Source organism: Ochrobactrum teleogrylli (assembly GCF_006376685.1).
Classification (GTDB): domain Bacteria; phylum Pseudomonadota; class Alphaproteobacteria; order Rhizobiales; family Rhizobiaceae; genus Brucella; species Brucella teleogrylli.
This window is the reverse complement of record NZ_VEWL01000011.1, coordinates 115,344-173,014: the sequence shown is the minus strand read 5'-3', so window position 1 is coordinate 173,014 and position 57,671 is coordinate 115,344. Positions and strand designations below refer to the sequence as shown.

The window sequence follows — 57,671 nt, the reverse complement described above, 5'->3', positions numbered from 1 at the left end:
TTCTTCTCTTCCTGCATGAAGAGAAGCGGACAAAACCGGTCTCGGTCGACGTACTCGGCGCGGCACTTTTCGCTGTCTCCATTTCGTCATTGATGATTGCGCTTACCCTGATGGAGAGCGCGGTTTCACTGGAAGGAATTCTGGCATTCATTCTCTTTGCCGTTTCGTTGATTGCCTTCATCTGGCAGGAGCGTCGCACGAAGGAACCCATGGTCGCGCCCGACCTGTGGCTGAAGCGTCCTATAGCTTTTTCCAATCTCGCGGTTTTCCTGGCCAGCATGTCGATTATGGGCCTGACGACATTTTTGCCGATGTATGTGCAGACGGTTCTCGACCGTTCTCCCGTGGTCGCGGGCTTTGCCCTCACTATGCTGCTGCTGGGTTGGCCCTGCGGGGCAACAATTGCATCGCGACAGTTTACGCGTTTTGGGCTGCGTCCAATCATGATCGTCGGAAGCATCTGTATTCCAATCGGAACCTCTCTGCTTGTCATGCTCACCCCGTCAAGTTCGGCAACAATGGCTGGAGCCGGTTCTCTGATCATGGGTTTCGGCATGGGGCTGCTTAACATCGGGGCACTAATCTTGACGCAGGACAGCGTAAGCTGGTCAGAGCGTGGCAGCGCTACGGCATCGAATGTTTTCTCGCGTAATTTGGGAAGCACACTCGGCGCGGCCATTCTGGGCGCAGTGCTCACCTACGGTCTTGCGAATGCCAACCACGGTGAAGCGATTACGTCAGAACAACTTCGTGACCTGCTGAATGGGGCGGAGATGTTGATTGATCAGCACGAGCTACGGCTGGCGCTTCAGCACGCGCTGCACGCGACCTTTGTAGCGATGATGCTTATCGCGGTGCTGATCGTGCCTGCCTGCCTCTGTGTGCCAAAGACCAAGAAAACATATGAGAGTGATTTACAAGAGGCGTGAGCCTCTCACCTGGAGAATAAGCGAACCGGTCTGGTTTCCATTTTGTGTTCAAGTCTCAACATCATCGGTGCCCCGCGGTGTTGAGCGTCTGGGCAACAGCAGAAGGAGGCGGGCAAAGCAGGCCGTTTCAACATATAACTGCGCCGCAGAATAAATTTGTCGCAATGCAGAAGATTTAAGTTGCCTGATCTTTGAGATTTCGTCCCGAAGCCGAGAAACTATCTGAGGCTGATCCCTAAACGTGCGCTTTGCGAGATGGGGTCACCCGATGTGATGCTCAGCGAAAGTGGATGTACCGATGCCCTATCAGTTAAGCCTTCTCGACAAGAGCCCGGTAGCACAAGCGGGCAATGCGGAAGCCGCTCTTGCGAACACCGTATCTTATGCTCAGGCGGCCGAACAAGCGGGCTACAAGCGGTTCTGGGTTGCGGAGCATCATCACGCGGAAGAACTGGCCGGGCCTTCGCCGGAGGTGCTTGTTTCCTATCTTCTGGCATCGACAAAGCGGATCAGAATTGGTTCTGGCGGCGTGATGCTTCAGCATTACAGCCCTTATAAAGTTGCCGAAAACTTCAACCTTCTGGCGGCCCTTGGGCGCGGGCGCGTGGATCTCGGTGTCGGCAAGGCGCCGGGCGGACTTCCTTTATCAACCAAGGCGTTACAGCAGGAAACAGGCAGCGAAAAGCGCCTCGATTTCAACAGCAAGCTTGAGCAGCTCACTGCATTTCTTGGCGGTGGCAAGATCGCTTCCGGTCCGTTTGAAGGACTGGCGGCAACGCCTAAACCACAGCTTTCTGCGGAAAAATTCGTGCTTGGCGCAAGCCCGGAAAGCGCGTTGCTTGCCGCACATTCCGGCTGGGATTTTGTCTATGCCGGTCATTTGAATGGTGATACTGCCAATCTGCAGAAAACGTTCGACGCCTATCACAAAGTGACCGGAAAGGTGCCGGTTCTGGCGCTTGGCGCAGTGGTTGCCGAGAGCGAAGACGCGGTTGATACTGCGGTCTCAAAAATCAAAATCTTCAAGGTGCATCTCGCCTCCGGACAATCCGTTTCGGTTGGCACACAGGAGGCCGCCGCCGAGTTTGCGCGGCAGGCTGGAGAGGCTGATTACCGGGTTGAAGAAAAGCATCCAAATGTGCTCGCAGGCTCGGCAAAGCAGGTGAAGCAGAAGCTCGATGAACTGCACGAGCAATATGGGGTGGCCGAGTTTGTGCTCGAGTTCCCCGCTGTTTCTCATGAGCAAAGATTAGCTGCCATCGAAGGCCTGGCAGGCGAACGTCTGGCAATTGCCGCCTGATCCAAAGCCACTGGCGATAAGGAGTATCTAAAATGGGTTCCAAGCAGATCAGATTCGGTGTGATGCTTCAGGGTGCGGGCGGACATATGAATGCCTGGAAACATCCATCCGGGCCGGCAGATGCAAGCGTGAATCTCCAGTTTTTCATCGATACGGCGCGCAAGTCCGAAGAGGCTGGTATCAGCTTCGCTTTCATCGCCGACGGGCTTTATATCAACGAGATTTCCATTCCGCATTTTCTCAATCGCTTTGAGCCTTTGACCGTCCTTTCGGCGCTCGCAGCGAATACGAAGCGCATTGGTCTCGCAGGCACGGTTTCGACGTCCTATAGCGATCCATTTACGATTGCGCGACAGTTTGCATCGCTTGATCTCATCTCCGGCGGGCGTGCGGGCTGGAATGTGGTGACATCGCCGCTTGAAGGGTCGGGCCGCAACTATGGCAAGCCACACCCAGAACACGCGTTACGCTATGAAATCGCCGATGAATATCTCGAAGTGACTAAAGGTCTTTGGGATTCATGGGATGAAGACGCCTTTGTTCGCGATCGTGAGAGCGGACAGTTCTACAAGCCGGAGGGTTTCCATCGGCTCGACCATAAGGGGCGCTTCTTCTCGGTTGAAGGGCCACTCAATATCCAGCGCTCGCCTCAGGGCCAGCCCGTCATCTTTCAGGCCGGTGCTTCGGAAGCGGGTGTAGGACTTGCGGGTAAACACGCGGACGCCGTCTTCACCAATGCCGGCACCATCAAGGACAGCCAAACATTTTATGCGCAGATTAAAGCCAGCGCTGTTGCGCATGGGCGCTCGCAGGACGATGTCGGCATTTATCCCGGCATTGGTCCCATCGTTGGAAGAACCGATACCGAGGCCGAAGAGAAATATCATGCGATCCGTAATCTCGTAAGCATCAACGAAGCTCTGTCCTATCTCGGTCGCTTCTTCGATCATCATGATTTCACCGCCTATGATCTTGATGCGCCTTTCCCGGATCTTGGTGATGTCGGCAAAAACAGCTTCCGTTCGACAACGGATCGTATCAAGCGCGACGCGGCTGCAAACAGGCTCAGTTTGCGTGAAGTGGCGCTGAATGTTGCCACACCACGCACGTCCTTCATTGGTACGGCGGAAAAAATCGCAGACGAAATCATTCTCTGGAAAGAGCAAAAGGCAGCTGATGGTTTCATCCTCGGCTTCCCGGTGATCGCTGAAGGGCTGGATGATTTCATTGCCCATGTTCTGCCAATTCTGGAAAAGCGCGGATATCATGAAGGCAGTCTGAAATACGACACGCTGCGCGGAAATCTTGGATTGGAGCATCCGCAGAGCCGTTATGCGAAGCCCGTTGAAAACAATGATGCCGAAAGCCACCGAAAGGGTGCGGCATGAATATTCAACGGTCGCCAGACGTAAACCGCAAACTGGAAATCGAGGCGGGTCTTGCCTCGTTTATCGACGAGTTTATCGCTTTGCGTCGCGACATTCATGCTCATCCGGAGCTGGCGTTCGAGGAAACACGAACCTCTGCTCTGGTGGCGGATTATCTCAGTCAGTGGGGCTATGATGTTACAACCGGCGTTGGTGGTTCTGGTGTCGTTGGCACATTGAAACGCGGCAACTCCAGCAAGGCCATTGGTATCAGGGCAGACATGGACGCCCTGTCAATCATCGAAGCAACTGGCCTTGATTACGCAAGCAGCAACTCCGGTGTGATGCACGCATGTGGCCACGACGGACACACGACCATTCTGCTGGCAGCAGCGCGCTATCTCGCTCAGTCTGGTCGTTTTTCCGGTGCGGTGCACCTGATTTTCCAGCCAGCTGAGGAGATCGGGGCTGGCGCCCGACGCATGATCGAGGACGGCCTCTTTGAGCGATTTCCGTGCGATGCCGTCTATGGGCTGCATAACTGGCCGGGCGTGCCCGCAGGCAAGTTCGGCTTTGTGACTGGCCCGGCGATGGCATCGGTGGACCGGGCAAGAATTCGCGTGAACGGCCGTGGCGGTCATGGGGCCGAACCACACAAATCGGTAGATCCGGTTGTGGTGGCTTCATCCATTGTTCTGGCCTTGCAAACGGTGGTCGCGCGCAATCTCGATCCGCTCGATATGGGGGTTGTGACGGTGGCCTCCATTCATGGCGGTGATGCGTTGAATGTCATTCCCGCGCATGTTGATCTTGGCATTACCATCCGCTCGTTTTCGCAAACTGTGCGCGAGGAATTGCGGCGGCGGATTGAAGCTGTCGCGCGTTCACAGGCAGAAAGCTTTGGTGCCGTTGCTGATGTCAATTATCAGTGGGGTTTTCCTGCTCTGATCAACGCGAAATCCGAGACGGAATTTGCGCGACAGGTTGCGCTCCGCACGTTCCCCAACGACGCTGTTATCGAAGATTTCCGACCGCGCACGGCGAGTGAGGATTTTGCCTTCATGCTCGAACAAAAGCCGGGAACGTATTTCTTCGTCGGCAATGGTGAAAGTGCCGGTCTGCACAGCCCCGATTACAATTTCAACGATAAAATCCTGCTTCCAGCCGCGTTGTTTTGGGTTCGGCTGACCGAAGCATCGCTGATCTGAGATTGCACGATTTCTTCAACATGGATGGCCCATCATGGCGGATGAATTTCTCTACACTTCAACGACCGATTTTCGTGCAGTGCCATTGATCGAGGCGCTGACGATTGAGTACGACACGCGCTACGGCACCTATTTCAATGAAGAGGGTGCAGCCGCCGAAATGAACAGATATCCGCCGGAAGCTTTTGGGCCTCCGCACGGCAATTTCCTATTGCTGCTTCGTGATGGCCAGACAATCGCTGGTGGCGCATTCATGCGCTATAACGATGTGACCGCCGAGTTCAAGCGCATCTGGACACATAGTGATTTCCGTCGACAGGGGCTGGCCAAAAAGGTGCTTGATGAACTGGAAGCGCAGGCGCGTCGGCAGGGTTATAGCCGCGTTTATCTGACCACTGGTTTCCGGCAGCCGGAAGCTAGGGAACTCTATTTAAGAAACGGATACACGGCGCTTTTTGATGTCGCGGTCGATCCCGAAATTTACGGGACGTTGCCTTTCGAGAAAAATATCGAGAATATAGGACAAGTTGATTTCCTTCCTTCCGAATCCGCTTTAAAACAGGTGGTGTTTGGATAAGTAAATACCAAGGCGCAGCGGTGGGTGTTATGGAAAAAACATCCGCCACGGCCTGTTTAAATAGACTTATTTGTTTTGAAACTCGACGCTTTATCTCCGAAACTGAAGTCCGGTGACTTCAAAAGCAGGAATACCTGCAGTGAGTCATAAGTTGAACGGCTATTCGGAGCAGTGTTGATCATGGCTATCGCTACAGAGTTTGCGGGTACGGACAGAGAGACAGGCTCTCGCGTAAGTCCCGGCGATTTCAAACATTATCGCATCGTTCCGGCGCGTTATCCGGCCCGCGTCGTTGGCACAGTCATCGCCGCAGGCCTGATTATCGCCGTGCTGCAATCGGTTCTGACCAATCCGAAATGGGGTTGGCCAGTCTTTGCAGAATGGTTCTTCTCCGAGCCTGTTCTCGTCGGTTTGATGCGGACACTGTGGTTGACAGCGCTTGCAACAGTGCTGGGATTTGCTCTTGGAACCGCGCTCGCGCTGGCTCGCGTTTCACGCTCGCCGCTGTTGTCCGGTCTTTCTTGGGCCTATATCTGGCTGCTGCGATCCATTCCACTGATTGTCCTGCTTCTTGTTTTGAACAATCTCGGCTATCTCTATGAAACTGTCAGATTAGGTGTTCCATATACCGATATCACCTTTGCCGAATATCCCACCGTTCAGATACTCAGTCCGTTTGCTGCCGCCCTTTTAGGGTTGAGCCTCAATCAGGCTGCATTCTCTTCCGAGATCATCCGTGGCGGCATTCTGTCTGTCGATCAGGGGCAGCTCGAAGCTGCCGCCGCACTCGGCCTGCCACGGCGCAGACAAGCCTTCCGCATCGTGCTTCCGCAAGCCATGCGCACGATCCTTCCGACGGGCTTCAACGAGATCATCGGTCTCGCTAAAGGCACATCGATGGTCTATGTGCTTGCGCTGCCGGAACTCTTCTACACGGTGCAAGTCATCTACCGCCGCAATCTCGAAGTCATTCCCCTGCTGATGGTCGCAACCGTCTGGTATCTGATCATCATGACGGTCCTGTCGATCGCCCAATATTACATCGAACGCCATTTTTCGCGCGGTGCATTGCGCAATCCGCCACCAGCTATTCTGACACGTCTTTTCGCTCGTTTCATTCCAGCAGAAACTTCGGTTTCGACCAGGGCCGAGCCTGTTGCGCCGAGCGAGCCTGATGCAAGGATAAGCGAAAAATTTGCTGTCAGCGGGTTTACCGGTGTGCGACGCGGTGCGGTGGACATTCACGGTGTATCGAAGAGCTTCGGCAACAATCTCGTTCTTGATAATGTAAGTCTGCACATCAAGCCCGGGAGCGTGACAGCGATCCTCGGCCCATCGGGTTCGGGCAAGTCGACATTGCTGCGATCCATCAATCATCTGGAGCGTGTGGATGACGGCTTTATCTCGATTGATGACGAACTGCTGGGTTATCGCCAGAGTGGCGACACGCTCTATGAGTTGAAGGAAAAAGACATTCTGAAAAAACGCGTCGATGTCGGCATGGTGTTTCAGAACTTCAATCTCTTCCCGCATCTGACCGTGCTGGAAAACATCATTGAAGCGCCGATGATTGTCCGTGGCCTGAGCCGAGATGCCGCGACCGTGATTGCAAAACGTCTGCTGGCGCGCGTTGGTCTCAGCGAAAAAATCAATGCCTATCCGCGTCAGCTATCCGGCGGTCAACAGCAGCGTGTCGCCATCGCCCGCACACTGGCACTTAATCCCAAAGTGATCCTGTTCGACGAGCCGACCTCTGCGCTCGACCCCGAACTGGTGGGTGAAGTGCTGGATGTAATCAAGGAGCTCGCACGCTCTGGCACCACGCTTGTCATCGTAACCCATGAGATCGGCTTTGCCCGTGAAGTGGCGGATACGGTGGTCTTCATGGAAGAGGGCCGCATTCTCGAAACCGGCAGGCCGGAGCAGCTTTTCAATGCGGCAACGCATCCCCGAACCCGGGAGTTTCTAGCAAAAGTCCTCTGACGCCAGAACGTCCGTTTAACACCACACCCCGACAATCACGATTGCCCTGACGGGGCAATCGCCGGGGATTGTTTGTCCAAAATTCAGAACATTCTCAGGAGTTATTCAATGAAATCAGGTAACTACAAAAGCGCAATATTGGGCGGCCTTCTGGCAGTAGCAACACTGTTTAGCGCGCCAGCCATTTCCGCAGAACTCGATTTGAGCCCGGAACAGCCAAACCGTCTGCGCACGGAGAAAAGCGATTCCGTTATCAATGCTGTCCCCAAGGATTTCAAGTTCGTGCAGGATGGCAAGTTCGTCGTCGGCATCAATCCTTGGGTGCCCCCGATCAGCACTTATGCTACGGATGCAAAGACCGTGGTGGCTTTCGATCCCGATCTGATTCAGCTGGTTTCTGATACATTGGGGCGCGAGCTTGTGTTGGTGCCAATCGCCTGGGCCGATTGGCCGCTTTCACTGGAATCCGGCAAGTTCGACGCCGTGATTTCCAATGTGACCGTGACCGAGGAACGCAAGGAAAAGTTCGATTTCTCCACTTATCGCAAGGACGAACTTGGATTTTACGTCAAGGCGGACAGTGCAATCACATCGCTGAAGGAGCCCAAGGACATTGCGGGCCTGAAGGTCATTACCGATCCCGGCACCAATCAGGAAAACATCCTTCTGCAGTGGGACAAGCAGAATGTCGCAGCCGGACTGAAACCCATCGAAGTGCAGTATTATGACGATGATGCAGTCAAGGGTCTCGCGATTGAATCCGGTCGTGCGGATGCGGTCTTCAGCGTCAATGCAGTGCAAGCCTATGCCGCGGCGCAGCACGGCAAGACCAAGCTTGTCGGGACGGTGAGCGGTGGCTGGCCACAGACGGCCGAAGTGGCAATCACCACGCGCAAGGGCAGTGGCCTGGCTGACGCACTGACGCTCTCGCTCAATGAACTCATCAAGAACGGCAAATATGGACAGGTACTGGAGCGCTGGAGCCTCAGTTCAGAAGCCGTTGAAGAGGCCAGAACGAACCCAGCCGGACTGCCGAAAAGCGGATCGTAAGATCCACTGAAGCGAAATGTAGAGAAATCAGGTCAGAGTTTTACACTCAAGGAGATGGGAATATGACTTATATCAGAAAAGCAGGATATTTCACTGCGGGCCTGATTTCAACGGCTCTGCTGATGACGAATGCGGCACGGAGTGAGGGTAAATTTGATCTCAGCCCAGAACAGCCGAACCGCTTGCGGGTTGAAAAACTCGATAAACGTATCGAGGAAGTCAAGGGCTTCAAATTCGTCAAAGATGGTGTTCTGACTATCGGCATCAGCACCAGCGGGCATCTGCCGCTGCATGACTATGCGTCAGATTCCAAGACCGTCATCGGCTACGATGTCGATCTGGCACAGATCATTGCCGACGCTCTCGGACGCGATCTGGAACTGGTTTCTGTTGCGTGGGCCGATTGGCCACTTGGGCTTGCTTCAGGCAAATTCGATGCGGTGATTTCCAATGTCACCGTAACGGAAGAACGGAAGGAAAAGTTCGATTTCTCCACCTATCGCAAGGATGAGCTTGGCTTCTACGTTAAGGCAGACAGCGCGATCAAGGAATTGAAACAGCCAAAGGATATTGAGGGCCTCAAGATCATCACCGATGCCGGCACCAATCAGGAAAAGGTGCTGCTGGAATGGGATCGGCAGAATGTTGCTGCGGGTTTGAAACCGATCGAGGTGCAATATTACGACGATGACGCGGTCAAGGACCTCGCCATTCAAAGTGGTCGTGCAGATGCGGTGTTCAGCGTGAACGCGACACAGGCCTATTCCGCTGGCATCAATGGCAAGACCAAGCTGGTTGGCACGGTCAGTGGTGGCTGGCCGATCACCGCCGAGATTGCGGTTACAACGCGTAAGGGCAGCGGGCTTGCAGGCCCGTTGACCAATGTTCTCAACGATCTGATCGCGAGCGGCGCCTATACCAAGGTTCTGGATACCTGGAATCTCGGACCGGAAGCCATCACCGAAGCCAAGACAAATCCACAGGGCCTGCCGAAAAGCGGTTCGTGAGGGGCGGGGCTGGCACATGAGGGTATGCGTGTGCCAGCCCGCTTTATTCTACATAAATGGAGAATGGTTCATGAGAGCAGGTGCTCTGTTAATAGCTGCATGGGCGTTGGTTGGCGCTTCAACCCTGCCAGCGCTATCAGAAGATGATTTTGATTTGTCGCCCGAACAGACGGGCCGCATTCATGTGCAGAAAGATGCTAAGGCAATCGCCGCCATTCCCGCCGATTTCAAATTCGTCACGCCGGGCAAGCTGACTGTGGCCGTCGCGCCGGGCGGGCCGCCACTGGCGGCCTATGCCACAGATGCCAAGACCGTTGTGGGTGCGGATGCAGACTATGCGTCGGCGATTGCGGAAAGCCTAGGGCTTCAACTTGAAAGCGTTCCGGTTGCATGGATCGATTGGCCGCTGGGTCTCTCATCCGGCAAATATGACGCTGTGATATCCAATGTTGGTGTCACGGAAGAGCGCAAGGAAAAGTTCGACTTTTCGACCTATCGGCAAGGACTGCATGGCTTCTTCGTAAAGGCCGACAGTGGCGTTACCTCCATCAAGGAGCCAAAGGATGCTGCAGGCCTCCGCATCATCGTGGGTGCCGGGACCAATCAGGAACGCATTCTCGTCAAGTGGAGCGAGGAGAATGAGAAGGCGGGACTGAAACCGCTGGAACTGCAATATTATGATGATGAGGCCGCCAGCCTTCTGGCTCTGCAATCGGGTCGGGCCGATGTGATTGTTCAACCCCATGCACAGCTCGTATTCATTGCCTCACGTGACAAGAATATCAAACGTGTCGGCACGCTCAGCGCGGGCTGGCCGGATCGTTCGGATGTGGCAATTACGACCCGCAAGGGCAGCGGACTTGCCGAGGCGCTGACGATCGCCACCAATAGCCTGATCGCAAGCGGAGACTATGCCCGCATTCTCGATCGCTGGCATCTGGACGAAGAAGCTTTGAAACAATCGGAGACCAATCCGCCCGGATTGCCGAAGTTCAAATAAACTTCCAGTACAGTCATTATCGAAGGACATAATGTGCCAAAAACGATCGATTATTTCTTTTTCATCGGTTCGCCCTGGTCATATCTTGGGCTGGATACGCTTGAGGAACTGGCAGAGCAGCATGTGGTCGAAATCAAGCCTTACCTCGCAACCGTTATTGAGGAAAATGGCGGCATCCTCTCGCGCAATCGGCCGGAAGTACGTCGCGCTTATGGGACACAGGATCTCAAGCGTTGGGCCAAATTTCGTGGCAAGCCGCTTTTCATCGATGGCCGTCCAGCTTTGAGTGATCCCACACCTGCTTCCTTCAGTGTGATCGCGGCCCATCTTGATGGTCAAAACTGGCTGCAGCTGACACGTGTGTTCCAACATGCATTCTGGTCAGAGGCAAAGGACATTGGCAAGCCGGAAGTCCGCAGTGCGGTTGCGGATAGGGCCGGTTTCAACGGCGATTATCTGGCCGCACGTGAGAATGATTACGATGTTCAAGCCAAGTGGAAGTCGGATCGTGAACAGGCCGTGGCCAGGGGCGTCTTTGGTTTTCCAACCTATATCTATGATACAGAGACCTATTGGGGACAGGATAATCTTGGGTTTCTCGCGAGCCATTTGCGCGGAGAAACCTATTGAATTCAACTGTCTCAACGCAAGGCGGAACAGGAAGCGAAAATTCTTGTACGACTTCAAAGCTATCGCGAAGCCGCTGCGCGAGAAGGGAAATTGACCATGCCTCTTTCACACATAGAACATTTTGCCTTCCTCATTCCCGGTAGTCACCGGGAGAATGACCCCGCACAAGGTTTAGAGGATACGCTTCAGCTTTTCGAGCATGGAGAGCGACTGGGATATGATAGCGCATGGGTGCGCCAGCGCCATCTGGAGCGTGGCATTTCATCCGCAGCCACATTTCTGGCTGCTGCTTCGCAGCGGACGAAACGCATCGGGCTTGGCACGGCGGTCATTCAGCTCGGCTATGAAAATCCATTTCGGCTGGCCGAAGATCTGGCAACTGTGGACTTGCTGTCCCATGGCAGGCTGAATGTTGGTGTTTCGGTGGGCGCGCCGCCTTTTGCGCATCTGATCGCTGATTTCGTTGATGCTGTTCCAACTGCTGATTACAGCCATACGCGCGCAGAAAAACTGGCCCAGGCGTTGCGCTCTGAACCGCTTTCCGGCGAAACCGAAGCGGGCAATGCCGCGGGGGCGCAAATCCCGCGTTTGAGACCTTTTGCCGAAGGGCTGACCGACCGCCTGTGGTATGGCGGCGGCTCGCAAAATTCCGCACGATGGGCGGGCCAGACCGGTTTCAACCTTTTGACGGGAAACATTGTCAGCGGTGAGAATACGGACGATTTTCTGACAGCACAGAAAACACTCATTGAACGCTTCCGTCAGGAATGGAGGCATGAACGTGTGCCGCGTGTTGCACTTGGTCGCGTGATTCTGCCCACCGACAGTGCAAGTCCCGATGCGCGTCGTCGCTATGCGGAATTTGCCGCCGAGCGCGATAAGCGAACAGGTTTCGCCCATGGTCCGCGCCGCACTTTGTTTCTGCCCGATATTGTGGGCACGACTGACCAAATTCTGGAAGCGCTCGCAACCGATCCTGTACTGCCGCAAGTTTCCGAGTTTCGACTGGAACTGCCTTACGAATTTCACACGGACGATTACGCGCAAATTCTCACGGATTTTGCGCGGCTTCTGCCTGCGTCGAACAATCCATTCGTAAATGCCTTTCCACAAGTGAGTGTCCTGACTGGCGTCCCCGCCACCAACTGATAATAGTCAGATGGCGTGGGCGATATCTGATGCTTCACGAGTTCAAAACTTGACTGTCAGTCCCGCGCGATAGGTGCGGCCTGGTGCTGGCATGAAGCTTTGTGCCAGCGCATCCAGATAATAGCGGTCCGTGATGTTCTGCACCGATGCGTTTAAAATAGCATCGTCTCTCAGCTTGTAGCTCATAAAGGCATCGAAAATTGCGACCGGCTGATAGACAAGTTGCGGCGTTGTCGCTCCGGTTTGCCAAGGTTCGGTTATTTCCTCTGTCGGACCAGATGTATAAGTCATTCGCCCTCCCAGGATCAGCTTCTCCTCAAAGAAGCGGCTGCCCAATGTCAGGTTTACAGCATATTTGGGTGGGTTCTGCGTATTGGTATAGGAGCCCATGAAACTGCCCGGCGTGCAGTCGGGTGTATTCTCGGTATGCTGATAAATCCCTGCGGTTTCACGCAAATAGGACGCGAATGTGGGGTCGCATGTCTCTGTCTTGAAATAATAGGTTGCCGACAGATCGGCAAATAGTTTGCCATTGTCGAATCTCGACTGAAACTCAAGGCCGCTGGTCTTGTAGCTTTCTGCATTGGAGAAGGTCATCACGCCGTTCGTATTCGGGTCATAGTAGCGGGTGATGTAATCTTTAACATTGGTGTTGAAGTAAGCGAGTTTGAACGATGCTGTGTCGCCAGCCGTTAGCAGATTGTCGAGCGTGGTGCTGGCCCCGATCTCCCAGTTGCGCGAGCGTTCCGGCTTGAGCCCGCCTGTGGGTTCCACCTGAAGCGTTCCCAAAGTGGTTTCGAAAAGCGAAGGCATGCGTATGCCTTCGGCATAACTGGCATAAAGGAAGGTGTCAGGCGCGATCTCGTAATTTATACCAAAAGCAGGCGTGAAACCGCTATCCTTGGTTGATAGGCTTGGGCCCCGGTCAAAGCCAACAACCGTCTCGGACCAACGGGGGTCAAAAGCATGGGTGTAGGTAGCGCCAAATTCGTTGAATGGTACTCCATCGAATGGATTGTTGCTGTCACCAAAGAGCAGTCCATTGTTCAGGCGAGGGTCTGTCGCATCGCTAAACAGGCCATTGGCATCCGGTCGCCAGAACATATAGCCAGATTCTTTTGAGTTGGATGCATATATCCAGCGCCCAAAAGCGTCTTCCCATCGCGCTTTCGACATAGCGTTGCGGTCTTTCGAGCGAAACATACTGTAGCGACCGCCGCCCCAGAATTCGAGCGTATCCACCGGTCGATATTGTAGTTGACCTGAAAGGCTCATTTCTGTTCTGGAACCATTACGCAGAAACCGGTTGGTGTTAAGATCGTGCTCGGTAATAACAACGCCATCCTGTGGCTGAATCTCTTCATGTTGGAACGAACCACCAAGCGTGAGATTGAAATCGCCAAACCGTGATGTAAAATCCGTTTTGTTGGAAATATCCCCGCCAATGCGGCGATTGGACATTCTGACCCAGCTGCGGTCGCTTGCGAAATACTGTGACTTGGGACCTGTGACGCCATTTATCTGGCTGCTTTGGGCATCGGTCCACCACAGATTGGCCTTGAGATTTATCCAGTCATTGTCTTCAGGATCAAAGGCGTACCGTGCGGACGCCGAATTGATCAACATCTCACCTTGCGGGTACTGATAAATGCCAGCTGTTCCGGACCGGAAAATATCGGATGGCATGATTTCGCCGAAACGACCATCGAAGCGACGGTAGCTAAGTTCCAGTTCTTGTTCGTCTGTTGGCCGGATTGTCGCCTTCAAAAGAATGGATTCTGTCTTGGCGGATGTATTGAGAACTTCTTCGCCCGGCGCATAGGAGGTCGCCGCCGAATTCTGCTCGTAACCGGAATTGCTGAATATGCGGTATTTATCGTGGCCGTGACGACCGGCGACGTAGTTACCCTGATTACGACGGGCATAGGCTGCGATGAAATCAAAATTGTCCTGCTGGAAGGCAAAAGCAGCGCTTCCTGACCTGGCATCCGAGTCAAACAGATTTTCTTTGCCTTCGTGGGGGTGCGCGAACAACTCCTTGCTGCTCTTTATCTGTGTGTTGCGATGCGGCGGCTTAATGCCGTTGTCCCACAATTCGCCCTTTAATCGGATGCCGATATTCTTGCCCGGGCTGAGAATGTCTTCGGGACGCAAGGTTGTGATCGCGACAGTGCCGCCAATTGCGCCAGCTGCGCCGGGCGCGAGTGCCGGTCCCTTGGTTATAACCATGTCACTGACGAGATCCGGGTCGAAATAGCTGCGCTGCTGCGTGCCTGCATAACCGCGGTAAACATTCAAAGCCTGCTGTGATCCATCCACTGTCACTGCCACGCGGCTTTGTCCCTGCATTCCGCGAATATTGACGTCCACGCCGCCGCCATTCCTGCTATCAGCGACCTGAATGCCTGGTAACCCTTTGAGAGTGTCCGCAGCAGAAATAGCGCCATAGCGGTCGAGTTCCTCACCAGAGACATAAACACTGGAGCGCGGTGCTGAATAAACCGATGCCGCATCTGTCATTCTAGCATTGCCGACCACTATTGTTTCGAGAAAGGTCGTCCCATCCGTGGACGCTATGGTGCCTTGACGATCAAAGATGCTCACCGTGCGCGCATCAATGAAACGATGGCGTAATTTCGAGTTCGACAGTATTTGCGTTAGGGCCGTTTCGGCAGACTGGCGACCGCTAACGGCAAGGGATGATCCCTGGATCGGGTTGCCATCCTGTCTCACAATCTGGATGCCTGTCGCTTCGGCAAAATCAGCCAGCGCGGCCAGAAGAGGTTTCGACGGAATATTGAAATCGAACGCAGACGAATGGCTTTTCAAATCCATCTCCTGCGCCATGACGCCCGGCGCTCTCGCAACCACGAACGCGATCAGTGAAATGCTTCCTATCGCAAGCGCTGTTCTGAGTGTCTTTTCCATGAACCGTCCCTATCCAATTGCATGAGCATGAAGCCCTTCATGCAAAGAACGGACGAGATCGGCAAAACCCGTAAAAATAATCAGCAATTTCTATTGGAAACATCTCAGCGGTAGATAATCGTCAGCAGACCTGGAATTCTTCTGACTTTCAGGTCAAGTATTGACTGGAGTGCCGTGAATATTGCATCGGCATCATCCGTGCGGAAGACGCCAGAAAGCTGAAGATCATTGATGTTTTCGTCCGAGACGACAATTCGGCCTGTTGTATAGCGTGAAACTTCTGACAAAACGGTTCGAAGAGGGGTCTGGTTCATAATGATAAGCCCGCGCCGCCAGGCATTCATTGTGTCTATGTCGGCATTTTCGAGCTTTTGAAAACCACGGGACGAAACCGCCGTACCATTGCCCGCTCCAAGCTTGATTTGTTCGCCAGTTGCGGAGCGAACAGATACCGTGCCGCTCTCGACGCTGACCTTTGTTGAGTCCTTATTTCCAATGTCGACGGTAAAGACTGTCCCAAGAACGCCAACTGTTGCGTACTGTGTTTCGACATAGAACGGTCGATCTTCATCACGAGCGACATCAAACCACGCGCGACCGCGGATCAATCTAATGTGGCGCTCACCTGTCAAAAACGTCGTGTCGATGGCGCTGTCGCCGTCCATATAGACTCTGGTCCCATCCGAGAGCACAACTTCGTTCTGGGTTCCGGGCGATGCGGCATAGTCGGCAAATCCCCGGGCGATCAAACCTTCATCGCGCCAGATTGCGCCTGCGCCAATGATCAGTGCCACTACAGATGCAGAGAGCGCCCATTTCAAGGTCTGTTGAGAGAAAAAGCGTTCAACCCAACCCAAGCCGCGACGGCTTGATCGAGCTACAATTTGAGCCGGTGCTTTCAACTCGCCCCAAAGTTTGCAAATGCTGTCATAAGCGTCCCGGTTGGCAGGGCTTTCTTGAAGCCACAATTGAAACGAGCGCTTTGTATCGTCCGGTACTGGATGGCTGCTCATACGGACAAACCACGTCGCGGCGTCATCAATCGCTGCGTCTTTCGACTTTTCGTGGTTACCAGATTCCAACATAGTTTTGCTATTTAAAGTTAGAACAGATGAATCGCAATCAGCCATGTGACTGCTGCCACTTATGGCAAAAAGCTATGGCCGCAGCCATTTCTTTCTCGACGGTGCTGAGCGAAACGTGAAGTGTTTGGGCAATTTGTCCATAAGCCATGCCGTCTACACGTGCGAGCAGGAAGATTTTTGCACGGCGGCGCGGAAGATGATTGATCGCGTCGAGCAGAACGGCGAGATCATGTTTTGACGAAACGATGCGTTCAGGCTGAATGTGCTCCACGAAGACCTCGTCGCTCGCTGCCTTGCCGCCTGCGTCATGAACATTGCGAGTGCGAATGTGATCGATGGCCAATGTCGTCAGAGTGCGAACCACCAGGCCTCTGTCGCCGTCTGAAAGTTCGCGGGACGAGAGCTTGATGTAGGTCTCTTGCAGAATGTCGTCGGCATCGTGGGCATTGCCGAGAAGTTTTATGGCAAACCGTTTCAGGCGCGAGCGTTCCCGTACAAAGAAACGTTCAAAAACGGCATTCAACGGAGACATATACCTGATCCAAAGACACATTTAGAAATATGAGTTCTTTAGTCATGTTTTATGGAAAGGGCAACTCCGAATGGAAAATTTGTGAAAGCATCCCACAAGTGCCGCTCTCAAATGATGGGGGCCGCGCCTCCCCCATCATTACAGACGTGTGCGGAAAATTTCCGCGCCCTGAAAACCTATGCCGAAAGATGCTCAACGAGGATGGACGTGCCTAAAGCACAAAGCACAACAGCCGCCGCCACTTCGGCAAACTTGCCGAACCTGGCTCCGATTGCCTTGCCGATCATCAGGCCCATCGTGGACATGATGAATGTCGCAAGACCGATGGCCACTGAAATCGCGATGATGCCTTGCAAGCTGATGCCGATAAAGGCCAGCGACAGACCGACGGCCATGGCATCGATGCTCGTACCAAGCGCCGTTGCGAGCAGAACGAGGAACGAACCTCCCTGAGGTGTCTCTCCGTCGTCATCCTTGGGCCAGATGACTGTATAAAGCATATGCAGACCAACTGCCGACAAAAGCCCGAATGCCAGCCAGTGATCGACATGGGAAACCCAGTCGCTAGCTAGTACACCGGCTACCCAGCCGAGAAACGGGGTGATGGCTTCAACCACGCCAAAGACGATGCCGGTGCGCAAAGCCTCTGAAAGTCGAGGACGGTTCAAGGCAGTACCACGCCCAACAGAGACCGCAAAAGCATCGACCGACATACTGACGGAAAGAAAAAATACTGTGATGGGGGACATCATGTCTGCTCAGACGGAGGATTGGCCGGGCAACAAAGGCCATCCGTCCGTCGGCGGATGGCTGATACCACGGTCTTGCCGGGCCGTTAAACGGCTGGTCGCGCCACGCTTTTCAGCGATTGTGTTGACGTGACCCCACTTGATATCGGCGTTGCCTCAATGGGCCGCGCTTCGGTGGTGGCTACTCCCCGATGCGGGTTTCCTATTTGCAGCTGGAAAAAATGTCAAGTAATATCAATATGTTAAATGATTATGATAAGCATTTGCAATTGGAGGGTTTATGAAATTGTCAGCGAACATTGAAGCGGCTTTAATGTTTTGGCGGAGGTGGCGGTCTCGCATTATAGGTTTGATGCCGACATATAATCTTTAAGTACGAGACCTTTTAGGTCGAAATAAAAGGAAAAAATTAGCGGGTATGCTCCCTTGGAGAAGATAGTGGGATGCATGGCTGTTTGGCACTCAACCACGTTCGCTTGGTCTTTCACCTAATTCCTGCTCTGAGGAATGCTTGCACAAATTGGCGCTGGAAAATCAAAAAGGCTATAACCAGTGGCGCAATGACCATAATGGTCGCGGCGCTGATGGTTGAAATATCCAAGCCGCTTTCAGGCGCTCCAAACAGCGACAGCCCTACTGTGAGCGGTCTTTTTCCGGGTGTGTTGGTGACGATCAGTGGCCAGAGAAAATGGTTCCAGTGGGTGGTAACCGAGACCAGAGCATAAGCCAGGTAGGTGGATTTAGCTGCCGGTACGTAGACGCGCCAAAGGACGCCCAGCCACGCGCATCCATCGACCCGCGCTGCATCCTCCAATTCGGCGGGTACAGATTTGAATGTCTGACGTAACAGGAATATGCCAAAGACGCTGGCAATATACGGAATTCCCATGCCAGTAATCGTATCGACTATTCCTAATATGGCGATCATCGCATAGTTTTCGACAATCAGAACCTCAGTGAGAATAAAGGCCGAGGTGAAATTTGCAGTTTATTACAAATAAAGATACAGTACGGAAATTATTCATGAAAATTATATATAAAGTATTTCTATTATCTTAGAAAATGTATCTCAAATGTTGATTATATAAATTCGATATTTGTTGTTTTCTGCATGATTTAGTGAAATCATGTCTTAAAAATCGCATTGCTCGAATGCGAATATCGTGCGTTCGCTTGAACAGTTGACATAGCGAAAATTGGACGACCTGCGAGAACGTGGGACGGATCGGTAGGCTCGCAAGTGGATCGAACGCGTGCCTCTGTCCTGCCAATCGCCTGTCGTCTGTCTGGCTATCAACTTAAAAAACAGCGGCGACCGGATGACGCGGTCGCCGCTGCTTTGGTTGTCACTACATCGATGAATATATGACGTCTAAGCCTTCGTCATTATTGATCGCCTGTTATGACCTGTAGCTGTTTTCTCAGAAAGCAGCTTAGAACGAACGCTGGAAGCGGATCGTGCCGCCCCAAGCATCATTTACGTTGTTGTCATTGACAACGGCTTCGTAACGCTTCCAATCGCCGCCGAACTTGGTGTAGGTGACTTCAGGCGTGATCGTGAAACCAGGGACGAGTTCATAGGCTACGTTAGCTGCAACAGCCGTCTTACCCCAGTCGTCGGTTGCACCCTGGAGGTTGAACGTTGCCTTCTGCGTCAGTGCGTATTTCAGGCCACCCCAGACAGCCCATTCGCCGCCCCACTGACCGTACATCTGATCTGGGCTTGCTTCCGAAGAGTAGGCGCCCTGAAGCCAAAGGCCAAAACGGTCGGTGATGTTAACGTCGCCACGAACCTTCGTGGACCATTCTTCAATAACGGAGTCGTATGCTACGACGCCGGCGATCGAGCCCCAGCCGCCTGCATATTTCAGGCCGCCGACCACATGCGGCATGTAGCCGTCGATTGCATAGTCGTGGACGCCGTTCGAGTAACCGCCATCGTCATCGCCGCCCTGTTCGAGAGCGACCACAGCCGAGAAGCCGTTGCCTGCTGCGAAGGTGTAGGCGATTTTGCCGGTACGATAGGCACCAGCCGAGACCACGTCATCGTTGATGATGTCGCCGAGATAGCCAGTGAAGGTGTGGAATTCCGATTCGTCGATACCAACCTTGAGGCCACCAAGTTCGATATAGGCCATGCGAAGTTCGACGTCATCGCTCGCTTCACCGTAGCGGCCGTCCCAGCCGGAATTGTCGGCCGAGTAATTGAAGCGGGTTTCGGTGAAGGTCTTCAGGGTGCCAAGTTCAGTTTCCGAAGCCGTCGAGGTGCGCAGCGTAAAGCGCAGGCTCTTGTCCCAGCCTTCACGGTCAACGCCGGAATAAGGATTGTCGCCGCCCTTTACTTCGTAGCGGACATAGCCGCTGATGCGCAGGCAGGTTTCGGTGCCCGGAATGTAGAAGTAGCCAGCGCCGTAAGCATCGCAGACACGAACATATTCAACAGCTTCAGGTTCTGGAGCAACGATTGCATCGGCAGCAAATGCCGGAACTGATGTCACGACCGCTGCGGAAGCAATCAGGAACGACTTTATTTTCATGACTTTGACCTTTCATTGTATGCGAACAATGATGCCAAAGAGCATTAATATCCTTTCCGGACAATTACCAAATTCGATTTCAATTTTGTTCTATCAATCGATGTTGCAATGAAACATCCAACATTATGTCAGCTAATAGTAATATTTGTGAATTTATGTGATGCTGCGATATGGAATCTAATTTTTAATATAAACAAAAAAACAGCGACAGAAGTAATCCGTCGCTGTTAGTTGGTGTGATGTAATCGTGATTGGAGGTCAGATTATCACAGCTTCAATATTCAATCTTATCTTGAATTTGTCAAATGTTACTTCCGAAATTATTTCGATTCACGCCAAATAGTCAGAAAGAACGCTGGAAGCGGATTGTGCCCTGAAGGCCATCGGAACCAACGAGGCCTGCTTCACGCAGCGGATGATCGCTATCCCACTTGGTGTAGGCAATTTCCGGGGTGATGGTGAAACCAGGAACCAGCTGATACGCCACGTTTGCAGCGATTGCGGTCTTGCCCCAATCTTCGTAAGCGCCCTGGATATTGATTGTGGCCTTCTCGGTTGCCTTGAACTTCGCGCCACCCCAGACAACCCATTCGCCGCCCCACTGGCCGTAATTCTGATCTGGGGTTTCTTCCGACGAATAGCCGCCCTGTACCCAGACCGAGAACCTTTCGGTGATGTTCACATCGCCACGAAGCTTCGCATTCCAGTCTTCGAGAACGGAATCGTAAGCCACGACAGCTGCGATCGAGCCCCAGCCAGCCTTGTACTTCAAGCCGCCGAGAAGGTGCGGAGTGTAGCCGTCAATCGTGTAGCTGCTGCCACCCTGCTCGGCTGCGATAAGGGCCGAGAAACCATTGCCAGCGTTGAAGGTGTAGGAGATCTGGCCCGTGGTGTAGCTGCCAGCTGCGATCACGTCATCGTTGATGATATCGCCGAGGTAACCGGTGAAGGTGTGGAATGCCGATTCGTCGATACCGACGCGGAAGCCGCCAAGTTCGATATAGGCGCGGCGATTGTCGACGCCGCTCGACGCGGAGCCATACTCGCCATCCCAGCCGGAATTGTCGGCCGTGTAGTTGAAGCGGGTTTCGGTATAGGACTTGAGCGTGCCCAGTTCGGTTTCGGTCGCGGTGTGGGTGCGCAACGTGAAGCGGGCGCCCTTGTCCCAGCCCTTGCGATCAAAGCCTGTATAGGCGTCGTCGCCACCCTTCACGTCATAACGGACATAGCCGCTGACGCGCAGGCAGGTTTCGGTGCCTGGAATGTAAAAATAGCCCGCGCCGTAAGCATCGCAAACGCGAACATATTCAACGGCTTCCGGCTCTGGAGCAACAATTGCATCGGCGGCAAATGCTGGCAAAGATATGATCCCCGCTGCGGAAGAAATCAGAAGTGTAGTGATTTTCATGATTCGTCACCTGAAGTAGTTGTATTTGCGAAATCAAAAAAACATCGAATACATTCATTTTCAATTATCAGTTTTATGACAGTATTAGTTCACATATAACCTGTGACAATATCAACACATAATGATATGCAAGCCAATTTTGATATAGCTGCAAATGTAATCTTCAGGAAGCTGTCGTCCGGGTCGATTTTTCTCGTGCGAAAATTTCACTATTTAGCTTTTCGTCGCTTTGGATTTTGGCTATGCGCTCGCGGCGATTTCCGCGCCCTGTATCGCGATCATGAAGACAAAGGGAACAATCGCAGCCGATGCGGACGCTCGTGCGTATTACTGCAAGTTTTTCAGCGCTGGAATTTATTGAGAAGTGTAGATGCCAGCACGAAGGCTAATCTTCGGTCAAATTTCTCTCAAGATATTCTGCAAAGCGCAGGGCAGCCGGACCGGGCGGTGCGTCAATGGAATGAACTGTGTGGAAGGGATAGGGCCTTCTATGCCATTCCGCCAGTTTAACCTCGTGCAATCGGCCTGCTGCAAGATCATCCTTGATGAGGCACAAGGGGAGGTTACCCCATCCAAGGCCAGACAGCGCCAACCAGTATTTTGCCTGGATATCCGAAACCCGGATTGTGTCTGGTGACAATACGGCAAAGTCCTGGCCTTTGGACATTTCCGAGCGGTCTGTCAAAACCAATTGGGTAAAAGCTCGCGCCTGCCTGTTGCTAATTGGTCCCGGCATTTTTGCAAGTTCATGGTTCGGTGCGCACACAGGGATAAGACTGGTCTGACCGATACGAACCTGATCCAGCCGGTCGATACGATAAAAAAGCGGTCCACTGATTCCGATATTGGCTGATCCGTCCAGAACGGCTGCCGGGACACCACCTAGAACCTCCGTCCTCAACTGCACAGCAAGTTTGGGAAATTCGGTGCGCAGATCGCGAAGGGTGGCCACAAGAGCAGGTCCGGGAAGCATGGCATCGACTACAATGGAAAGCTTTGGCTCCACACCGGCCAGTAGCCCGTCCATCCGGGCATTCAAACCATCCACTTCTTGCGCGATGCGCCTCGCATCGATCAACACCGCGCGCCCGATTTCCGTCAGTACGGGACGGCGGACTGTCCGATCGAACAGCGCGACGCCGCCCAATTGGGCCTCAAATGCAGCAATCGTATAGCTGACAGACGATTGCTGCCGATGCAGCCGCCGTGCCGCCGCAGAAAATCCGCCCGCCTCGACAACGGCCAGAAACACATTGATCTGATCCAGGGTGGGCTGTTTTTTGGTTCTATCGAATGGACTGTTCATAATCATCAATATTATCCGAATTGTCAGATAGATCAAACGGGCGGTAGCTTCCGGCCCAGTAATGTCGGGCCGACAACCGCCGTTCAGTTGGACAGCAATCAGGCTCAGGACAATTCAGTATCCGCAGATACCCTTCGCCGAACACCTCAAGGGGATAATTGATGAAACGTTCTTTGACTAAACTCGTGGCGCTGCTCTTGGCTGTTATGACCGGCACGGCTGCGCTGGCGGCCAGCGATGATGCTGTCGTTCTCGATCAAACCCCCTATGCCAATCGCGCGGTTCTTCCCGATTTCACCGGCGCGGCCTGCCCCGATACTCCTCGTAGCCTGGAACAGGTCAAGGGTAATCTCTACCGTCATACGACCGGTGCAGGACTGGCTGTCCATAGTGGCCTGGTTTTGGTTACCAAGGAAGGCGCACTTGTTATCGACCCCGCGATGAGCTGTACGTCTGGCTGGCTCAAAGATGAAATCAAGAAGCGATTCAATGTGCCGGTGAAGTATGTGGTTTACACCCACGCCCATGCCGATCACGTTAGTGGCGGACAGATTTTTCAGCAGGACGGAGCCACGGTTATCGCCAACCAACGGGCAGTCGAGCCCATCGTTGGCGAAAAGCTTCCGACGGCAGTGCCTGACAAAGTTTTCGATGAGAATATGACGATCACATTGGGCGGGGAGGAGGTGCGTTTGCACCGCGTCGCACCAAGCCATTCCAACAGCATGGTGATGGTCTATTTCCCTGGCTACAAAGCCCTGCAATGCACGGATGTCTGCGAAAGCAAGTCCATGCCATATAATGACTTCCTCGACTTCTATTATGATGGATGGGTGGAAACTCTTGATTGGGTCATCAAGCAGGACGTCGATGTAATTGATGTCGGTCATTACAGCCCGGCGAAGAAAGAAGACATCGTTGCAGAACGCAATTACATCGTCGATCTTCATCAGCAGGTTCTCGACCTCGTGCGGGCTGGACAGTCCTGGGATGAACTTTATCGCAACGTCAAATTCAGTCCGGAGGTTCAGAGCTGGACTGCATTCAGCACGATGAAGACGTTGAATATTCTCGGCATGTATCGCTGGGTTAGCAATCACCGCCGTGGTGCCTGGTAGCAGTCTTTCAAGGCTGCGGTGGCAAGCCCTTGGTCCAAACACAGGATACAGAACATATGAATCACTCAAGACGCAATCTCTTGCAAGGAGCCGGCGCGGGTTTTGCGCTGGCTGCCCTGTCCGGCGCTGCCCATGCGACCGGGAATACCCGCAAAGCTGCAGCCACTGCGAGCGGAACAAAACGGTCGACGGACAAGAAAATCGATATCGTGAACTTCGACCTGCTTGAGCAGCGCGCAAAAGCCATCATGAGTGAGCCTGCTTATGCATTCATCGCCCATGGATCGGGCGATGAATGGACACTGCGCGAAAACCGTCGTGCCTTTAACGACTACCCAATTCGAACGCACCGTCTCGCCGGTGTCGCGGCTGATAATGTTGATCTTGGTGTGGAGCTTCTGGGCCAGAAATTGCCGTTTCCGATCGTGGTGGCCCCGATGGGCGCGCAAATGTTTGCCAATCCTGAAGCCGAGATCGCGGCTGCCGCTGGCACTGGAGCGGCTGGTACGCTTTACCAATCGTCGGGTGCATCCAACCGGCCGCTCGAAGAAATCGCTAAGGCGACCACAGGACCCAAATGGTTCCAGCTTTACTTCAACGCAGACATCAATGTGACGCAAAGCCTGCTTGAGCGTGCACGAAACGCTGGCTATTCCGCGATTATCATCACAGCAGATGCTCTTGGGCCCGGCGCGAGCGATGCGTTCATTGAACTGGGCAAGCCTTTCCCACCCGGATTCAGCTTTGGCAATCATGATCCGCGTTACGGCGGAATTGGTAATTTCAGAAATCAGAAGATCGATCTTACTCCCGATGACATTCGTATGGTCAAATCAGTGTCCAAACTGCCGGTCATCGTCAAAGGGATTATGCGCGGAACAGATGCGGATACGGCGATCAAAGCGGGTGCGGACGCCATTCAGGTCTCCAATCACGGTGGACGCCAGCTCGACGGCGTTCCAGGTGCCATCAGTGTGCTGAAGGAAGTCAGTGATGCGGTAGGCAACCGCGTGCCGGTGCTTTTCGATAGCGGAATCCGCCGTGGTATTGATGTATTCCGCGCCCTTTGCCTTGGAGCTTCTGCTGTGGCCGTTGGGCGTCCTGTTCTCTACGGATCAGCAGTGGGTGGAGCTGCGGGCGTGCAGAGTGTGCTTGAACACGTGCACCAAGAGTTGAATCTCGTCATGCTGTTGGCGGGGGCGAAATCCGTCAAGGATTTGTCGCCTGAATACTTGAAAATCTAGGCAGCAGGTCTATTTCCTCAATTGAAATGGCAAGTAAACGGCGAAATGCGCCCGGAAGAATTGTGGCATCGACAATAATAGGAGTATTCCATGATTAATAATACACGACGAGTGAAAGATGCTGCCGACATTCAGCTTGCCATTCACGAAAATGCGAAGAGCATCGAGGTTGAAGGTGTCATCGATAATCTTCCCAGCCTGAAATTGCCATCGGGAACGTTGCTTCGTGGTGTCGATGGCACTGCCGAACTGCGTTTCAAGGAAGGGCAACCGGGCCTGATCTTGAGTGCGAACCATCGGATCGCTGATTTGCGGATAGTGACGGATGAAACTCAGATCGCCATCGGTCTGGCTGACGAAAACACCGATCTCGGTACGATTACGATTGACAATATAAGAACTGTCGGCCGCCTTCATCTGGAAGCAGCCGGTGCATTAGCAGCGCATATCAAGCTTGATGACATTCATGTTGAAAGGGCGGACGCCCGAATTGCCGCGCATCGCCCTTCAGGATTCGGAGTTGAAGTTCTGCTTGGCGGATTGACGGTCCTCAACAACTCGAAGAATAAAGCGAGCCGCTGGACACTGGAAGCCCATAATCTTTCGGGCGGCAGCAAAGAAAATCCTCTGCGGGGCAGTGGTATATTCATATTCGGTGGAGCGTATATTCCTTTTGATGCCGACATGGCTAAGGCTCCGGCTCCAACCGAAGCTGGCGGCGTGATCGAACTCACCGAACTCACCACGGGAGAAATCCATTCGGACGGTGGAATCCCAAAAGGCACCGGCAATCTGATTACGGGTGGCGTGTTTGTGGGTTCCGGCGTCAACGCGTTGAGCGTTATCAATCAGGATTCGGTGACGACTTATAGTCCTAATGATATGGTTCTCGACAATTGGGGAGCTGTCGATTCCTGGGCGGCAAAAGCCCCGATAACTTCCTACGGTTCAAGCGGCATTGGGTTCGTGAATTTCGGTGATATCAACGCGCTCAAGATTCAAGCTCCTATCGAGACGCATGGTCTGGGTGCGCGGGGATTCAACCTTTATGACGGTACGTTGAACCATGCCGAATTCCAGAGCATCACAACCTTTGGTGATGGCGCAATCGGCGTCCAGCTGTCAAAGCCGTTTGGTACCATCACGGTTGATGGGGATATAAGGACGAAAGGCGGGGAAGGGGAGAGCCTCGTACGCGGAAAAGTAGTTCATCTCAAAGCCCATGCGTTCAGCTTAAAGCCGGGAGCGAGCGGCAAGGAGTTCAAGGTGTTGGGGCAGGCAATTGCGGAGAACGAGACTGTTGCCGACTTTGATTTTGAAGCACCGGTGGACGTGATTCAACGCTGCGAGATAGCCGGGAAGAAGCTAGGGGCGTCTTGAGCGTTTGTTGCCAGACTTAAGCGCGGATACGGAAGTTCTGACTTGTGGGTGCTTTAAAACGTTGAGTCTATCAACGCATCTTGCTGCTTGCTTGTATGGGTGAGATTGTTTGCGGCAATCGGGCGCGCCGAGATAAACTTATAAGTTCGCGTTTAAATTGAAGCCAGCTGTCAACTCGACTGACACATTAATCATCTTATAAATTATAAATAAAATTTGTCTTCTCAACTTACGGTGCTCTCCGTTGGCCGCGGAGGTGCTCAGCCGCCGGTGCAAGCGATCGGCTCAGCCAGGCCTATGGTCCATGAGAGTCGACCATCTACTATCGCCAGTGTCTGCTGGCCGTCGGAATAGGTCGTTCCATCTGTCCCTTGGGAGGGCAGGTCGATGGCGGGTTTGCCGTTGATAGATACCGAAGCGCTCTCTCCGAGGAGACGAACAGCCAGATGAGTGCCGTCTTTGCACACGTAATCGCTGACAGGGTGGGGATTCCCTCCGCCTATCGACGCGCCTGACGCGGAATTCACCAAGCTGATAAGTAACACCACACTGGTTGCTGCGACTGAAATCTTTTTTTGCATGGCTATTCTCCCAAGAAATGCCCGTACCACTATGGTCGCAAACTTAATAGCATCGTAATCTTTATTGGCGATTAGTATTCTATACCGTAACAACAATATTGGAAGTCAAAAAGAAACGGGGCACCTTTAAGATGGTTACGATATTTGCGCTCTCCGTCCAAATGTCTCTCCTTGCGTTTGCTGCATTAGGGGGAGCGTTTTTTCTGTTTGGGCGTCTGATGCTGCATATATTTGCAAAATATGCCGAACATGACCCTCTATCGATACCAGTCGGAGCATTTGTCGCTACAGTGGCGACGGCTTGGGCACTTGCACTCGGATTTGTCGCGGCTGACATATGGGCCATTACCGCAAAAGCAAATCAAGCCACACGCGATGAGCGCTCCGCGATCATTCGATTGATTGGAATTGCCGATTCTCCAGAAATCGATGCACCTCCTCTGCGAGAGGTATTGATCCGCTACAGGAACGCTGTCGTAGACGATGAATGGGTGAAGAACATAAACCTGCAGCCAGCTGGCTCGGTCGAAAAGTCCCTGCAGGACATCCGCGACGTGATATTGAAAATGAGCAAAGAAAACATTCCAGGTCCCGTAATTTCGTATTTATTAAGCGATTTTGATATTCTGCAAGATGCCAGAAGCATGAGGCTTTCTATCGGAACGACGTCTGTGGATTCCTACAGATGGTATTTGGTTATTTCACTCACTATCATGACAGTAATTGCGATTTCTTCAACACATTCAGACAGAGTTCAAGCCGGAATTGTGGCTCTGCTTATATACACGGTCAGCGCAACTTTATGTCTGTGGATTTTGGCGATTCATGCGAATCCATATCAGGGAATTGCTAAAATCGAGCCCACGATTTTAATGTCATCCCATTGACCGGTTCGTAAGTGGTCGTGGTAACAAAGTTAGTGGTCTGATCGGGACATTTATGTGCCTTGATACGCGTTAAAAAGCTTTAACCAAAAGTAGATTATCCGAGCATTCCTGCCGTCTAAATACGACACCTGCCGTATATCATTGCGTTTCAGCCAAGCCTAATACTCCTGCCATTGGACCATGGGGAGGAGCCATTATGTCGTCGCTGGACTTATGGATACCGTTTGCTGTTGCGACGTTGACATTTGCTTGCGTGCCAGGCCCTGCAATACTTTACATGACCGCGCAAACCCTTGCGCACGGTCGCAATGCTGGCCTGATGGCGGCTCTTGGTGTTCATCTTGGATGTTACGTGCATATCGTTGCAGCCACGATAGGCCTCGCATCGTTGATGGAACACGCACCGATCATCTACGTGATCATAAGGTTTGCCGGTGCCGGGTATCTGATCTGGTCGGGGTTAGCCCTATTCTTTAATTGGAATAGAGAAGGCGATCAATCCGGAAGTCCGGTATCAAAAACGTTTCGCGACAGTATCGTGGTTGAAGTTCTCAACCCGAAGACGGCGCTGTTCTTCCTAACTTTTCTGCCGCAATTCGTGCAGCCGGCGACCGAAATTCCGCTCTGGCTTCAGTTCCTTGTGTTGGGCATCGTCGTTAACCTGATTTTCTCAACAGCCGACGTTGCAGCTGTCGCTATTGCGGCTCTCGCCTTTGGACGTTTCCACAGTAACAGGATGGGTTGGATGGTGCCAAAGGCGTGTGGCACGATACTGGTGGGGCTGGGTGCGGCTCTCGTCAGCCATCATTTTTAGTGCAGGCATGTCGTGGACGCGGCGGAAGTTAGAGGTTGTGGTTTCTAGACTGATGATAAGAGAGGGGGATTGCGCTCAACCAAACTGGAGCACTTAGACTCAACGAATGTGCTTTGTTTGCGATCAGTGGTCCGCGATGGGTTGCCGCGTTGTAATGCCACTTTATGGCTGGCCATCGCTTGATTTTGCTGCGATATATCCAAATGAAAGGCGATTTGGATGGTCCAGAAGCAAGTCATTAAAGCGAACCTGTCGGAACAGATTTATCGCAATCTGCGCCTCTCTCTCATGGAGGGTGAATATCGTCCGGGGGAGCGTCTCACGATTAGCGGTGTGGCCGAACTTTACGGTACATCGATTACGCCGGTGCGCGAAGCTATCATGCGTTTGGCCTCGGAGCAGGCCTTGAATTTTGTTGCCGCCACCTCGGTCGCGGTGCCTGTTTTGACGCCGCGCGATCTGCGCGAGATTGTGGCTATTCGCAACAATCTGGAAGGTATGGCGGCCTACCGCGTCGGCCAAACTGCTACAGGTGAGATTGTAGAAGAATTCGAGAAGCTCAATGCGAGTTTCACCGCAGCGGCGGCACAGGACCCACGCGAGGCCGCTCAGACAAATCGTGAGTTTCACTTTCTGATTTTGCGCCGCGCCGAGCTGCCCTATGTCGAAACGATTTGCGAAAACATGTGGACACTGATGGGGCCGTTCCTGCGTACATTTCACGAGGAAATGCCAGTCAGGCAATTGTCCGGCGAAGATCATCAGCATTTCCGCTTCATCGAGGCTTTGCGTCGCAACGATCCTGACGCCGCGCGCAATGCAATGCAGGCTGATATTCAATGGGCGAATGAACTCGTCGCCCGGATAGAAGAAAAGAACAGCGAGAACGCTCGCTGAGTGCTGTGCCGCGCCTCGCGATTAACGAGGCACGGCCTTTATCATGCGATGGAATAGCCGCCGTCCACCGGGAGTAGCGCTCCATTGATATAACGCGCGGCAGGTGAGATGAGAAAGCCGATCACCTCCGCGATTTCCTCCGGCTCCGCCCAGCGTCCAAGCGGAATACGTGCTGTGATAGCTGGCCCGCGCGATGGATCGTTTTTAGCGCCTGCTCCCATCCGCGTGTTTACCCACCCCGGAGCAATGGCGTTGCAGCGTATTCCCTCACGTCCCCACGCGACGGCAAGGGAACGCGTCAGTGCAACGATGCCGCCCTTGGATGCGGCATAAGCGGGCGCGTTGGCCGAACCGAACCAGCTCCACATGGATGCGATGTTGACGATGCTGCCTTTTGCGGCCAGCAACTTTTCCCGCGCTGCGGTCGCTGCTGCCAGAGAGGCGGTGAGATTGACCTCTAGCACCTTATGGAATTCAGCTGCCTGCCATTCGCGCGCCTGCCGAATGATACCAGCGCAATTGATGAGCGCATCAATTCGTTCGACACTGTTCATCAACCGGTCAAGATCATCAGTATTGGTCACATCCGTTTGGATGAACTCAAGCCCCTCGGGCAGGGGCTCTTCCTTGTCCATGCCGCCAGCGATCACCCGCCAGCCCTGCGACAGCAGAAATCTGCTTGTGGCCAGGCCGATACCAGTGCCGCCGCCTGTGATGACTGCCGTTTTCATGCCATTTGACCTTTGCGAATGAAGGATTCCGCGACTTCGTGAATACCGGCCCCATCAAGCTTATAATGTGCGTAAAGATGCGTCGGCGGAGCGATCAACGCGTATTCGTCATAAATGCCATGGCGCTTCAGGCGCACGCCCTTGCCCTCGTCGGCAATCACTTCTGCCACAGCCGAGCCGAGGCCCCCGAGCACATTGTGTTCTTCCACCGTCATGATGCAGCGGGATCGTTCTGCGGCTTCAAGAACGGCATCGCGGTCCAGCGGCTTGATCGAAGCCATGTCGATGACACCGACCGAATGACCAGCAGCGTTGAGTGCGACTGCTGCTTCCAGCGCAGCATGAACGGTAATGCCGCAGGCGATGATTGTCAGTTCGTCCCCGAGAGAGTGAATATTCGCCTTGCCGAACTGGAAATTCGCGCCGTCACTATAAACCACCGGATCGCGACCGCGCCCGATGCGGAAATAGATCGGCTGATCCCAATCGGCTGAAGCTCGAATAGCGGCTTCCAGCTGTGCCCCATCGGACGGCGAAACCACAGCCAGATCGGCAATGGAACGCATCGTTCCGATATCTTCCGTCGCATGATGCGAGGTGCCGTAGAAGCCAAGCGAAATACCCGTATGATGGCCGACCAGCCGCACCGGCTGCGCGGAATAGGCGACATCCATGCGGATTTGTTCGCAGGTCAGAAGTCCGAGAAAGGATGCGAAAGTCGCCACAAAGGGCGTAACGCCGCAGGTGGCGATCCCTGCTGCGACAGAAACCATGTTCTGCTCGGAGATGCCGAATGAAATATATCGGTCGGGATGGGCGGCGGCAAAACGGTTTAAACCATTGGAATATTGAAGGTCGGCGGAGCCGGCGACTACATTATGCCCCGCTTCGACGAGTTGCATCAGGCCATTTGAAAGGTGGTCGAGGCCGGGATTGACCATATTCAGGCCGCGATATTGCCAGGAATTAGGGGATTTTGGGCTGCTCATATCAGATTACCTTCGATTTGATTTCGGCGACGGCGGCGTCTGCGTCCTCGGTGTCCAGCCAGCCCAAATGCCAGCCCGGTTCGGTTTCCATGTAGGAAACGCCTTTGCCTTTCACTGTTTTGGAAATCACCACGACGGGGCGCTCGCGGGTGTCGTCTGCGCGCAAGCGGCGCAACAATTCCGTGACAGCGGTCACGTCATGACCGTCGACTTCATGGACTTCCCAACCAAAAGCCGACCATTTCTGGTCAAGCGGCTCGATGTTCATCACGTCGTCCACTTTGCCGTCGAGCTGGTAGCCGTTGCGATCGACAATGGCGATAAGATTGCTCATCCGGTTCTGGGCTGCAAAGAGTGCCGCCTCCCAGACCTGACCTTCCTGCATTTCGCCATCGCCCATCATGCAGAAGACCTTGTAGGATTTGCCGGTCCAGCGCTGCGCGAGGGCGATGCCGATAGCATTCGATAGCGCGTGACCGATAGAGCCGGACGAAAAGTCCACGCCTGGAACCTTGCGCATGTCCGGGTGATCGCCGAGTGGACTGCCGAGCCGCGTGTAATCATCGAGCCATTCTTTGGGGAAAAAGCCGAGATCCGCATAAATCGGAAACAGGCCAACGGCTGCGTGGCCCTTGCCAATCGTGAACCGGTCGCGTTCGTCCCAATGCGGCTCGCCATGACGCAGGTTCATCACGTCGTAATAAAGCGCTGCGAAGGCTTCTGCCGCCGAGAAGACAGAGGTGTAGTGCCCGGTCTTTGCAATATCGATCAGTCGGATGGTTTCCAGTCGAATGAATTGCGCGCGCTCGCGCAGAAATGAAACCGTTTTCTCATCGGGCATATAGCTGTTCGCGCCGGGCGATGCTCCAGCGGATGACATTCCGACGGGCGATGGCAGGGTCATATTGTTCTCCATGGGTGGCATATGCGCCGCAAGGGCCAATCCTGAAAGCGGGCGTCATGTTTGCGTCAAGGCGGCTCCTTCCGACCAGACGAAAATATGTATATTGACTCTTGGAGGATACATCAAGCATCATATATGATATGCAATCGCAAAAAATTCGACGAGGTGGGCATTCGCTCGAAACGTCGGGGAGGAACGCAAATGATAATTTTTGGATCACCATCGCGCTATGTGCAGGGTGCAGGCGCTCTGAAAGAGCTAGGCCTCGAACTTGTTCGACTGGGCGGAGATGCAGTTCTGGTCGCTGACCCCGTGCTGTGGGAACAGTACGGAGACATGATCGAGCAATCGTTTCGAAACCAGCAGATCACAGTCCCGGTATTGATGTTCGGCGGTGATTGCACCGAGGCCGAAATCATCAGGTTACATGATGCGCTCGCCGGCGTGCCTTCTGTCGTTGTGGCAGCTGGCGGCGGCAAATGCATCGATGCGGGCAAAGCCTTGGCGCATCGCTTGAACGCCAAAGTCGTAACAGTGCCAAGCATCGCATCGACGGATGCGCCGACCTCGCACAATTATGTCATGTATGACGATGCCCATCGCATGGTGGGCGTCAGCAAACTCCCGCGTAATCCCGAGCTTGTTCTGGCCGATACGGCGGTTATAGCGAAAGCTCCGAAGCAATTTTTCCTGGCTGGAATAGGCGACGCGATCGGGAAAATTCATGAAGTAAGATGCTGCGCCAATGCGCAGGGCAAGAACATTTTCGGTGGCAGTTCCGCCTGGACAGCTGTGGTTCTGGCCGAAGCGTGTCACGCAATATTGCTGGAACATGCCGAGGCCGCACTCGCCGCATTAGACAGGAAAACACCGACGCCCGCGCTGGAGCGCGTCGTGGAAGCGACAATCCTGATGAGTGGCCTTGCTTTTGAAAGCGGGGGCTTGTCTGTCGCGCATTCGATGACGCGTGGGCTGACCGCAGTATCGCCTTTCGCGGAAAAAATGCATGGCCTTCAGGTTGCCTATGCAAATGTCGTTCAGATGCACGCCCAAGGGGCGCAGACGCCTGAGATCGATGCCTTTGTTGCCTTTTCCCGTCGTGTTGGCCTGCCAGCCACCTTGATCGAACTCGGTGGACGCGCTGCGGCTGACGACGAGATCGGAGAAATCGTCAGCAGAACGATGACTGCGCCGCATATCGGCCATCTGCCGCGTCCGTTGGATGCGGATGGGCTTGAGGCGTCAATACGGTGGGTCGAGTCCCGTTATACGGCAGCCTGAGAGAGCAATGGACATGCCTGCTCCCCATAAAGCCGCACAGGACGTGGCGAGAGTATCAGTCTTTCACATGTGCCAACAGTCCGGCGCCACCGCCTTCAATATCCATGTTCAGCGCTTCATAGGCGGCGTCGGGATCTCTGGCGCGGATGGCTTTCACAATGCGCACATGCGGATGCGGATCCCAGTTCAGCGGTACGCCGCCATCATAGAGATGAGAGAGCAGGGGCCCGCAGCGGACCCAAAGATTGGATACCATTTCATGCGTGACCGGCAGGCCCGCAATCTCACAAAGTTTCAGGTGAAATTTGGTGTTCAGCCCGATGGCGGCAGGAAAGTCATCGGCATCCTGGGCTGCACTCAGCTTATTATGAATAGCCTCAAGCGCATCGACTGCCTCTGGGCTGGCATTGAGCGCGGCTTCACGCGCAGCGTTTCCTTCGAGAAAACCGCGCACTTTACGAACTTCAATCAGCGTCGCACGGGTGAGGTGAGGCACGGAGATACGGCCACGTCCATCGATCTCAAGCGCATGTTCGGCGACAAGCCGAAACAGCGCTTCGCGCATCGGCGTGGCGCTGATTCCGAAGCTTCTGGAGATGGGACGCAACGGCAGGTCTTCGCCCGGCTTGAGTCGGCCCTCCATAAGCGCCTCACGCAGATTGGTATAGGCAAGCTCGCTAAGGTTTTGTCTTTGAATGGGTTTTATCCATTCGGTCGCTGTAGCTTCTACCATTCATCACCCCTTTGATCGGCAATCTTGCGGTTCTCAATTGACTCAGTGTTATAACATGTGGCTTATAACATATATAGACGTGGCGCGATACGGTTGAGGAGCCGGTGCGCCGGAGGAGGATTTAATGCTAGCCTTGCGCAAGCGTCTACCCGCTCCGGGTGCTGAGTTGGTAGAATGCGATCGAATTGAGGCCCTCTCCACTGGAGAGATTGCCGTTAAAGTTCATGCTGCGGGCATCTGCGGCAGCGATCTCCATGCGCATGCGTGGGAGCCTGCTTACGGCTTCATGGAATCTTTTCTGCCGCTTACCCTCGGACATGAATTTACGGGGATCGTGACAGGCCTCGGCGCTGGCGTGAGCCAGATTGCTATCGGCGATGCCGTTGTGTGCTGTCCAACCGTTGCTTGCGGAAAATGCAAATCCTGCCGCAATAGCCTTCCGGGCAGTTGTGAAACGCGCCGCGTGATTGGTCTCCATCGGGATGGTGGCTTCGCGGAGGAGGTGCGTATCCCCGCTAAAAATGCTCTGTTGCTGCCCAATGCGCTTCCGCTGGACGTGGCCGCACTTACAGAACCGCTGGCGGTATCGATCAATGCCGTCAATGTCGGCGAAGTCCTGTCTGGAGATCGGGTGCTGGTATTGGGACCCGGCCCGATCGGTATGGGCGTCGCGATTGTCGTCAAAGCGCGCGGCGCGAAGGTGATGCTTGCTGGTTATGATGATGATGCACGCCTCGAGCTGGCGCGTGCCATGGGCATCGAAGCTTGTGTGGACCTGAAGCATGTGAATTTGGCGGATGCTGTGACGAGCCACTTCGAGGGCGGGCTCGATATCATTTTCGAAGCAACCGGGCGCGCTGAAAGTGTGGCTTCCGGATTGACCCAGCTTCGTTCTGGCGGCGTTCTGGTGGTTGTCGGTATCCATGCTGAACCACTCACTCTTGATCTCAATGTGCTGGTGCGCGGCAAAAAGCAATTGCGCGGCAGCCACGACGCCACACCGGAAGCCTTCGCTGAAGCCGTTGAGCGTCTCGCTGCGGAGCCTGAGCTTTATACCCGCATGATCACCCATCGTTTGCCTTTGGCTGACGCCGAAGAAGGATTTGCGCTCGCCCGAAAGCGGGCCGCGCTCAAAGTGATGCTGTTTCCCGAAGGAAATCCCAATGTCTGATATGACGACGCTTTCCGTTATAGCTGCCCGTCCGGGTGGCCCTGAAGTTCTCGAACTTGTTGAGCGTGAGTTGCCCGCCCTGAAGCCCGGCGAAATGCGCGTACAAGTGCATGCGGCAGGCGTCAATCGGCCCGATGCCATGCAGCGTGCCGGTAACTATCCACCACCACCCGGTGTGACTGACGTTTTGGGGCTGGAACTGTCGGGCGTGGTCCTTGAGACGGCGAATGACGTCACGCGTTTCCGCGTGGGTGACCGCATCATGGCGCTGGTGGCCGGTGGCGCTTATGCTGAAGAAGCCGTGGTGCAGGCGGATGTCTGCATACCGGTGCCAGCCGGTCTGTCGATGATTGAGGCGGCGGGTATTCCCGAAACCTACTTCACGGTTTGGAGCAACCTTTTCCAGCGCGCTCGCCTTCAGCCCGGCGAAACGGTGCTCCTGCATGGCGGCACGTCCGGTATCGGCGTGACCGCGACATTGCTGGCCAAGGCCATCGGCGCACGCATGATCACCACATGCGGTTCGGACGACAAGTGCCGTGCATCCGAAGCTCTGGGCGCGGTGGCCTCAATCAATTATCGCACAACCGATTTCGTTGAGGCCGGTCGGGCATTGACTGAGGGGCGTGGACCAGAAGTGATCGTCGATATGGTCGGGGGCAGCTACATGCAGCGCAATCTGCAATTGGTAGCCGAAGACGGACGCATTGCGCAAATCGCCTTCCAGCAAGGATCGCAGGCCCAGATGGACATGGGACCTTTGCTCTTCAAGCGCCTCACGCTGAGCGGTTCGACGCTCCGCGCGCGCCCGTTGGCGATGAAGGCGGCATTGACCCGCGCGGTGGAGACCGAGGTCTTGCCGTTGATCCTCGACAAGGGGGCTCGTCCCGTCATCGATTCCGTATTCAACCTTGCCGATGTGCGTGAAGCCCATGCCCATCTCGAAGCCTCAGCGCATACCGGCAAGATTGTTCTTAAAACGACTGCCTGCGGCGAGGAGTAAGCGCAGATGCTAGATGTTCAACGACGTTCCAATCGTACCGGCGCTCATATCTTGGCAGGCGCGTTGCAGCGCCATGGTGTTACCCGTGTCTTCGGACAGTCGATCCCTTCAGCGTTCTTTCTTGCGGCGCCTGATTATGGCATTACGCAGGTCGGCTACCGTACGGAAAATGCGGGTGCGGCCATGGCCGATGCTTATGCCCGCGTCTCTGGGCAAGTTGCGGTCGTAACCGCACAGAACGGTCCAGCAGCAACCTTGCTGGTTCCGGGCCTCTCCGAAGCACTCAAGGCTTCTATTCCGGTTGTGGCAATTGTTCAGGATGTCCATCGCCAGTTTACCGACAAGAACGCTTTTCAGGAGCTGGATCATCTGGCGCTCTTTGATGGAGCGGCCAAATGGGTTCGTCGCGTCAGCGAGATTTCGCGTATCGAAGACTATGTCGATATGGCCTTTACGGCTGCGACGACCGGTCGTGCAGGCCCGGCTGTTCTTCTGGTTCCGCTCGATGTTCTCGATGAACTGGACGACGGTGCATTAAAGACTGCACGGCAGGCTTCTCTTGGCCATTACCCTCTTGATCCGGTTGCGCCAGATCCGGCACGTGTCAGCGAAGCTGCGGCGCTGCTTGCGTCCGCACGTCAACCTTTGGTTATTGCTGGCGGCGGCGTGCACAGCGCGCGCGGCTATGAAGCTCTGTCTGCGCTGCAGGCTCTCGGCTTCCCTGTCGCGACCACGGTGATGGGCAAGGGTGCAATCGACGAAACCAATCCGCTTTCGCTTGGCGTGGTGGGCTATTTCATGGGGCCTGGCGCGCGTGCGGGTCAGCTCGCGCCGATGGTGCAGGACGCAGATGTCATATTGCTGGTCGGCAATCGCACCAATCAGAACGGCACCGACAGCTGGCAGCTTTATCCCAAAGACGCGCGCTATATCCAGATTGATATTGATGGCACAGAGGTTGGCCGCAACTACGAGGCACTGCGCCTTGTCGGCGATGCGCGTCTTGGGCTGGAAGCCCTTGTTGCAGCGCTGAAGCTGCAAGACCTGTCTGTTCGCGAGGCGCAACGCCCGGCCACTGAGACACGCATTCGCGATGGCTTGAAGGGCGGTGCGAAACTGCGCGAGACCAAGGCGGGTTCGGATGCGACACCGCTGCGGCCCGAACGGATTGTCGCGGAAATCGACCGTCTGCTTACGCCCGATTCCATTGTCGTGGCGGACGCGTCCTATTCCTCGATCTGGGTTGCCGATGGTGTGACCATCCGCTCCGGCGGACAACGGGTCATCACCCCGCGGGGCCTGGCCGGTTTGGGCTGGGGACTACCGTTTGCGCTGGGCGCAAAGGCAGCTCGCCCGCAGTCGCCGGTTATTTGCCTGACGGGCGACGGTGGTTTCGCGCATGTCTGGGCCGAGATCGAAACCTCCAAGCGGATGAACCTGCCAGTCGTGGTTGTTGTGCTCAACAATCAGATTCTGGGTTACCAGAAACATGCGGAACTCAGCCTCTTTGGTGCATATACAGATGTCGTGCATTTCCAGCCGGTCGACCATGCGGCAATTGCGCAAGCCTGCGGTGTCAATGGCATCCGGGTAGAGCGCGCTGATCAACTTGCCGCTGCACTTGAGACGGCTCTTCGCTCCAATGTTCTGACTGTCATTGATGTCGTCACCGACGAACGCGCTTACCCGCCAGTCACCAGTTTCACCGGAAAACAAGCACTCGACTATTAATTCTTCAGGGAGAGAGAGAATGAAACTATCCAAACTGCTTATGAGTGCGTCGCTCGGCATCGCACTTTCCTCGACCGCGCTGTCTGCGGCTTTCGCCGATGTGAAGATCGGTTCACTCTATCCGATCAGCGGCCCTCTCGCTCTTCTGGGCGAAGAAAGCGCGCGTGGTCTTGAGCTTGCCGTTGAGGAAGTCAACGCAGCTGGTGGCATCAAGGGCGAAAAGATTGTGCTGGAGCGCGGTGATGCTGTTGATAACAACCAGGCCACTGGCGAAGCGCGCCGCCTGATTTCGCTTTCAGGCGTCAAGGCTATCTTCGGCACCTATTCGTCGGCTCGCGTTATTGCCGCTTCGCAGGTCAGCGAACTTGCAGGCGTTCCTTATTTTGAACTCGGCGCCGTTGCCGATGAAGTGACGGGACGTGGCCTGCAATATCTGTTCCGCACCAATCCGACCGCTGAAAACATGGGTAAGGATTCGGTCGATATGCTGGTCAAGAGCATCGCGCCGGGTCTCGGCAAGGATGCGAAGGATCTGAAGATCGGCATCATCTACGAAGATTCGTCTTACGGCACCTCGGTTGCAGGCCATCAGGAAGCAAACTCCAAGGCTGCCGGTCTGAATGTCGTGCTGAAGTCGGGTTATCCGTCCAATACCGTCGACATGTCCTCTCTGGTTCTGGAACTGCGTGAAAAGGGCGTCGATGTTGTCATGCAGACCTCCTATCAGAACGACTCTGTTCTGTTTCTTCAGCAGGCCAATGAGACGGGCTACAAACCGCTGGCCGTTATCGGTGGCGGTGGCGGTTATTCCATGCAGCCGACCGCCGATGCAGTTGGGCATGACGTGATCGAAGGCGTTTACGACGTCGACTTCACGCAATATGCGGTCAATACCGAGGCGACGCCGGGCCTGACCAAGTTTGTTGAGGCTTACAAGGCCAAGTATGGTTCGGAACCGCGTTCGGGCCATTCGCTCAACAACTACGTCGGTGCGAAGGCAGTCTTCCAGGCGCTCAATGCGGGCGAAGGTCTTGAACCGGACCAGATCGTCAGTGCGGCCAAGGCACTGGATATTCCCGATGGTCAGACAGCTGCTGGCTACGGAGTGAAGTTCGGCAAGAATAACCAGAACGAGCGTGCCAGCATGATGGGTATGCAGTGGCAGGACGGCAAGCTCGTCACTGTCTATCCGGAAAATGCCGCCGTCGCGAAGATGCGCTTTAACAAATGATCGTGCAAGGGCGACCACAGGTGCTGAACCTGTGATCGCCCCCGCTCGTGGAGCATGCTATGACGACCTTTCTACAAATCCTATTGAACGGCCTCATGCTTGGTGGACTGTTCGCAATTGTCGCCATCGGCCTGACGCTGATTTTCGGCATCGTCAAAGTCGTGAACTTTGCCCATGGGGAATTCCTCATGGCAGGCATGTTCGTGACATGGATGATCACAACGAGGCTGGGACTCCATCCCTATGCCGCAGTGATCATTGTTGTACCCATGATGTTTCTATTGGGTGCGCTGACCCAGAGGCTGCTGATACAGCCGCTGATGTCAGCCGAGGACGACCATGTCCAGATTTTCGCCACCGTCGGTCTCTCCACGGCAATGATCAATCTCGCGCTGCTGATTTTCGGCGCGGACATCGCCAACACACCCAATTTCGGCCTGCGTGCACCAATCGAGATCGGTTCCTTACGCATTTTGACCGGACAGGTTTACATTTTCCTGGCGGCCATAGCGCTGGTGATCGTCCTGCAACTGTTTCTCAAGAAAAGCCAGACTGGTCGCGCCATTCGCGCCGTCGCCCAGCATCGCGTCGCCGCTGAGTTGATGGGTGTCAATGTATCACGCATCTACATTCTCAGTTTCGGCCTGGGGGCAGCCTGTGTCGGCTTCGCCGCCGTGTTGATTGCGCCCCTTTATCCGACCTCATCCAACATCGGCACCTATTTCGTGCTGACGGCCTTTGTGGTTGTCGTGCTCGGCGGTCTTGGTTCAATTCCGGGTGCGTTTTTCGGCGCGCTGATTATCGGCGTTATCGATGCGATGTCGGGTTACTACATCGGTTCCGATCTGCGGGAGGCTGTCGTATTCGGCATATTCCTGCTGATCCTCATTCTCAAGCCATCCGGCCTGTTCGGCAAGCGGCTTACCCTTTCGCACCTGTCCTGAGGAAAATTCATGAGCATCAGTGAAACTCTAAGCGGGACTGGCACGAAAAAAACCAGATTGGGCTGGGGCCCAATCGCCTTCTTCGGCGTTCTGGCCCTGCTGCTGCTTCTGCCGCTGGCGATCAACAACGCCTTCGTCTCGCATATCTTCATCACGATCTGCCTGTTTGCCGCGCTGTCCACCGCGTGGAATCTCGTCGGCGGCTTCGCCGGTCAGATGTCGCTCGGCCATGCCGTCTTCTATGGTATCGGCGGCTATACAGGCGTAATCCTGTTCAATCTGGGGATCAGCCCCTGGTTCAGCATGTTTGTGGGCGCGCTGATTGCAGCGCTGGTCGGCATGCTGATTTCCTATCCGTGTTTCCGTCTCAAGGGTCCGTTCTATTCTCTGGCCTCTATCGCGTTTCTTGAAGTGTTCCGCGTGCTTTCACTGCATTTCGGTTCGCTTACGGGCGGTGCAACAGGTCTGATGATCGAATTGCGTCTCGGCTGGACATGGATGGTGTTCCGCGAACGCTGGCCGTCACTGCTGATCGTCTTCGGCATGCTTCTGGTAACGCTGCTCGTTACCTGGGCCGTGCGTCGTTCGCGTCTGGGCTTTTATCTCGTCGCAACGCGTGAGCGTGAATCTGCAGCGCGTGCGGCAGGTGTCCGTACCGTTCGTGTGCGCCTGATTGCGGTTGCCATCTCGTCGGCCCTTTGCGCGATGCTCGGTACATTCCATGCAATGTATCTGACCTTCATCGAACCGGCGGCCATGTTCTCGCTCGCCTTCTCGATCCAGATTGCCATGTTCGCCCTTATCGGCGGTCTTGGCACTGTCGCAGGTCCGCTGCTTGGCGCAGCGCTTCTGGTGCCAATCACTGAATGGGCGCGTGCGTCGCTCGGTGCTTCTGCGCTCGGACTGCACGGCTTCGTCTATGGTCTGGTGTTGATCCTCGTCGTTCTCTTCATGCCGAATGGCATCATGGGCGCGCTCAAGCGGTTTACCCGCAAACCGACAGTGACTGACAGCAAGGATGCAGCGCCTGCGACCGAAACGGGACCCATCATTGCGCCAGCAACCGCAACTGCAGCGCCGTCTCCCGACCGGTCCGGCATCGGACAGGACATTCTGCGCGTCGAAAACCTCAACAAGCATTTCGGTGGCCTTCATGTTACCCGCAATGTCAGCTTCACATTGCGTGAAGGCGAGGTTCTTGGTCTGATCGGTCCGAATGGTGCAGGCAAAACCACGCTCTTCAATATGATTTCCGGCTTCATGAGCCCGGATGAGGGCAAGGTGAGTATGCGGGGTCCCGATGGCGAGTTCCATACGCCCAACAATCCCGCCGATTTTGCAGCGCTTGGTCTTGGCCGTACGTTCCAGATTGTCCAGCCCTTTGCGGCGATGACCGTTGAGGAAAACATCATGGTCGGCGCGTTCTATCGTCATCATGAAGAAAAAGACGCCCGCGAAGCGGCCCGCCAGACTGCTTGGCGTATGGGACTTGGCCCGTTGCTTAACGCAGAAGCGCGTGGCCTGACGATCGGTGGTTTGAAACGACTGGAAGTCGCCCGCGTCATGGCAATGGAACCGCGCGTTCTTCTGCTGGACGAAGTGATGGCTGGCATCAATCAGACCGACGTGCGTCGCGCCATTGATCTGATGTTGTCCATCCGCGACTCCGGCGTTTCGATCATCGCAATCGAACACGTGATGCAGGCTGTCATGTCGTTGTCGGATCGGGTGATCGTTCTTGCTTCGGGCGAGGTCATCGCACAGGGACGTCCGCAGGATGTCGTGCGCGATCCTCAAGTTGTGGAAGCCTATCTGGGCAAGGAGTTTGCACATGCTCACGCTTGAACATGTTGATGCCGGTTACGGCCCGACCACCATCCTGCAAGATGTCAGCCTTGATGTGAAGGAAGGTGAGATTGTAACGATTGTCGGCGCGAATGGCGCCGGCAAGACGACGACGCTGCGCACAATCGTCGGCCAGATCCAACCCCGCGCTGGCAAGATTACTTTCATGGGCGAGGATATAACGCGGCTACCGGCGCATGAGGTTGTGGATCGTGGCATCATTCTCGTGCCGGAAGGGCGTCAGCTTTTTCCTGATATGACGGTGCGCGAAAATCTCCAGATGGGAACCTATCGCAAGGCTGCCCGCGCCTCGCAGCAAAGCCGTCTGGAGGAAGTTCTGGAACTTTTCCCCCGTGTTCAGGAGCGTCTGGACCAGACCGCGTCGTCGCTTTCCGGCGGCGAGCAGCAAATGGTGGCTATTGCGCGCGGCATGATGGCAAATCCGCGCATCTTGATGTTCGACGAACCATCGCTCGGACTGGCGCCGATTGTCGTGTCGCAGGTTTTCGATGTGGTGCGCCAGATCGCGGCGACAGGAACCACCGTGCTGATTGTCGAACAAAACGTCTTCACGACGCTGAAAGTCGCGAATCGCGGTTACGTGCTCGAAAACGGACAGGTGGTTCTGGCCGATAGCTCGGAAGCACTTCTGAATAACGATCACGTTCGTCGCGCTTATCTTGGAATCTAAAAATGCAACTCACTGAAATTACGCCCGAAACGATCCGCCGCCGTCCATCGCATGAAGGTCGCAACGTCTTGGTGACGGGAGCCGCGCGCGGCATTGGTCGCGCAATCGCCCAGGCCTTTGTCGAGCGTCATGCGACGGTCGGTATCTGCGATCTCAATCCGCAAGATGTTGCTCGCGCCTGCGATGAACTGAATGCACTCGGTTTGGGACGTGCGGTTGCGGTCGCCTGCGATGTGTCGGACTATGATGCGCTCGTCGCAGCAATCGACGCGACGGGATTGGCTTTCGATACCGTGATCAACAATGCCGGTATTTCTCCCAAGCACGATGGCGTTGCGCACAAGGTCTGGCAGATGGCGCCCGACGAGTGGCGGCGGGTTGTCGATGTTAATCTGACGGGAACCTTCAACACTATTCGCGCCCTAACCCCAGCGATGGTGGAAGCCCGCCGTGGTTGGATCGTGAACACGTCGTCGGTAGCGGGGAAGACCTATTCGCCGATTGTAGCCTGCCATTATGCCGCGACGAAGTCGGCTATTATTGGCTTTACCAAACATCTGGCCGCCGAACTTGGGCCATTTTCAATCCGCGTGAACGCACTTGCTCCCGGGCGCATCGCAACGCCGATGGTCGCGGGCGTGGCTCCGGAGGTCAATGCCGAACAGGTCAAGCTGACGCCGATGGCGCGTCTTGGTGAACCGGCAGAAGTGGCGGATGTCGCTCTTTGGCTCACTTCAACTGAATCCAGCTTCGTTACCGGCCAGACAATCGATGTGGCTGGTGGGCTCTATATGACGTGAGGTGTCAGAAGTGATAACCGGACATACCAAGCTTTACGGCATCGTCGCCAACCCAATCGCTCACGTCAAAACACCCGAAGAGATGAACAATCACTTCGAAGCGTTGGGCTATGACGGCGTTTTGGTGCCATTCCATGTCGTGCCTGAAAATCTCGGGCGTTTCATCGACAATCTGCGCGGGATCGAGAACTTTGGCGGTCTGATTGTTACAGTTCCGCACAAGACGTCCGTTCTGGAGATGTGCGACCGGGTTGTCGGCGATGCCGCGCTGATCGGTGCTGTCAATACCATTCGTCGCGAGGCCGATGGTAGTCTGGTTGGCGCGATGCTGGACGGAAAAGGGTTCGTAAACGGTCTTGAATTCAACGGTATCGATGTGGCGGGCATGGATGCCTGCCTTCTCGGTGCGGGCGGTGCTGGAGCGGCGATTGCTTTCGCACTTGCCGAAGCTGGTATCGCGAAGCTGACCATTGTCAATCGTTCTGAAGAAAAGTCACGCGATCTGGCAGCGCGCGTAAGCAGCCGCTACCCTTCCGTGAAGGTTATCGCTGGGGCACCAGAAACTTCCAAACGCGATCTTGTCGTAAATGCTACATCCCTCGGCTTGCGTCCCGGTGACGGCTTGCCGCTCGACGATCTTTCCTTCCATGACGGTCAGATTGTGGCTGAAGTGATCATGGAACCCGAAATTACACCATTGCTGGCTGCCGCCCGAGAAAAGGGTGCACGTATCCATTTTGGTCGTCCGATGCTGCGACAGCAAATTCGCCTCATGGCGCAGCATATGGGCGTCAAGGCAGCGGCAGCTTAAAATGCCACGGAGTCAAATTTAGATGGCACAGGCTCTTCCGCAAAACGCGCGCTTCGATTTCATTATCGTAGGCGGTGGTACTGCTGGCTGCATTCTCGCCGAGGCGCTCACCCGCTCGGGCCGAAACAAGGTTCTGCTTTGCGAGGCCGGTGGCGAAGCAAGGTCACCCTGGATTCGCATCCCGGCTGGTTTCTACAAGCTTCTGGTCAATAAGCGTTACAACTGGGGTTTTTGGAGCACGGAAGAGGCAGCGACGGATTTTCGTCGCATCGCCATCCCACGCGGAAAGGGTCTCGGTGGTTCAACACTCATCAATGGCATGATTTATGTCCGCGGTCAGCCGCAGGATTATGAACACTGGCAAGAGCGGGGCGCCGCTGGTTGGGACTGGCAAGGTGTCCTACCATATTTCAAGGCCATTGAGCGCTGGCAGCTTCCAGATCCAGACGGTTTGCGCGGTCTTTCCGGACCGTTACCCGTAAATGAAGTGGTTGAAAAAAATGCCATTGGCGAGGCATTCATTGCTGCCGCGCAGGCGCAGGGCCAGAAATTCAATCCCGACTATAACGGTGCATCCCAGGAAGGTGTGGGTTGGTATCAGGTCAATCAATCGGGCGGTGAACGTTATTCCGCTGATCGTGCCTGGCTTGCGCAGGCGCGCAAACGCTCGAACCTGACCGTCCTGACCAACACCCGCGTGACGCGTATTCTCCTTGAGGGCAAGAAAGCTGTTGGCGTGGCTTTGACCGATGGTGGAGAGAGCCGCAACGTGTTGGCAAACGAAGTCATCATGACGGCAGGCGCAATCCAGACCCCCCAGCTTCTGGAGCTATCAGGCATTGGCGATCCGGATCGGCTGAAATCGATCGGCATAGAACCGGTCCACGCATTGCCGGGTGTGGGGGAAAACTACCTCGATCATTTCTGCACAAGAATGAACTGGCGTGTTTCGCAACCCGTAACGTTGAACGAATATACACGCGGACCGCGCCTTGTGGGTGAGGTTTTGAAATATGCGCTGAAACGGCGTGGCGTGCTAACCTATGGCACGGGTTTGAACCATGCGTTTCTGCGGTCGCGCCCAGAGCTTGATCGGCCAGACGTACAGTTTTTCTTTATGCATGCAAGTTACGCCAATGCTGCCGAGCGCAAGCTCCACCATTTTCCCGGCATGACGCTGGGGGTAACGCAGTTGAGGCCCCGGTCTCGCGGTTCGATCCATGCCGTGTCGGCGGATATCAATGTGCAGCCCGCTATCGTGCCGAACTTCCTGGACCACGAAGAAGACCGCCGCGCGATGGTGGACGGTATGAAGCTCGCGCGTCGGATCATCGACCAGAAGCCAATGGACGCCTTTCGCGTGGCAGAACTCAGCCCGGGTGAAAATTGCGCACGCGACGAGGATTGGCTGGCCTTTGCACGGGCCAATGGTCAGACGATCTATCATGCGGCGGGAACCTGCAGGATGGGTGAAGATTCCGGTGCGGTGGTTGACCCTTCGCTGCGTGTCCACGGGATATCGGGACTAAGGGTAATCGACGCCTCGGTCATGCCGGAAATGGTGTCCGGCAATACGCAGGCGGCCGTTATGATGCTGGCGGCCAAAGGGGCCGATCTCGTTTTGGGCAATAAACATTAAGTCGCTGTCGGGCGCACCGCTTGCGGCGCAATTGAATTATGCAGGAGATATCGATGTATCCTAAACTGACCCTGATCGTAGGTGGCGAAGAGCGTAACGAAGGTTCCGCTGGAACGCTGCGTCTGACAGACCCTTCGGACGGACGCGAACTGACAGTTGCTCCGCGTGCGGGTCGTGCGGAGGCAGAAGAAGCTGCCAGTTCTGCCGCGCAGGGTGGTGCCCAGTGGGCTGCGCTTTCGGCACTGGAGCGGTCCAAGATCATGCGCCGGGCAGCCGACATCATGCGCGAGCGTGCAGATGAGGCCGCCCTTGTCATGTCGATGGAACAGGGCAAGCCTCTGGTCGAGGCGCGGGGCGAGTGGCTGGGTTCAGCTGATCTTCTTGACTGGTTTGCCGAAGAAGGTCGGCGTGTTTACGGTCGTATCGTGCCTTCGCGTGCGCCAAACATTCAGATACAGGTGCTGAAGCATCCGGTCGGACCCGTGGCGGCCTTCACGCCCTGGAATTTTCCGGCATGGAATACGATGCAAAAGGTGGCCCCCGCATTGGGCGCTGGCTGTCCGGTCGTCATCAAGCCAGCGTCGGATACGCCTGGCACCGCATGGCTGATCGGCAAATGCCTGCTCGCTGCTGGATTGCCGCCCAAGGCAATTTCCGTCATCTGGGGGGCGACGTCCGAGCTTTCCGATACGCTTATCAAGGCACCTGAAATTCGGAAGGTCTCGCTGACCGGTTCAACGCGCGTGGGGCGTATCGTTGCCGCACAAGCGGGTGAACAGCTCAAGAAAGTTACAATGGAACTTGGTGGGCACGGTCCGGTCATTGTGGCGGCGGATGCTGATCTCGATCACCTCATCCCGCTCGCCGTGCAATGGAAGTTCCGCAATTGCGGACAGGTTTGCGTTTCGCCGACGCGCTTTATCGTCGATGCTTCCATCCACGATGAATTCGTGCGCCGTTTTGCTGAAAAGGCGCAGGAACTGAAGGTGGGCAAGGGCGTTGAGGCAGACACGCAGATGGGGCCGCTGACGTCGGCGAGCCAGCTTGAAACGGTTGTCGATATGGTTGCTGATGCCGTTACCAAGGGAGCCAAGGTTGAGACCGGCGGTAAACGGATTGGCGAAAGCGGGAATTTCTATGCGCCAACAATCCTGTCAGGCATGAAGTCCGATATGCTGGCAATGAACGAAGAGCCATTCGGTCCGCTCGCCCTCGTCATGCGCGTGAGTTCGCTTGATGAGGCCATCGCCGAGGGCAATCGGCTCCCGGTTGGTCTGGGTGCCTATCTTTTCACCTCCAGCATGACGACGGCACACAAGGTGCAAAACAGGTTGAAGAGCGGCATGCTTGGCGTCAATCATTTCGCGCTCGCCTTGCCTGAAACACCTTTCGGTGGTGTCCGCGATTCCGGCTTCGGTTCTGAAGGTGGTCTGGAAGGTATTGAAGCCTATCTGACGACGATGACCGTCACGACGATGATGGTCTGAAATCGTAAGCCCCGAGCACGAAAAGCCCTGCCATGGGTGGGGCTTTTCAAGAGATGTTGTGCCAGATAGCAAAGTTGTCAGAGGTCGTTCTTACCCGACAGATACGTTGTCATACGCTTGGCGGCATTTCTCAAATGTAGCTCTGCCGCAATTCCCGCGTCGTCTGCCAGACCCTTTTCGATTGCCTGATAGATGGCCTTGTGTTCGTCCTGCACTGCATCCAGCATGCCTGTGAGATTGGCACGCGTATTGGTGCGGGCCTGACGGATAACGTGGCGGGCCCCATATTCAAGATGCTTGCACAACGCAATAAAGTGCTGGTTATGGGTGGCCATCACGATGGCGTCATGGAAAGCATAGTCTTCTTCATCACCCAATTGATCGCTGATGATCGCATATTCCAGACCGATAAGCGCCCGCTTGATCCGTTTGAGGTCTTCGTCCGTGCGTTTGGCCGCCGCAATTCGGGTGGCCGCAACTTCGACGGTAACCAGAAGCTCCATCAGTTGCTCTAAAGACTGCGTTTCCTCAATGGCGAGTGGTTGGATCCGGAATGCTTTTTCGCTGCTTTTGTCGATGACAAAGACCCCGCTGCCTGCGCGGGCTTCGACCAGTCCATCCAGTTTCAATTGCGACAATGCTTCACGGACCACCGGCCGGCTGACCGCATATTCCGCTGATAGCTCGCGCTCGCTGGGCAGTTTCGTGCCGACAGGAAATTCGCCATTGCCGATGCGCTTCTCGATTTGTCGGGCGAGCTCATGGGGTAAATGGCCTGATAAGCGTGGGGGCGGCGCATTGCCGGTCGTTTCTTTCATCGCACCCCTCGCACAATTCTGTTTCGTTTCTGAATCATCTGGCTTCAAGCACAGATATCAAAATGCCGTAACTGGTCTAACAAGTCAACGGCCCTCCCTGAAGCGCCCGACGGCAATGACGTGAAATAGCAAATTTCGAGGACGGTAAGTTAAAAAAATATAACGAAAACAGCATGATATTTTTTGTATCGACTGGCCTTACTTGTCTATTGACTGGTCTTACCAGTTTGAGTTACGAATCTGGAACTGAAAGATAGGGTGACAGTTCTTGTGACTGTCGGATGCCGATCGGGGAGAGATCGGGAGGATGACTATGATGACTATGACAGCGCCGCTTGAAGTCGGGCTTGCCGTCAGAGACATGACGCAGATGCGCGCTTTCTATGAAGGCGCTCTGGGGCTGAGTTTTGTTTCCGAAATATATGTCGGCAGTGCGAAGGCAGCGCGGGCTGCCTTGAGTCCGGACGGCTACACCGTGGTTCGTCTGCAGTCGCAAAAGGGTGAACGTATCAAGTTGCTTCAGCCCGACCGTCTGCCAGCGGCGGGTGACGCATCCGGCCAAGGCTCTATTCTGGAGCGTGCGGGTGCCAGCTATCTGACATTCATCGTTGACGATTTGAAGGCGCTTGTCGGTGATCTCATCAGACATGGTGCTGAACTGTTGACCGGCAGCGAGCCGGTTGAGGTGCGTCCCGGAGTATGGCTCGCTTTTCTGAGCGATCCCGAGGGGCATATCGTGGAAATCGTTCAGTATGACGATGTTTCCGTTTACCGCGCCGATCTGGCTTAAAGGAACCGACAATGATGTTTGATTTTAACAACCGGACCCTTGTACTGTCCGGCGCGAATGGCGGGATCGGTCGTTCTATTGCCGCGCTGTTTTATGCCTCGGGCGCTAATCTGGTTCTGACGGACATTGACAAGAGCGCATTGGACAGTTTTGCAGCTTCATTGGGTGGCGACGAGCGTATTGCGACCATTCAGGCGGATGCTGCAAGCGCGGAGGATGCCGAAAAGACGATAGCGCTGGCGGGCGAGCGATTTGGCGGGATCGATTTTCTTGTGCCATCTGCCGGTATCTATCAGGCCAAGCCGTTTGCTGAGATGAGCGATGTTGATTGGCACCGCACGATCTCGATCAATCTCGACGGCGTCTTCTACCTCTGCAAACGAGCGCTTCCCGCTCTGAACGAAGGCTCGTCCATAGTAACATTGGCATCACTGGCCGCCTATCGCGGCGCATTTGTGAACGCCCATTATGGTGCCACCAAGGGCGCGATGGTTTCCATGACCCGCGCCCTGTCGCGCGAGCTTGCGCCCAAAACGCGGGTCAATGGTGTGGCGCCGGGCATCATAGAAACGCCGATGATCATCGATCTGCTCAAGACACGTATGGATGAGACCATGTCGCAGACACCGCTCAAACGTCTCGGCAAGCCATCCGAAATCGCGTCAGTTGTCGCTTTCCTCTGTTCACCGGCAGCCAGCTTCATCACTGGCGAAACCATTCAGGTGAATGGCGGAATTTATATGGCGTAAGCGCCTTGCGTAAGGGAATGGACGCAAAATGGAACTCTTGAAGGACAAGCTTGTACTCGTCACAGGGGCGGGGCGCGGTCTTGGCGCCGCAATTGCGGCGGGCATGGCGGCGCAGGGTGCACGGCTTATTTTGGTGGATATCGATGGTGACGCAGCAAAGGCGCAGGCCGCACATCTGGTAGCGCAAGGTTATGCCGCCGAAGGTTACCCACTGGACGTCACCGACCGTATCGCCGTCAAAAACCTTGCCGCCGATATTCTGGAGCGACTGGGCGGCCTTGATGTGCTGGTCAACAATGCCGGTGTTGCTGGTCGTGCAGCCTTTGATCAGCCGGAAGCCGCCGAGGTGTGGGATCGCGTCATCGGGGTCAATCTTGAAGGTGCGTTCAATGTTTCGCATGCCTTCGTGCCTGCGTTGAAAGTCGCGAAGGGCAATGTGGTTCACCTTTGTTCCGTGGCAGGATTCGTGGCCGGTGGGTCGACAGCCGGTTACGTCGTTTCCAAAGGCGCGATCCGCTCACTGACACAAGTCATGGCACGTGATCTCGCCCCTTACGGCATCCGCGTCAATGCGGTCGCGCCCGGGATCATGATGAGCGAGATGGCCGTCGCCCAGCTGAACCGCCCCGGCGGTGCGGATTGGTTCATGAACCGCGTTTTGTTGAAGCGCATCGGTGAAACCAACGAAGTCGTCGATCCTGTCGTTTTCCTGGCCTCCGCCATGGCGAGCTACATCACCGGCACGATCTTGCCGGTCGATGGTGGCTTCCTGGCTGCCTGATTGTCATTACAGAGCATAGCTCCGGAGATTTTTGATGCCCGAATATAAAGATCTTGTTCCGCACAGCTTCTGGCGGGAAGTCATCCCAACGGATGCCGATCGTGCCGCCTTCGATCTCACGCTTGGCGGGACAATGCTTTCCCAAATGCATTTGATCCGCGCCTTTGAAGAAAAGGTTCTTGAACTTGCGGGTCAGGGTCTCGTGCACGGTCCAGCGCATTCGGCGATTGGACAGGAAGGCGGTGCCGTAGGTTCTGCAGTATCGTTGAGAGCCAGCGATCAGATAAATGGCTCCCACCGCGCCCACCATCAGTTTCTTGCCAAGGCGCTTGGTTATGTCGCCCAGAGCGGCATCGATCCCAAGAGCGCGTTCAATCAGGATGTTCGCGAACTCGCACAACGCACACTCGCGGAAATTTTGGGCTTGTCGCAGGGCTTTTGTCGTGGTCGCGGCGGTTCGATGCATTTGCGTTGGGCCGAATCCGGCAATCTTGGCACCAATGCCATTGTCGGCGGTGGTGTGCCGATGGCAGCTGGCGCGGCATGGGCGCATAAGCGGGCCGGTTCCGGTGATGTCGTCTACACCTATTTCGGCGATGGAGCGACCAATATCGGTTCGGTTCTGGAAACCATGAACCTCGCCGCCGCCTGGAAACTGCCGATTTGCTTCTTTATCGAAAATAATCGCTATGCGGTCTCCACGCATGTGGACGAAGTGACCGCCGAAACGCGGCTTTCCTCGCGTGGTCTCGCATTCAATATTCCATCCTTCAAGGTTGACGGCATGGACCCTATCGCCGTCTGGCTGGCCTCGGAGCAAGCCAACGCAATCATGCGGGCAGGCGATGGTCCGACGATTATCGAAGCCGACGTCTATCGTTATTTCCACCAGAATGGTCCGCTGCCGGGAAGCGCCTTCGGCTATCGTTCCAAGGAAGAAGAAGCGGAATGGCGCGGTCGCGATCCGCTAGACGCATTGGCTGAAACGCTGCTCAAACGTCAGGCTTTGGGCGATGACGCAATCAAGGCATTGCGTGAGCGTTGCGTGTCTCTCATGAATGATGTCGCAGGCGAACTGATCGAAATGCATGAGGGCAAGCGTCGTATCATTCCTGCGCTTTGGCCTGAAGAAAGCTTCCGCGATTTCGGACTGCGTGGAGACCTGTCGGAATTCAGCGGCGTGCGCTTTGAAGAGCAGGAGCAATTCTCCGGCAAGCTGACAGACGATGCACGTTTCATCGATGCTGTTGCCGATGTCATGACACGCCGCATGCAGACAGACGAGCGCATCGTTGTTCTGGGCGAAGACGTGCACCGTCTCAAAGGCGGAACCAACGGCGCAACGCGCGGGCTGTCGGCAGAGTTTCCAGATCGTGTGCTGGGAACGCCGATTTCCGAAAACGCCTTCACCGGCGTTGCAGGCGGTATGGCCGCCGATGGCCGGGTGCTTCCGGTGATCGAATTCATGTATCCCGACTTCATGTGGGTTGCCGCCGATCAGGTATTCAACCAGATCGGCAAGGCTCGCCATATGTTTGGTGGTGATAGCGATATGCCAGTGGTGTTGCGTACGAAAGTTGCGATGGGCACAGGATATGGCTCGCAGCACTCTATGGACCCGGCGGGCATTTTCGCGACCGCGCCTGGCTGGCGCATTGTTGCTCCCTCGACGCCATTCGACTATGTCGGCCTGATGAATTCGGCGTTGCTTTGTCGCGACCCGGTTCTGGTTCTCGAACATGTCGATCTTTACGCCTCGAAGGGCGCTGCACCGGCAGACGATCTCGATTACTTCATTCCGCTGGGTAAGGCGAAGGTGGTGCGTTCCGGTTCGAAGGTTACGGTCCTGACGTATCTGGCCATGGTAGCCAAGACGCAAGCGGTGGTCGATGCGTTGGGTATTGACGTTGAAATCATCGATCTGCGTTCACTCGACCGGGCAGGGCTTGACTGGGAGACTATCGAAGCCTCGATCCGCAAAACGGGGAATGTCCTGATTGTGGAGCAGGGCGCGTCGGGTACATCCTATGGCGGCTGGCTAGCGGATGAATTACAGCGCCGTTGCTTCGACTGGCTGGATCAACCGATAGCCCGTGTTCATGGTGCCGAAGCGTCGCCATCCATCTCGAAGGTTCTGGAAGCCGCCGCTGCGGCGCGACCGCAGGATATCGATGCAGGTCTGCGTGCGGTCATGGCAGCCCAGGGTCTGCCGATCGAAGACTGAAGGAAGGAAACAGACAATGCCGATTGAAGTTGTATTGCCTGCCCTTTCGGCAGGAATGGAAGATGCTGTCATTGCGCGTTGGCTCAGAGCGGAAGGTGACACGGTCAACAAGGGCGATCTGATTGCCGAAGTCGAAACCGACAAGGCGACGATGGAACTCGAAGCTGAAACTGATGGGCGTATCGGTAAGCTATTCGTCCAGAACGGCGAACGGGCAAACGTCAATCAGGTCATTGCCGTCCTGTTGACAACTGGAGAAGACCAATCCGCGATTGCTGACCCTCTTCTCACTGAACAGGTTGTTACAGCCCCGGTGGAAGTGGCAGCTCATAGTATTGGTCTGTCTCCCGATAATGCTACGGTGGCGTCTCTCGCACAGCTTTCGGATGGCACCCGCCATAAGGCTTCACCTCTTGCACGACGTCTGGCAATGGAGCACGGCATCTCACTCGATGGCGTTCTCGGCAGTGGCCCTAAAGGCCGCATTGTGCGCATCGACGTAGAGCGCCAGATCGCGTCCCTAACGGTTGCCCCCACACCTCAACCGGTCGCAACAGTTGCATCGTTATCACCGAAGGGTCTCCCGGCAGGTATCGGTGAATATGAAACCATTCCGCACACATCGATGCGTCGTACCATTGCGCGTCGGCTGCTTGAGGCGAAAACAACAGTACCGCATTTCTATCTCAATGCTGATTGCGATATCGATGCACTTCTTACGCTGCGCGGCCAGATTAACGAGAAGCGCGACAGTGCGTCACGAATTTCCGTCAATGATTTCGTTATTAAGGCTGCGGCTGTCGCCTTGCGCCGGGTGCCCGATGCCAATGTCATTTGGACGGACGACGCATTGTTAAAGCTCAAAAGTGTGGATATCGCCGTGGCTGTTGCGACGGACGGAGGCCTCATCACGCCCATCATCCGCAATGCTGACCAAATCAGCATTGGCGCGATCTCTGCGGAGATGAAATCTCTGGCAGCCCGGGCCAGAGACAACGGATTGAAACCGGAGGAGTTTCAGGGGGGCGGGTTCTCGATCTCCAATCTTGGCATGTATGGCGTCAAATCGTTCTCAGCCATCATCAACCCACCACAAAGTGCCATTTTGGCTGTCGGCGCGGGTGAACGTCGCCCGGTTGAACGCGAGGGTCAACTTGCATTCGCAACGATGATGAGCCTGACACTTTCCGTCGATCATCGTGCGGTGGACGGTGCCTTGGGTGCGCAATTGCTTGCAGCATTCAAGATGGCCATCGAAGATCCGATGTCACTGCTGGTCTGATTGGGTGGCGTTTGGTTGAAGACTGCAACTACCGCGAACGGTGCTTGCAGTCTTCTACGGATATGCAATGGTTTTCGCGCCTTGACTATCCGTGGCTGGAATCGTTTGGCACAACCGGTTCTGAATTGTTCCGGACTTTGCCTCGATGGAAAATGAACAATCCTGCCAAAACAATGACCGAAGCGCCAACCAGCATCATCGCATCGGGAAGATCGTTAAAGAATAACCATCCGAGAACAATTGCCCAGAGCAGCAGAGTATATTGCAATGGCGCCAGCACGGATGCCGGAGCGAGTTTGAGCGCGCGCGTGATCAAGAGATGCGCTGTACACGAGACGACGCCCAATAGCAGCAGTGCAAGCAATTGATTGGTGTCCATAGGATTCCAGTTGCCGATGCTGAGAACCATGCCGATCACGAGACAGCCTATTGTCTGCCAGGTTACCAGTGTCGCGTCGGGCGTGGAACGAAGCACGCGACCCAGAACCAGCGTGAGTGCGAATGCTATACTACCCAACAGGCCGAAGATCGAAGGCCACGACAACATTGCTGAAGATGGGCGCAAGGCGATGACGACACCGGCGAACCCGATAAGAACCGCGAGCCAGCGACGCCAGCCGATCTTCTCACCGAGCAGGAAATGCGAAAGGGCCGCAATATAGATCGGGCCTGCCATATAAAAGGTCATAACATCGGCGAGCGGCAGATAAGCAACAGCGGCATAGAAAAGCCCGGTGTCGGCAGTTGCCAAAATGACGCGAGCCAGTTGCAGGCTTGGCTTTTCCACCTGAAAAAGCGATGTTTTTGGCCGCCGGGAAAGCATGGGGCCGAGAACGAGAAACGCGCCAACCGAGCGGATGAACAGAACCTGGCCGACAGAAAAGCTCTCTACCAGCCATTTTCCCATGGCGTCGTTCATGGCGAACATGAAGTCGCCGAGCAACATCAGAAGAATGCCGGCAAGGATTGCATTGCCGCTCACGGCAACGGCGATTTTGTTATTCATAATTTTGGACGTCCGCCCGATTTGGAAGTCTGCTTGACGGATACAGAAATTCCGTCAAAAGCACCCGCATTGCCTATAATGTCCGCAATTGCTTACGCTTCAGGCAGAATCCTTGCAAGCGCCTTTTGTTGGCTTCGATGGCGCTGATCATTCAAGTTCTCGGGGTGTTTTCGAGCCCTTTAAGATCAAAGCCCGTCTAATTTAATAGACGGGCTTATGCCAAAATACTTATTCGCCAAGCACTATGCTCGCTTGGGATGAGGGCCCTGCTGCTGGTCAGGCAAGCACGAGAATCTTGACTGGCAATAAGTACTTCGGCCATCAACCGGCAAAGGAACGACAAGCCGGAAGATCAGTTCACTCAGAGTCCGTTGAAGAATGTGCTGAGCCGGTCCATCGCCTGTTCGAGCCTTTCGTAGCTTTCAGAGCCGAAGCACACCCGCAGGTGGTTGTCACCCGATTTGCCGTAGAAGCCACCAGCTTCCACAACGACGCCGACTTGTTCAAGGATCATGTCCGCCGCCTTTTGGGAGTTAAGGCCAGTGCCACTGATGTCTGGAAAAGCGTAGATCGTGCCCTGCGGACTCTCGCAGGTCACGCCCGGCATTTGGTTGAGGCGGCTGACAACGAGGTCACGCTTGCGGCGGTCGTCGGCGACCATCTCATCAAGAATAGCAGCCGGGCCGGTCACAGCAGCCAGGGCGCCGTACTGAATGAAAGTGTTGACGTGGGTGATCTCGTTTGCCGTGAGCTTGAGGAAAGCAGGCATCATGGACGCATCGGCGACGACGTAGCCAAGCCGCCATCCATCCATCGCATAGGCTTTGGTGAAGGCGAACATCGAAATCGTGCGTTCCTTCATGCCCGGCAGTGCGGCGATAGAGATATGTTCCGCGCCATCGAACAAAATTTGCTCATAGACCTCATCGGAGACGATGACGAGATCGTGTTTGATGGCCAGATCCGCCAGAATTTCAAGTTCGGCGCGGCTATAGACACGGCCAGTCGGGTTGGAGGGATTGACCAGCACGATCATGCGTGTCCGCGTGGTAATCAACGGTTCGATCAGCTCGCGGCTGATGCTGAAATTCGTCTTGGGATCGAGCGGCGCCAATATTACGCGAGCGCCGGTCATCTCGATCTTGTTGATATGCTGCGGATAATAGGGTTCCAGCAGGATCGCCTCGTCGCCCTCATCAAGGAGAGCCATGAAAGCGACAAATGATGCCTGGGTCAGGCCATTGACCATGAGAATTTCGTCGGCGCTTACGTCGATCTTGTTGTAGTCGGCGAGTTTTGTCTTCAGGGCTTGGCGCAGTTCCGCTTCGCCGCGCATGTCGCTGTAATGCACGTGACCGTCACGCAAGGCCTTGATCGCGGCGTCCTTAATATGCGCTGGCGTGTCGTGGAAGGGCCGGCCGAGTTCGAGATGAATGAGGTCAACGCCGGAGGAAGCCAGTGCTGCGGCCTTCTGGAACATGCCGAAGCTCTTGGGAGAGGTTTGCGTAATCCGCCGCGCAAAACGTGCCATCTGATCATTCCTGTGCTGGTCTCTATAAGCCCGGATTATCGTTTCAGGGCCGTGATGCAGATTCTTTACTGAAATTTGAGCGTTTGATCAAATGATATATCGGCTTGTTTTCGGTCTTGCGAAATGCAAAAGTTGAGTGGAGTATTGTTCGCCAACCAAGCAAGGAGTCCGATTGTTGTCACTCGATGAAGGATTTGGTCCCGTTTCCGGCCGAGTGACCGTACAGGATGCCGTCTACCTGCAGTTGCGTGAGGCGCTGCTGATCGGCCGTTTCGATCCCGGTCAGGTGCTGACCATCGCGTCTTTGTCGCAGACATTCGATACCAGCCATATGCCCGTGCGCGAGGCGTTGCGGCGGCTTGCTGCGGAGAACGCGCTGGAGGTGGCGCGCAACGGTTCGGCGCGAGTGCCGCCCGTCAGTGTCGCGCGGCTGGATGATTTGTGTCAGGCAAGGGCCACTGTGGAGGGCCTTGCAACGGAATTGGCGGCGCAGGCCATTACTGCGGATGAAATCGACGCACTCGAAGCCAATATCGTGCTGCATGAAGCTTGCGCTGGCGAGGAGCAGGTTTACGCCATGCTCGATCGCAATCGCGAATTTCACTATCTGATCTATAAAGCTTCCCATTCTGAAGTTCTTATGCAGCTGATAGACACGCTGTGGTTGCGGTATGGTCCATATATGCGAATGTTGTCGGCCTATGTGCAGCCGCGCATGAAGGCGGAAGGCGACAAGGCCTATACGCGGAATCACCGCCGCATCGTCGCGGCGATGAAGTCCCGTGACGCTGGCCGTGCCCGCGAAGCCATGGTGTCCGATATACGCGATACGC

General features: G+C 55.0%; 50 protein-coding genes and 1 pseudogene (2 of these 51 cut by a window edge). 35 read left to right on the top strand and 16 right to left on the bottom strand.

The features are described 5' to 3' along the window. The 11 genes from FIC94_RS17025 to FIC94_RS16975 all read left to right on the top strand — a co-directional run. Positions 1–929: the 3' portion of an MDR family MFS transporter gene (locus FIC94_RS17025; protein ID WP_140025657.1), read on the top strand. It extends 538 nt beyond the left edge of the window; only the last 929 of its 1,467 coding nucleotides appear in the window; the start codon falls outside the window, past its left edge; it ends in the stop codon at positions 927–929. Between the two features lie 298 nt (positions 930–1,227). Continuing rightward, complete coding sequence (locus tag FIC94_RS17020; RefSeq protein WP_140025656.1) at positions 1,228–2,229, top strand: MsnO8 family LLM class oxidoreductase; 1,002 nt, start codon at positions 1,228–1,230, stop codon at positions 2,227–2,229. A 32-nt stretch (positions 2,230–2,261) separates the two neighbouring features. Continuing rightward, complete coding sequence (locus tag FIC94_RS17015; protein ID WP_121537535.1) at positions 2,262–3,617, top strand: LLM class flavin-dependent oxidoreductase; 1,356 nt, start codon at positions 2,262–2,264, stop codon at positions 3,615–3,617. Next, the gene (locus FIC94_RS17010; RefSeq protein WP_140025655.1) at positions 3,614–4,804 is read left to right on the top strand and encodes a M20 aminoacylase family protein; all 1,191 of its coding nucleotides are present in this window, start codon (positions 3,614–3,616) and stop codon (positions 4,802–4,804) included. Before FIC94_RS17015 ends, FIC94_RS17010 begins: the two co-directional genes overlap by 4 nt. A 34-nt stretch (positions 4,805–4,838) precedes the next feature. Then, positions 4,839–5,381, top strand: a complete 543-nt coding sequence (locus FIC94_RS17005) for a GNAT family N-acetyltransferase (RefSeq protein WP_140025654.1) — start codon at positions 4,839–4,841, stop codon at positions 5,379–5,381. Positions 5,382–5,561: 180 nt separating this feature from the next. Beyond that, positions 5,562–7,364: an amino acid ABC transporter permease/ATP-binding protein gene (locus FIC94_RS22835; RefSeq protein WP_140025653.1), complete on the top strand. Its 1,803-nt coding sequence runs from the start codon at positions 5,562–5,564 to the stop codon at positions 7,362–7,364. Positions 7,365–7,472: 108 nt separating this feature from the next. Then, entirely contained in the window at positions 7,473–8,414 is a 942-nt protein-coding gene (locus FIC94_RS16995) for an ABC transporter substrate-binding protein (RefSeq protein WP_140025652.1), read from the top strand. A 122-nt stretch (positions 8,415–8,536) separates the two neighbouring features. After that, entirely contained in the window at positions 8,537–9,421 is an 885-nt protein-coding gene (locus tag FIC94_RS16990) for an ABC transporter substrate-binding protein (RefSeq protein ID WP_371830929.1), read from the top strand. A 70-nt stretch (positions 9,422–9,491) separates the two neighbouring features. Continuing rightward, positions 9,492–10,421, top strand: a complete 930-nt coding sequence (locus tag FIC94_RS16985) for an ABC transporter substrate-binding protein (RefSeq protein WP_140025650.1) — start codon at positions 9,492–9,494, stop codon at positions 10,419–10,421. A gap of 33 nt (positions 10,422–10,454) precedes the next feature. Then, entirely contained in the window at positions 10,455–11,051 is a 597-nt protein-coding gene (locus FIC94_RS16980) for a 2-hydroxychromene-2-carboxylate isomerase (protein ID WP_140025649.1), read from the top strand. 96 nt (positions 11,052–11,147) lie between these two features. After that, on the top strand, positions 11,148–12,200 hold the full coding sequence (locus FIC94_RS16975; protein ID WP_140025648.1) for an LLM class flavin-dependent oxidoreductase: 1,053 nt from the start codon (positions 11,148–11,150) through the stop codon (positions 12,198–12,200). Between the two features lie 42 nt (positions 12,201–12,242). On the opposite strand, the gene FIC94_RS16970 is transcribed toward FIC94_RS16975, so the two are convergent. The 8 genes and pseudogenes from FIC94_RS16970 to FIC94_RS16935 all read right to left on the bottom strand — a co-directional run bounded on the left by FIC94_RS16970 (position 12,243) and on the right by FIC94_RS16935 (position 22,751). Further along, positions 12,243–15,128 (bottom strand): TonB-dependent receptor, encoded by a 2,886-nt coding sequence (locus FIC94_RS16970; protein WP_210237301.1) that lies wholly within the window; start codon positions 15,126–15,128, stop codon positions 12,243–12,245. Between the two features lie 104 nt (positions 15,129–15,232). Beyond that, a complete protein-coding gene (locus tag FIC94_RS16965) occupies positions 15,233–16,258 on the bottom strand; it encodes a FecR family protein (RefSeq protein ID WP_140025647.1) in 1,026 nt (341 codons plus the stop codon). Beyond that, the gene (locus tag FIC94_RS16960; protein ID WP_180918027.1) at positions 16,251–16,736 is read right to left on the bottom strand and encodes an RNA polymerase sigma factor; all 486 of its coding nucleotides are present in this window, start codon (positions 16,734–16,736) and stop codon (positions 16,251–16,253) included. The genes FIC94_RS16965 and FIC94_RS16960 overlap by 8 nt, the downstream gene beginning before the upstream one ends. 185 nt (positions 16,737–16,921) lie before the next feature. Then, positions 16,922–17,413 (bottom strand): manganese efflux pump MntP, encoded by a 492-nt coding sequence (locus FIC94_RS16955; RefSeq protein WP_503591165.1) that lies wholly within the window; start codon positions 17,411–17,413, stop codon positions 16,922–16,924. Between the two features lie 565 nt (positions 17,414–17,978). Next, positions 17,979–18,458, bottom strand: a pseudogene (locus FIC94_RS16950) (carbohydrate ABC transporter permease); the annotation flags it as partial. Between the two features lie 469 nt (positions 18,459–18,927). Beyond that, complete coding sequence (locus FIC94_RS16945; protein ID WP_124915342.1) at positions 18,928–20,031, bottom strand: porin; 1,104 nt, start codon at positions 20,029–20,031, stop codon at positions 18,928–18,930. 343 nt (positions 20,032–20,374) lie between these two features. Beyond that, on the bottom strand, positions 20,375–21,439 hold the full coding sequence (locus FIC94_RS16940; RefSeq protein WP_140025644.1) for a porin: 1,065 nt from the start codon (positions 21,437–21,439) through the stop codon (positions 20,375–20,377). A 385-nt stretch (positions 21,440–21,824) separates the two neighbouring features. Then, positions 21,825–22,751 carry a LysR family transcriptional regulator gene (locus FIC94_RS16935; protein WP_210237300.1) on the bottom strand — a complete coding sequence of 309 codons (927 nt, stop codon included), beginning with the start codon at positions 22,749–22,751 and terminating at the stop codon, positions 21,825–21,827. 155 nt (positions 22,752–22,906) lie between these two features. On the opposite strand from FIC94_RS16935, the gene FIC94_RS16930 reads away from it, so the two are divergent. From FIC94_RS16930 to FIC94_RS16920, 3 genes are all read left to right on the top strand, one after another. Next, complete coding sequence (locus FIC94_RS16930) at positions 22,907–23,863, top strand: MBL fold metallo-hydrolase (protein WP_140025643.1); 957 nt, start codon at positions 22,907–22,909, stop codon at positions 23,861–23,863. Between the two features lie 56 nt (positions 23,864–23,919). After that, a complete protein-coding gene (locus tag FIC94_RS16925; protein WP_140025642.1) occupies positions 23,920–25,107 on the top strand; it encodes an alpha-hydroxy-acid oxidizing protein in 1,188 nt (395 codons plus the stop codon). 90 nt (positions 25,108–25,197) lie between these two features. Continuing rightward, on the top strand, positions 25,198–26,487 hold the full coding sequence (locus tag FIC94_RS16920; RefSeq protein ID WP_140025641.1) for a hypothetical protein: 1,290 nt from the start codon (positions 25,198–25,200) through the stop codon (positions 26,485–26,487). A 260-nt stretch (positions 26,488–26,747) separates the two neighbouring features. On the opposite strand, the gene FIC94_RS16915 is transcribed toward FIC94_RS16920, so the two are convergent. Next, the gene (locus FIC94_RS16915; protein ID WP_140025640.1) at positions 26,748–27,068 is read right to left on the bottom strand and encodes a hypothetical protein; all 321 of its coding nucleotides are present in this window, start codon (positions 27,066–27,068) and stop codon (positions 26,748–26,750) included. Positions 27,069–27,199: 131 nt separating this feature from the next. On the opposite strand from FIC94_RS16915, the gene FIC94_RS16910 reads away from it, so the two are divergent. The 3 genes from FIC94_RS16910 (at position 27,200) to FIC94_RS16900 (ending at position 29,666) form a co-directional block, all read left to right on the top strand. Continuing rightward, positions 27,200–27,955, top strand: a complete 756-nt coding sequence (locus tag FIC94_RS16910; protein ID WP_140025639.1) for a bestrophin-like domain — start codon at positions 27,200–27,202, stop codon at positions 27,953–27,955. A 196-nt stretch (positions 27,956–28,151) separates the two neighbouring features. Next, positions 28,152–28,769: a LysE family translocator gene (locus FIC94_RS16905; RefSeq protein WP_121537569.1), complete on the top strand. Its 618-nt coding sequence runs from the start codon at positions 28,152–28,154 to the stop codon at positions 28,767–28,769. A 219-nt stretch (positions 28,770–28,988) separates the two neighbouring features. After that, complete coding sequence (locus FIC94_RS16900; RefSeq protein WP_109366218.1) at positions 28,989–29,666, top strand: GntR family transcriptional regulator; 678 nt, start codon at positions 28,989–28,991, stop codon at positions 29,664–29,666. 41 nt (positions 29,667–29,707) lie between these two features. On the opposite strand, the gene FIC94_RS16895 is transcribed toward FIC94_RS16900, so the two are convergent. The 3 genes from FIC94_RS16895 to FIC94_RS16885 are packed head-to-tail and all read right to left on the bottom strand — an operon-like array spanning position 29,708 to position 32,290. Continuing rightward, a complete protein-coding gene (locus FIC94_RS16895; RefSeq protein WP_140025638.1) occupies positions 29,708–30,397 on the bottom strand; it encodes an SDR family NAD(P)-dependent oxidoreductase in 690 nt (229 codons plus the stop codon). Then, positions 30,394–31,386 carry a transketolase family protein gene (locus tag FIC94_RS16890; RefSeq protein ID WP_140025637.1) on the bottom strand — a complete coding sequence of 331 codons (993 nt, stop codon included), beginning with the start codon at positions 31,384–31,386 and terminating at the stop codon, positions 30,394–30,396. The genes FIC94_RS16895 and FIC94_RS16890 overlap by 4 nt, the downstream gene beginning before the upstream one ends. A gap of 1 nt (position 31,387) precedes the next feature. Next, on the bottom strand, positions 31,388–32,290 hold the full coding sequence (locus tag FIC94_RS16885) for a transketolase (RefSeq protein ID WP_319080296.1): 903 nt from the start codon (positions 32,288–32,290) through the stop codon (positions 31,388–31,390). A 201-nt stretch (positions 32,291–32,491) separates the two neighbouring features. Here FIC94_RS16885 and FIC94_RS16880 point away from each other — a divergent pair, with 201 nt between their 5' ends. Beyond that, positions 32,492–33,571 (top strand): glycerol dehydrogenase, encoded by a 1,080-nt coding sequence (locus FIC94_RS16880; RefSeq protein WP_180918025.1) that lies wholly within the window; start codon positions 32,492–32,494, stop codon positions 33,569–33,571. Positions 33,572–33,626: 55 nt separating this feature from the next. Here the strand turns inward: FIC94_RS16880 and FIC94_RS16875 are convergent, their stop codons facing one another. Next, entirely contained in the window at positions 33,627–34,304 is a 678-nt protein-coding gene (locus tag FIC94_RS16875) for a GntR family transcriptional regulator (protein ID WP_121537577.1), read from the bottom strand. Between the two features lie 124 nt (positions 34,305–34,428). On the opposite strand from FIC94_RS16875, the gene FIC94_RS16870 reads away from it, so the two are divergent. Genes FIC94_RS16870 through FIC94_RS16825 form a run of 11 tightly spaced genes read left to right on the top strand, consistent with a single transcriptional unit; the run spans position 34,429 to position 47,657 of the window. Next, on the top strand, positions 34,429–35,475 hold the full coding sequence (locus FIC94_RS16870) for a zinc-dependent alcohol dehydrogenase (protein WP_140025635.1): 1,047 nt from the start codon (positions 34,429–34,431) through the stop codon (positions 35,473–35,475). After that, entirely contained in the window at positions 35,468–36,478 is a 1,011-nt protein-coding gene (locus FIC94_RS16865; protein ID WP_140025634.1) for an NAD(P)H-quinone oxidoreductase, read from the top strand. Before FIC94_RS16870 ends, FIC94_RS16865 begins: the two co-directional genes overlap by 8 nt. A gap of 6 nt (positions 36,479–36,484) precedes the next feature. After that, positions 36,485–38,209: an acetolactate synthase catalytic subunit gene (locus FIC94_RS16860; RefSeq protein ID WP_140025633.1), complete on the top strand. Its 1,725-nt coding sequence runs from the start codon at positions 36,485–36,487 to the stop codon at positions 38,207–38,209. A gap of 19 nt (positions 38,210–38,228) precedes the next feature. Further along, the gene (locus tag FIC94_RS16855) at positions 38,229–39,440 is read left to right on the top strand and encodes an ABC transporter substrate-binding protein (protein WP_109366210.1); all 1,212 of its coding nucleotides are present in this window, start codon (positions 38,229–38,231) and stop codon (positions 39,438–39,440) included. Between the two features lie 59 nt (positions 39,441–39,499). Next, positions 39,500–40,384, top strand: coding sequence for a branched-chain amino acid ABC transporter permease (locus FIC94_RS22680; RefSeq protein ID WP_124915353.1), 885 nt, complete (start codon positions 39,500–39,502; stop codon positions 40,382–40,384). 9 nt (positions 40,385–40,393) lie between these two features. Next, positions 40,394–42,229 carry a branched-chain amino acid ABC transporter ATP-binding protein/permease gene (locus FIC94_RS16850; protein ID WP_235892040.1) on the top strand — a complete coding sequence of 612 codons (1,836 nt, stop codon included), beginning with the start codon at positions 40,394–40,396 and terminating at the stop codon, positions 42,227–42,229. Continuing rightward, the gene (locus tag FIC94_RS16845; protein ID WP_121537589.1) at positions 42,216–42,920 is read left to right on the top strand and encodes an ABC transporter ATP-binding protein; all 705 of its coding nucleotides are present in this window, start codon (positions 42,216–42,218) and stop codon (positions 42,918–42,920) included. The genes FIC94_RS16850 and FIC94_RS16845 overlap by 14 nt, the downstream gene beginning before the upstream one ends. A 2-nt stretch (positions 42,921–42,922) precedes the next feature. Further along, on the top strand, positions 42,923–43,720 hold the full coding sequence (gene fabG, locus FIC94_RS16840; RefSeq protein ID WP_109366208.1) for a 3-oxoacyl-ACP reductase FabG: 798 nt from the start codon (positions 42,923–42,925) through the stop codon (positions 43,718–43,720). 10 nt (positions 43,721–43,730) lie between these two features. Then, positions 43,731–44,531 (top strand): shikimate dehydrogenase family protein, encoded by an 801-nt coding sequence (locus FIC94_RS16835; RefSeq protein WP_121537591.1) that lies wholly within the window; start codon positions 43,731–43,733, stop codon positions 44,529–44,531. 22 nt (positions 44,532–44,553) lie between these two features. Continuing rightward, on the top strand, positions 44,554–46,170 hold the full coding sequence (locus tag FIC94_RS16830) for a GMC family oxidoreductase (RefSeq protein WP_140025632.1): 1,617 nt from the start codon (positions 44,554–44,556) through the stop codon (positions 46,168–46,170). A 53-nt stretch (positions 46,171–46,223) separates the two neighbouring features. Beyond that, positions 46,224–47,657 (top strand): NAD-dependent succinate-semialdehyde dehydrogenase, encoded by a 1,434-nt coding sequence (locus FIC94_RS16825; protein WP_140025631.1) that lies wholly within the window; start codon positions 46,224–46,226, stop codon positions 47,655–47,657. Between the two features lie 77 nt (positions 47,658–47,734). Here FIC94_RS16825 and FIC94_RS16820 read toward each other — a convergent pair whose 3' ends face one another. Next, positions 47,735–48,475, bottom strand: coding sequence for a FadR/GntR family transcriptional regulator (locus tag FIC94_RS16820; RefSeq protein ID WP_140025630.1), 741 nt, complete (start codon positions 48,473–48,475; stop codon positions 47,735–47,737). Between the two features lie 313 nt (positions 48,476–48,788). On the opposite strand from FIC94_RS16820, the gene FIC94_RS16815 reads away from it, so the two are divergent. From FIC94_RS16815 to FIC94_RS16795, 5 genes are read left to right on the top strand one after another with little or no spacing between them, the layout of a single operon-like run. Then, positions 48,789–49,265, top strand: a complete 477-nt coding sequence (locus tag FIC94_RS16815; protein WP_140025629.1) for a VOC family protein — start codon at positions 48,789–48,791, stop codon at positions 49,263–49,265. A gap of 11 nt (positions 49,266–49,276) precedes the next feature. Beyond that, entirely contained in the window at positions 49,277–50,014 is a 738-nt protein-coding gene (locus tag FIC94_RS16810) for an SDR family NAD(P)-dependent oxidoreductase (protein ID WP_140025628.1), read from the top strand. A 28-nt stretch (positions 50,015–50,042) separates the two neighbouring features. Next, positions 50,043–50,795, top strand: coding sequence for an SDR family NAD(P)-dependent oxidoreductase (locus tag FIC94_RS16805; protein WP_140025627.1), 753 nt, complete (start codon positions 50,043–50,045; stop codon positions 50,793–50,795). A 34-nt stretch (positions 50,796–50,829) separates the two neighbouring features. Next, entirely contained in the window at positions 50,830–53,019 is a 2,190-nt protein-coding gene (locus tag FIC94_RS16800; RefSeq protein WP_140025626.1) for an alpha-ketoacid dehydrogenase subunit alpha/beta, read from the top strand. A 16-nt stretch (positions 53,020–53,035) separates the two neighbouring features. After that, on the top strand, positions 53,036–54,301 hold the full coding sequence (locus FIC94_RS16795; protein ID WP_140025625.1) for a pyruvate dehydrogenase complex dihydrolipoamide acetyltransferase: 1,266 nt from the start codon (positions 53,036–53,038) through the stop codon (positions 54,299–54,301). An 85-nt stretch (positions 54,302–54,386) separates the two neighbouring features. Here the strand turns inward: FIC94_RS16795 and FIC94_RS16790 are convergent, their stop codons facing one another. Beyond that, positions 54,387–55,307: a DMT family transporter gene (locus tag FIC94_RS16790; RefSeq protein WP_121537607.1), complete on the bottom strand. Its 921-nt coding sequence runs from the start codon at positions 55,305–55,307 to the stop codon at positions 54,387–54,389. A gap of 361 nt (positions 55,308–55,668) precedes the next feature. Then, a complete protein-coding gene (locus FIC94_RS16785; RefSeq protein ID WP_140025624.1) occupies positions 55,669–56,838 on the bottom strand; it encodes a pyridoxal phosphate-dependent aminotransferase in 1,170 nt (389 codons plus the stop codon). A gap of 175 nt (positions 56,839–57,013) precedes the next feature. Here FIC94_RS16785 and FIC94_RS16780 point away from each other — a divergent pair, with 175 nt between their 5' ends. Further along, on the top strand, positions 57,014–57,671 hold the 5' portion of the coding sequence (locus tag FIC94_RS16780; RefSeq protein WP_121537611.1) for a GntR family transcriptional regulator. 32 nt of this gene lie beyond the right edge of the window; the window shows 658 of its 690 coding nt (coding positions 1–658); its start codon is at positions 57,014–57,016; the stop codon falls past the right edge of the window.

Excerpts from the sequence above, each read along its gene's own strand:
- FIC94_RS16885 (WP_319080296.1), bottom strand. The coding sequence starts at position 32,290 with ATGACCCTGCCATCGCCCGTCGGAATGTCATCCGCTGGAGCATCGCCC.
- FIC94_RS16815 (WP_140025629.1), top strand. The coding sequence starts at position 48,789 with ATGATGACTATGACAGCGCCGCTTGAAGTCGGGCTTGCCGTCAGAGAC.
- FIC94_RS16995 (WP_140025652.1), top strand. The coding sequence starts at position 7,473 with ATGAAATCAGGTAACTACAAAAGCGCAATATTGGGCGGCCTTCTGGCA.
- FIC94_RS16805 (WP_140025627.1), top strand. The coding sequence starts at position 50,043 with ATGGAACTCTTGAAGGACAAGCTTGTACTCGTCACAGGGGCGGGGCGC.
- FIC94_RS16825 (WP_140025631.1), top strand. The coding sequence starts at position 46,224 with ATGTATCCTAAACTGACCCTGATCGTAGGTGGCGAAGAGCGTAACGAA.
- FIC94_RS17010 (WP_140025655.1), top strand. The coding sequence starts at position 3,614 with ATGAATATTCAACGGTCGCCAGACGTAAACCGCAAACTGGAAATCGAG.
- FIC94_RS16985 (WP_140025650.1), top strand. The coding sequence starts at position 9,492 with ATGAGAGCAGGTGCTCTGTTAATAGCTGCATGGGCGTTGGTTGGCGCT.
- FIC94_RS16895 (WP_140025638.1), bottom strand. The coding sequence starts at position 30,397 with ATGAAAACGGCAGTCATCACAGGCGGCGGCACTGGTATCGGCCTGGCC.
- FIC94_RS16920 (WP_140025641.1), top strand. The coding sequence starts at position 25,198 with ATGATTAATAATACACGACGAGTGAAAGATGCTGCCGACATTCAGCTT.
- FIC94_RS16880 (WP_180918025.1), top strand. The coding sequence starts at position 32,492 with ATGATAATTTTTGGATCACCATCGCGCTATGTGCAGGGTGCAGGCGCT.
- FIC94_RS16990 (WP_371830929.1), top strand. The coding sequence starts at position 8,537 with ATGACGAATGCGGCACGGAGTGAGGGTAAATTTGATCTCAGCCCAGAA.
- FIC94_RS16965 (WP_140025647.1), bottom strand. The coding sequence starts at position 16,258 with ATGGCTGATTGCGATTCATCTGTTCTAACTTTAAATAGCAAAACTATG.
- FIC94_RS16850 (WP_235892040.1), top strand. The coding sequence starts at position 40,394 with ATGAGCATCAGTGAAACTCTAAGCGGGACTGGCACGAAAAAAACCAGA.
- FIC94_RS16830 (WP_140025632.1), top strand. The coding sequence starts at position 44,554 with ATGGCACAGGCTCTTCCGCAAAACGCGCGCTTCGATTTCATTATCGTA.
- FIC94_RS16900 (WP_109366218.1), top strand. The coding sequence starts at position 28,989 with ATGGTCCAGAAGCAAGTCATTAAAGCGAACCTGTCGGAACAGATTTAT.
- FIC94_RS16935 (WP_210237300.1), bottom strand. The coding sequence starts at position 22,751 with ATGATTATGAACAGTCCATTCGATAGAACCAAAAAACAGCCCACCCTG.
- FIC94_RS16855 (WP_109366210.1), top strand. The coding sequence starts at position 38,229 with ATGAAACTATCCAAACTGCTTATGAGTGCGTCGCTCGGCATCGCACTT.
- FIC94_RS16915 (WP_140025640.1), bottom strand. The coding sequence starts at position 27,068 with ATGCAAAAAAAGATTTCAGTCGCAGCAACCAGTGTGGTGTTACTTATC.
- FIC94_RS16890 (WP_140025637.1), bottom strand. The coding sequence starts at position 31,386 with ATGAGCAGCCCAAAATCCCCTAATTCCTGGCAATATCGCGGCCTGAAT.
- FIC94_RS16970 (WP_210237301.1), bottom strand. The coding sequence starts at position 15,128 with ATGGAAAAGACACTCAGAACAGCGCTTGCGATAGGAAGCATTTCACTG.
- FIC94_RS16870 (WP_140025635.1), top strand. The coding sequence starts at position 34,429 with ATGCTAGCCTTGCGCAAGCGTCTACCCGCTCCGGGTGCTGAGTTGGTA.
- FIC94_RS16820 (WP_140025630.1), bottom strand. The coding sequence starts at position 48,475 with ATGAAAGAAACGACCGGCAATGCGCCGCCCCCACGCTTATCAGGCCAT.
- FIC94_RS17015 (WP_121537535.1), top strand. The coding sequence starts at position 2,262 with ATGGGTTCCAAGCAGATCAGATTCGGTGTGATGCTTCAGGGTGCGGGC.
- FIC94_RS22835 (WP_140025653.1), top strand. The coding sequence starts at position 5,562 with ATGGCTATCGCTACAGAGTTTGCGGGTACGGACAGAGAGACAGGCTCT.
- FIC94_RS16975 (WP_140025648.1), top strand. The coding sequence starts at position 11,148 with ATGCCTCTTTCACACATAGAACATTTTGCCTTCCTCATTCCCGGTAGT.
- FIC94_RS17020 (WP_140025656.1), top strand. The coding sequence starts at position 1,228 with ATGCCCTATCAGTTAAGCCTTCTCGACAAGAGCCCGGTAGCACAAGCG.
- FIC94_RS16790 (WP_121537607.1), bottom strand. The coding sequence starts at position 55,307 with ATGAATAACAAAATCGCCGTTGCCGTGAGCGGCAATGCAATCCTTGCC.
- FIC94_RS16785 (WP_140025624.1), bottom strand. The coding sequence starts at position 56,838 with ATGGCACGTTTTGCGCGGCGGATTACGCAAACCTCTCCCAAGAGCTTC.
- fabG (WP_109366208.1), top strand. The coding sequence starts at position 42,923 with ATGCAACTCACTGAAATTACGCCCGAAACGATCCGCCGCCGTCCATCG.
- FIC94_RS17005 (WP_140025654.1), top strand. The coding sequence starts at position 4,839 with ATGGCGGATGAATTTCTCTACACTTCAACGACCGATTTTCGTGCAGTG.
- FIC94_RS16905 (WP_121537569.1), top strand. The coding sequence starts at position 28,152 with ATGTCGTCGCTGGACTTATGGATACCGTTTGCTGTTGCGACGTTGACA.
- FIC94_RS16910 (WP_140025639.1), top strand. The coding sequence starts at position 27,200 with ATGGTTACGATATTTGCGCTCTCCGTCCAAATGTCTCTCCTTGCGTTT.
- FIC94_RS16795 (WP_140025625.1), top strand. The coding sequence starts at position 53,036 with ATGCCGATTGAAGTTGTATTGCCTGCCCTTTCGGCAGGAATGGAAGAT.
- FIC94_RS16800 (WP_140025626.1), top strand. The coding sequence starts at position 50,830 with ATGCCCGAATATAAAGATCTTGTTCCGCACAGCTTCTGGCGGGAAGTC.
- FIC94_RS16810 (WP_140025628.1), top strand. The coding sequence starts at position 49,277 with ATGATGTTTGATTTTAACAACCGGACCCTTGTACTGTCCGGCGCGAAT.
- FIC94_RS16845 (WP_121537589.1), top strand. The coding sequence starts at position 42,216 with ATGCTCACGCTTGAACATGTTGATGCCGGTTACGGCCCGACCACCATC.
- FIC94_RS16875 (WP_121537577.1), bottom strand. The coding sequence starts at position 34,304 with ATGGTAGAAGCTACAGCGACCGAATGGATAAAACCCATTCAAAGACAA.
- FIC94_RS16945 (WP_124915342.1), bottom strand. The coding sequence starts at position 20,031 with ATGAAAATAAAGTCGTTCCTGATTGCTTCCGCAGCGGTCGTGACATCA.
- FIC94_RS16925 (WP_140025642.1), top strand. The coding sequence starts at position 23,920 with ATGAATCACTCAAGACGCAATCTCTTGCAAGGAGCCGGCGCGGGTTTT.
- FIC94_RS16930 (WP_140025643.1), top strand. The coding sequence starts at position 22,907 with ATGAAACGTTCTTTGACTAAACTCGTGGCGCTGCTCTTGGCTGTTATG.
- FIC94_RS22680 (WP_124915353.1), top strand. The coding sequence starts at position 39,500 with ATGACGACCTTTCTACAAATCCTATTGAACGGCCTCATGCTTGGTGGA.
- FIC94_RS16940 (WP_140025644.1), bottom strand. The coding sequence starts at position 21,439 with ATGAAAATCACTACACTTCTGATTTCTTCCGCAGCGGGGATCATATCT.
- FIC94_RS16860 (WP_140025633.1), top strand. The coding sequence starts at position 36,485 with ATGCTAGATGTTCAACGACGTTCCAATCGTACCGGCGCTCATATCTTG.
- FIC94_RS16865 (WP_140025634.1), top strand. The coding sequence starts at position 35,468 with ATGTCTGATATGACGACGCTTTCCGTTATAGCTGCCCGTCCGGGTGGC.